Origin of the sequence: Priestia taiwanensis, from assembly GCF_014638355.1 — a bacterium.
GTDB lineage: Bacteria > Bacillota > Bacilli > Bacillales > Bacillaceae_G > Priestia_D > Priestia_D taiwanensis.
The window spans coordinates 115,344-173,014 of record NZ_BMFK01000005.1 but is presented as its reverse complement, the minus strand read 5'-3'; the positions used below and the strand labels follow the sequence as shown (position 1 = coordinate 173,014).

At 36.3% G+C, this 57,671-nt stretch carries 49 protein-coding genes and 4 tRNA genes (2 of these 53 cut by a window edge); 46 read left to right on the top strand and 7 right to left on the bottom strand.

From position 1 onward, the window contains the following. The 6 genes from mnmE to IEV41_RS17880 all read left to right on the top strand — a co-directional run. A protein-coding gene (mnmE, locus tag IEV41_RS17905; protein ID WP_188389879.1) for a tRNA uridine-5-carboxymethylaminomethyl(34) synthesis GTPase MnmE crosses the window boundary here: on the top strand, positions 1-1,321 show its 3' portion. Its footprint begins 56 nt before the window's first position; the window shows 1,321 of its 1,377 coding nt (coding positions 57-1,377); its start codon lies beyond the left edge, outside the window; the stop codon is at positions 1,319-1,321. 12 nt (positions 1,322-1,333) lie between these two features. Beyond that, positions 1,334-3,223, top strand: coding sequence for a tRNA uridine-5-carboxymethylaminomethyl(34) synthesis enzyme MnmG (gene mnmG, locus IEV41_RS17900; protein WP_188389878.1), 1,890 nt, complete (start codon positions 1,334-1,336; stop codon positions 3,221-3,223). Positions 3,224-3,245: 22 nt separating this feature from the next. Beyond that, on the top strand, positions 3,246-3,965 hold the full coding sequence (rsmG, locus tag IEV41_RS17895) for a 16S rRNA (guanine(527)-N(7))-methyltransferase RsmG (protein WP_188389877.1): 720 nt from the start codon (positions 3,246-3,248) through the stop codon (positions 3,963-3,965). A gap of 88 nt (positions 3,966-4,053) precedes the next feature. Further along, the gene (noc, locus tag IEV41_RS17890; RefSeq protein WP_188389876.1) at positions 4,054-4,902 is read left to right on the top strand and encodes a nucleoid occlusion protein; all 849 of its coding nucleotides are present in this window, start codon (positions 4,054-4,056) and stop codon (positions 4,900-4,902) included. 190 nt (positions 4,903-5,092) lie between these two features. Further along, complete coding sequence (locus IEV41_RS17885) at positions 5,093-5,854, top strand: ParA family protein (protein ID WP_188389899.1); 762 nt, start codon at positions 5,093-5,095, stop codon at positions 5,852-5,854. Then, a complete protein-coding gene (locus tag IEV41_RS17880; RefSeq protein WP_188389875.1) occupies positions 5,847-6,698 on the top strand; it encodes a ParB/RepB/Spo0J family partition protein in 852 nt (283 codons plus the stop codon). The genes IEV41_RS17885 and IEV41_RS17880 overlap by 8 nt, the downstream gene beginning before the upstream one ends. A 22-nt stretch (positions 6,699-6,720) precedes the next feature. On the opposite strand, the gene yyaC is transcribed toward IEV41_RS17880, so the two are convergent. Then, entirely contained in the window at positions 6,721-7,320 is a 600-nt protein-coding gene (yyaC, locus tag IEV41_RS17875; protein WP_229722281.1) for a spore protease YyaC, read from the bottom strand. Positions 7,321-7,474: 154 nt separating this feature from the next. Between yyaC and IEV41_RS17870 the strand changes: the two genes are divergently transcribed. The 22 genes from IEV41_RS17870 to IEV41_RS17765 all read left to right on the top strand — a co-directional run bounded on the left by IEV41_RS17870 (position 7,475) and on the right by IEV41_RS17765 (position 25,283). Further along, positions 7,475-8,416 (top strand): mechanosensitive ion channel family protein, encoded by a 942-nt coding sequence (locus IEV41_RS17870; RefSeq protein ID WP_188389874.1) that lies wholly within the window; start codon positions 7,475-7,477, stop codon positions 8,414-8,416. A gap of 1 nt (position 8,417) precedes the next feature. Next, positions 8,418-8,615, top strand: a complete 198-nt coding sequence (locus IEV41_RS17865; protein ID WP_188389873.1) for a DUF951 domain-containing protein — start codon at positions 8,418-8,420, stop codon at positions 8,613-8,615. A 147-nt stretch (positions 8,616-8,762) separates the two neighbouring features. Beyond that, positions 8,763-9,863 carry a redox-regulated ATPase YchF gene (ychF, locus tag IEV41_RS17860; protein WP_188389872.1) on the top strand — a complete coding sequence of 367 codons (1,101 nt, stop codon included), beginning with the start codon at positions 8,763-8,765 and terminating at the stop codon, positions 9,861-9,863. 281 nt (positions 9,864-10,144) lie between these two features. After that, entirely contained in the window at positions 10,145-10,432 is a 288-nt protein-coding gene (gene rpsF, locus IEV41_RS17855) for a 30S ribosomal protein S6 (protein WP_188389871.1), read from the top strand. Positions 10,433-10,474: 42 nt separating this feature from the next. After that, the gene (gene ssb, locus IEV41_RS17850) at positions 10,475-10,990 is read left to right on the top strand and encodes a single-stranded DNA-binding protein (RefSeq protein ID WP_188389870.1); all 516 of its coding nucleotides are present in this window, start codon (positions 10,475-10,477) and stop codon (positions 10,988-10,990) included. Positions 10,991-11,054: 64 nt separating this feature from the next. Further along, positions 11,055-11,291: a 30S ribosomal protein S18 gene (rpsR, locus tag IEV41_RS17845; RefSeq protein ID WP_188389869.1), complete on the top strand. Its 237-nt coding sequence runs from the start codon at positions 11,055-11,057 to the stop codon at positions 11,289-11,291. 399 nt (positions 11,292-11,690) lie between these two features. Next, a complete protein-coding gene (locus IEV41_RS17840; protein ID WP_188389868.1) occupies positions 11,691-13,658 on the top strand; it encodes a DHH family phosphoesterase in 1,968 nt (655 codons plus the stop codon). Then, positions 13,655-14,101, top strand: a complete 447-nt coding sequence (gene rplI / locus IEV41_RS17835) for a 50S ribosomal protein L9 (RefSeq protein WP_188389867.1) — start codon at positions 13,655-13,657, stop codon at positions 14,099-14,101. The genes IEV41_RS17840 and rplI overlap by 4 nt, the downstream gene beginning before the upstream one ends. 25 nt (positions 14,102-14,126) lie before the next feature. Next, positions 14,127-15,491 carry a replicative DNA helicase gene (dnaB, locus tag IEV41_RS17830; protein ID WP_188389866.1) on the top strand — a complete coding sequence of 455 codons (1,365 nt, stop codon included), beginning with the start codon at positions 14,127-14,129 and terminating at the stop codon, positions 15,489-15,491. A gap of 183 nt (positions 15,492-15,674) precedes the next feature. Further along, positions 15,675-16,964 carry an adenylosuccinate synthase gene (locus IEV41_RS17825; RefSeq protein ID WP_188389865.1) on the top strand — a complete coding sequence of 430 codons (1,290 nt, stop codon included), beginning with the start codon at positions 15,675-15,677 and terminating at the stop codon, positions 16,962-16,964. A 163-nt stretch (positions 16,965-17,127) separates the two neighbouring features. Continuing rightward, positions 17,128-17,203 (top strand) — tRNA-Lys (locus IEV41_RS17820). A 15-nt stretch (positions 17,204-17,218) separates the two neighbouring features. After that, positions 17,219-17,290 (top strand) — tRNA-Glu (locus IEV41_RS17815). A gap of 25 nt (positions 17,291-17,315) precedes the next feature. Then, positions 17,316-17,391: transfer RNA gene (locus IEV41_RS17810), tRNA-Asp, on the top strand. Positions 17,392-17,411: 20 nt separating this feature from the next. Further along, positions 17,412-17,484: transfer RNA gene (locus tag IEV41_RS17805), tRNA-Phe, on the top strand. A 179-nt stretch (positions 17,485-17,663) separates the two neighbouring features. Continuing rightward, complete coding sequence (yycF, locus tag IEV41_RS17800; protein WP_188389864.1) at positions 17,664-18,368, top strand: response regulator YycF; 705 nt, start codon at positions 17,664-17,666, stop codon at positions 18,366-18,368. 3 nt (positions 18,369-18,371) lie between these two features. Continuing rightward, positions 18,372-20,219: a cell wall metabolism sensor histidine kinase WalK gene (gene walK, locus IEV41_RS17795; RefSeq protein ID WP_188389863.1), complete on the top strand. Its 1,848-nt coding sequence runs from the start codon at positions 18,372-18,374 to the stop codon at positions 20,217-20,219. Further along, positions 20,216-21,550 (top strand): YycH family regulatory protein, encoded by a 1,335-nt coding sequence (locus IEV41_RS17790; protein ID WP_188389862.1) that lies wholly within the window; start codon positions 20,216-20,218, stop codon positions 21,548-21,550. Before walK ends, IEV41_RS17790 begins: the two co-directional genes overlap by 4 nt. Further along, positions 21,537-22,451 (top strand): two-component system regulatory protein YycI, encoded by a 915-nt coding sequence (locus tag IEV41_RS17785; RefSeq protein ID WP_188389861.1) that lies wholly within the window; start codon positions 21,537-21,539, stop codon positions 22,449-22,451. The genes IEV41_RS17790 and IEV41_RS17785 overlap by 14 nt, the downstream gene beginning before the upstream one ends. Before the next feature lie 48 nt (positions 22,452-22,499). Next, on the top strand, positions 22,500-23,294 hold the full coding sequence (gene yycJ / locus IEV41_RS17780) for an exodeoxyribonuclease YycJ (RefSeq protein WP_188389860.1): 795 nt from the start codon (positions 22,500-22,502) through the stop codon (positions 23,292-23,294). A gap of 112 nt (positions 23,295-23,406) precedes the next feature. Beyond that, positions 23,407-23,568: a CxxH/CxxC protein gene (locus IEV41_RS17775; protein ID WP_188389859.1), complete on the top strand. Its 162-nt coding sequence runs from the start codon at positions 23,407-23,409 to the stop codon at positions 23,566-23,568. An 83-nt stretch (positions 23,569-23,651) separates the two neighbouring features. Next, complete coding sequence (rlmH, locus tag IEV41_RS17770; protein ID WP_188389897.1) at positions 23,652-24,131, top strand: 23S rRNA (pseudouridine(1915)-N(3))-methyltransferase RlmH; 480 nt, start codon at positions 23,652-23,654, stop codon at positions 24,129-24,131. Between the two features lie 360 nt (positions 24,132-24,491). Continuing rightward, a complete protein-coding gene (locus IEV41_RS17765; RefSeq protein WP_188389858.1) occupies positions 24,492-25,283 on the top strand; it encodes an MBL fold metallo-hydrolase in 792 nt (263 codons plus the stop codon). A 49-nt stretch (positions 25,284-25,332) separates the two neighbouring features. Here the strand turns inward: IEV41_RS17765 and IEV41_RS17760 are convergent, their stop codons facing one another. Then, entirely contained in the window at positions 25,333-25,749 is a 417-nt protein-coding gene (locus IEV41_RS17760; RefSeq protein WP_188389857.1) for a hypothetical protein, read from the bottom strand. 215 nt (positions 25,750-25,964) lie between these two features. Here IEV41_RS17760 and IEV41_RS17755 point away from each other — a divergent pair, with 215 nt between their 5' ends. After that, positions 25,965-26,465 (top strand): HugZ family pyridoxamine 5'-phosphate oxidase, encoded by a 501-nt coding sequence (locus IEV41_RS17755; RefSeq protein WP_188389856.1) that lies wholly within the window; start codon positions 25,965-25,967, stop codon positions 26,463-26,465. A gap of 46 nt (positions 26,466-26,511) precedes the next feature. On the opposite strand, the gene glpT is transcribed toward IEV41_RS17755, so the two are convergent. Further along, positions 26,512-27,882, bottom strand: coding sequence for a glycerol-3-phosphate transporter (glpT, locus tag IEV41_RS17750; RefSeq protein WP_188389855.1), 1,371 nt, complete (start codon positions 27,880-27,882; stop codon positions 26,512-26,514). A gap of 468 nt (positions 27,883-28,350) precedes the next feature. On the opposite strand from glpT, the gene IEV41_RS17745 reads away from it, so the two are divergent. The 6 genes from IEV41_RS17745 to IEV41_RS17720 are packed head-to-tail and all read left to right on the top strand — an operon-like array spanning position 28,351 to position 35,170. Next, complete coding sequence (locus IEV41_RS17745; RefSeq protein WP_188389854.1) at positions 28,351-30,165, top strand: IucA/IucC family protein; 1,815 nt, start codon at positions 28,351-28,353, stop codon at positions 30,163-30,165. Further along, positions 30,143-31,861: an IucA/IucC family protein gene (locus IEV41_RS17740; protein WP_188389853.1), complete on the top strand. Its 1,719-nt coding sequence runs from the start codon at positions 30,143-30,145 to the stop codon at positions 31,859-31,861. The genes IEV41_RS17745 and IEV41_RS17740 overlap by 23 nt, the downstream gene beginning before the upstream one ends. Before the next feature lie 13 nt (positions 31,862-31,874). Further along, positions 31,875-33,107: an AMP-binding protein gene (locus IEV41_RS17735; protein WP_188389852.1), complete on the top strand. Its 1,233-nt coding sequence runs from the start codon at positions 31,875-31,877 to the stop codon at positions 33,105-33,107. Then, positions 33,104-33,367, top strand: coding sequence for a petrobactin biosynthesis protein AsbD (asbD, locus tag IEV41_RS17730; RefSeq protein WP_188389851.1), 264 nt, complete (start codon positions 33,104-33,106; stop codon positions 33,365-33,367). Before IEV41_RS17735 ends, asbD begins: the two co-directional genes overlap by 4 nt. Then, positions 33,360-34,343 carry a DUF6005 family protein gene (locus IEV41_RS17725; RefSeq protein ID WP_188389850.1) on the top strand — a complete coding sequence of 328 codons (984 nt, stop codon included), beginning with the start codon at positions 33,360-33,362 and terminating at the stop codon, positions 34,341-34,343. The genes asbD and IEV41_RS17725 overlap by 8 nt, the downstream gene beginning before the upstream one ends. After that, entirely contained in the window at positions 34,340-35,170 is an 831-nt protein-coding gene (locus IEV41_RS17720; protein WP_188389849.1) for a sugar phosphate isomerase/epimerase family protein, read from the top strand. Before IEV41_RS17725 ends, IEV41_RS17720 begins: the two co-directional genes overlap by 4 nt. A gap of 65 nt (positions 35,171-35,235) precedes the next feature. On the opposite strand, the gene pepF is transcribed toward IEV41_RS17720, so the two are convergent. From pepF to IEV41_RS17700, 4 genes are all read right to left on the bottom strand, one after another. Further along, positions 35,236-37,053, bottom strand: a complete 1,818-nt coding sequence (pepF, locus tag IEV41_RS17715) for an oligoendopeptidase F (protein ID WP_188389848.1) — start codon at positions 37,051-37,053, stop codon at positions 35,236-35,238. Between the two features lie 252 nt (positions 37,054-37,305). Next, on the bottom strand, positions 37,306-38,307 hold the full coding sequence (locus IEV41_RS17710; protein WP_188389847.1) for a FecCD family ABC transporter permease: 1,002 nt from the start codon (positions 38,305-38,307) through the stop codon (positions 37,306-37,308). After that, on the bottom strand, positions 38,304-39,314 hold the full coding sequence (locus tag IEV41_RS17705; RefSeq protein WP_188389846.1) for a FecCD family ABC transporter permease: 1,011 nt from the start codon (positions 39,312-39,314) through the stop codon (positions 38,304-38,306). The genes IEV41_RS17710 and IEV41_RS17705 overlap by 4 nt, the downstream gene beginning before the upstream one ends. Before the next feature lie 73 nt (positions 39,315-39,387). Continuing rightward, the gene (locus tag IEV41_RS17700) at positions 39,388-40,266 is read right to left on the bottom strand and encodes an iron-hydroxamate ABC transporter substrate-binding protein (RefSeq protein WP_229722284.1); all 879 of its coding nucleotides are present in this window, start codon (positions 40,264-40,266) and stop codon (positions 39,388-39,390) included. A gap of 242 nt (positions 40,267-40,508) precedes the next feature. Here IEV41_RS17700 and IEV41_RS17695 point away from each other — a divergent pair, with 242 nt between their 5' ends. From IEV41_RS17695 to IEV41_RS17645, 11 genes are all read left to right on the top strand, one after another. After that, the gene (locus IEV41_RS17695) at positions 40,509-41,558 is read left to right on the top strand and encodes an NAD(P)/FAD-dependent oxidoreductase (protein ID WP_188389844.1); all 1,050 of its coding nucleotides are present in this window, start codon (positions 40,509-40,511) and stop codon (positions 41,556-41,558) included. A gap of 404 nt (positions 41,559-41,962) precedes the next feature. After that, the gene (locus tag IEV41_RS17690) at positions 41,963-50,212 is read left to right on the top strand and encodes a SpaA isopeptide-forming pilin-related protein (RefSeq protein WP_188389843.1); all 8,250 of its coding nucleotides are present in this window, start codon (positions 41,963-41,965) and stop codon (positions 50,210-50,212) included. A gap of 121 nt (positions 50,213-50,333) precedes the next feature. Then, complete coding sequence (locus IEV41_RS17685; RefSeq protein ID WP_188389842.1) at positions 50,334-50,900, top strand: sigma-70 family RNA polymerase sigma factor; 567 nt, start codon at positions 50,334-50,336, stop codon at positions 50,898-50,900. Continuing rightward, the gene (locus IEV41_RS17680; RefSeq protein WP_188389841.1) at positions 50,875-51,477 is read left to right on the top strand and encodes a hypothetical protein; all 603 of its coding nucleotides are present in this window, start codon (positions 50,875-50,877) and stop codon (positions 51,475-51,477) included. The genes IEV41_RS17685 and IEV41_RS17680 overlap by 26 nt, the downstream gene beginning before the upstream one ends. Before the next feature lie 92 nt (positions 51,478-51,569). After that, the gene (locus tag IEV41_RS17675; protein WP_188389840.1) at positions 51,570-52,256 is read left to right on the top strand and encodes a DUF6944 family repetitive protein; all 687 of its coding nucleotides are present in this window, start codon (positions 51,570-51,572) and stop codon (positions 52,254-52,256) included. Between the two features lie 92 nt (positions 52,257-52,348). Further along, positions 52,349-53,434: a toxic anion resistance protein gene (locus IEV41_RS17670; RefSeq protein WP_188389839.1), complete on the top strand. Its 1,086-nt coding sequence runs from the start codon at positions 52,349-52,351 to the stop codon at positions 53,432-53,434. A gap of 18 nt (positions 53,435-53,452) precedes the next feature. Then, on the top strand, positions 53,453-54,289 hold the full coding sequence (locus IEV41_RS17665) for a DUF3974 domain-containing protein (protein WP_188389838.1): 837 nt from the start codon (positions 53,453-53,455) through the stop codon (positions 54,287-54,289). Positions 54,290-54,442: 153 nt separating this feature from the next. Beyond that, positions 54,443-55,144 carry a pseudouridine synthase gene (locus IEV41_RS17660; protein ID WP_188389837.1) on the top strand — a complete coding sequence of 234 codons (702 nt, stop codon included), beginning with the start codon at positions 54,443-54,445 and terminating at the stop codon, positions 55,142-55,144. A gap of 36 nt (positions 55,145-55,180) precedes the next feature. Next, positions 55,181-55,888 carry a response regulator gene (locus IEV41_RS17655; RefSeq protein ID WP_188389836.1) on the top strand — a complete coding sequence of 236 codons (708 nt, stop codon included), beginning with the start codon at positions 55,181-55,183 and terminating at the stop codon, positions 55,886-55,888. A gap of 278 nt (positions 55,889-56,166) precedes the next feature. Beyond that, positions 56,167-57,222: an AEC family transporter gene (locus IEV41_RS17650; RefSeq protein ID WP_188389835.1), complete on the top strand. Its 1,056-nt coding sequence runs from the start codon at positions 56,167-56,169 to the stop codon at positions 57,220-57,222. Positions 57,223-57,242: 20 nt separating this feature from the next. Beyond that, positions 57,243-57,671, top strand: the start of a protein-coding gene (locus tag IEV41_RS17645; protein ID WP_188389834.1) for a 2-hydroxyacid dehydrogenase. Its footprint extends 570 nt past the window's final position; only the first 429 of its 999 coding nucleotides appear in the window; its start codon is at positions 57,243-57,245; the stop codon falls past the right edge of the window.

Genomic DNA, 57,671 nt, shown 5'->3' with positions numbered 1-57,671 from the left:
GATTGTACGAGTAAGTGGACCGGACGCAATTCCAACAGTTGAGAGAATTTTCAAAGGAAAAGCGTTATCGGAAGTACCATCTCATACAATTCATTACGGTCATATCGTAGAGAACGCAACAAATAAAACGATTGAAGAAGTAATGGTGTCTGTCATGAAGGCACCAAGAACATTTACAAGAGAAGATATCGTAGAGATAAATTGTCACGGTGGACTTGTATCTGTAAATAAGGTATTACAGTTAATTTTATCAGAGGGTGTTCGTATTGCTGAACCGGGTGAGTTCACAAAACGTGCTTTCTTAAATGGACGAATTGATCTTTCACAAGCGGAAGCCGTAATGGATCTTATTCGCGCAAAAACAGATCGTGCTATGAATGTAGCAATTAATCAAATGGAAGGGCGTCTTTCTAAGTTAATTAATCGTTTACGTCAACAATTATTAGAAACATTGGCACATATAGAAGTAAATATTGATTACCCTGAATACGATGATGTAGAGGAAATGACACATCATGTACTTATAGACAAAGCAACAGATGTCCGGGATGAAATTAAAAACTTGTTAGAAACATCGAAACAAGGGAAAATTTTAAGAGAAGGCATTTCAACGGCTATTATCGGTAGACCGAACGTAGGGAAATCATCGCTTTTAAATAGTCTTGTACAGGAGAAGAAGGCAATCGTAACAGATATCCCAGGTACAACACGAGATGTCATTGAAGAGTACGTGAATGTAAAAGGTGTGCCTCTTCGCTTAATTGATACAGCAGGGATTCGTGAAACAGAAGATATTGTGGAGCAAATTGGGGTAGAACGTTCGAAGCAAGTATTGCAACAAGCAGACTTAGTATTGCTTGTATTGAACTATAATGATGTATTAGTTGCAGAAGATGAACGATTATTCGAAGCCGTAGCAGATAGAGATGTCATTGTCATTGTAAATAAGACAGATTTACCAAAGCTTATTGATTTGGAGCGAGTAAAAGCACTAGCACAAGGCCATACGTTAATTACTACTTCATTAATTGAAGAAGAGGGTATTGATGAGTTGGAAAAGGCTATTTCTACCTTGTTCTTTGAAGGTGCAATTGAAACAAACGATATGACATACGTATCAAATTCGCGCCATATTGGTTTGCTGGCTCAAGCAGAGCGAACAATTTCAGATGCAATTGAAGCAATTCACAATGGTGTACCCATTGATATGGTACAAATTGATTTAACAAGAACGTGGGAAATACTAGGTGAAATTACGGGTGATACGGTTCATGAAAGCTTGATCGATCAATTATTCTCGCAATTTTGTCTAGGTAAATAAGGAGTGGAAAGAATGGGATATCATGGTGGAACATATGATGTAATCGTCATAGGTGCAGGACATGCTGGATGTGAAGCAGGATTAGGATCTGCGCGTATGGGTGCCAATACATTATTACTTACAATTAACTTAGATATGGTTGCGTTTATGCCTTGTAATCCATCGGTTGGTGGTCCAGCAAAAGGGATTGTCGTTCGTGAAATCGATGCATTAGGTGGAGAAATGGGACGTAATATCGATAAAACGCATATCCAAATGCGTATGTTGAATACAGCAAAAGGTCCTGCGGTTCGCGCACTGCGTGCACAGGCGGATAAATTCTTGTATCAACATGAAATGAAAAAAACAATTGAAGAAACAGAGAATTTAACACTTCTTCAAGGAATGGTAGATCGTCTTATTGTAGAGGACGGTGAGTGTAAAGGGGTTATTACACAGACTGGTGCAGAATATCATGCGAAAGCAGTTGTTATCACAACAGGTACGTTCTTACGCGGTGAGATTATCATTGGGGACTTAAAATATTCAAGTGGTCCAAACAATCAACAACCTTCTGTGAAGTTATCTGAACACTTACAAGAATTAGGACTAGATATGGTACGTTTTAAGACAGGTACACCACCTCGTGTTAACAGCCGTTCGATTGATTATAGTAAAACAGAAATTCAACCAGGTGATGATGTGCCACGTGCATTTTCATTTGAAACGACGGAATTTATTATGGATCAAGTTCCATGCTGGTTAACATATACAAGTGAAGAAACACATCGTATTATTGATGAGAATTTACATCGCTCGCCTATGTTCTCTGGAATGATTAAAGGGACAGGGCCACGTTACTGCCCGTCAATTGAAGATAAAGTTGTACGATTTAATGACAAGCCTCGTCATCAAATCTTCTTAGAGCCAGAAGGAAGAAATACAGAGGAAGTATACGTACAAGGACTATCAACAAGTCTACCAGAGGATGTTCAACGTCGCATGTTACAGACCATTCCTGGATTAGAAAATGTCCAAATGATGCGTACAGGTTATGCAATCGAATATGATTCAATTGTTCCAACACAATTATGGCCAACGCTTGAAACGAAAAAAGTATCAGGCTTATTTACAGCTGGTCAGATTAACGGTACATCTGGATATGAAGAAGCTGCTGGTCAAGGTTTAATTGCGGGCATTAACGCAGCTTGTCGTGTGTTAGAAAAAGAAGAAATGATTCTAGATCGTTCACAAGCATATATGGGTGTTCTTGTTGATGACCTTGTAACAAAGGGAACGAATGAACCATATCGTTTATTAACGTCTCGCGCGGAATATCGTTTATTACTTCGCCATGATAATGCTGATTTACGCTTAACAGAGATTGGTCATCGTATTGGTTTAATTTCCGATGAGCGCTACGCTCGTTTCTTAGCGAAGAAGGCAGATGTTGTGGAAGAGAAAGAACGCTTGACATCGATTATTATTCGTCCGACAGCGGAAGTACAGGAATTAATTCGTTCAGTTGGTGGTAGTGAATTGAAAGATGGTATTCGTGCAAATGAACTATTACGTCGACCTGAAATGACGTATGCGCATATTGCGCAAATTGTACCAAGTGAAAAAGAATTAGATGATGCAACGACCGAGCAGGTAGAAATCCAAATTAAATATGAAGGATATATTCAGAAATCCCTTCAGCAAGTAGAACGAATGAAAAAGATGGAAAGCAAGAAAATTCCGGATAACATTGATTATGATGCAATTTCAGGTCTGGCTTCAGAGGCTAGACAAAAGCTGAAAGAGGTTCGTCCACTATCAGTTGGGCAAGCTTCTCGTATTTCAGGTGTAAATCCAGCAGATGTATCGATTTTACTTGTGTACTTAGAGCAGGGAAAAATTGCACGCATAGCGAACCAATAATAGAAGGAGATTTCTAGCGAATATGAATATAGAGCAATTTACAGCGGCGTTAGAGGAAAAGGGAATTTCCCTTTCCGCACGCCAATTAGATCAATTTGAAATGTACTTTAAGCTGTTGGTAGAGTGGAATGAAAAGATGAACTTAACAGCTATTACAGAAAAAGAAGAAGTTTATTTAAAGCATTTTTATGATTCTATTTCAGCAGCTTTTTATTATGATTTTAGCAAACAAGCATCTATATGTGATATCGGAGCGGGTGCTGGATTTCCAAGTATTCCACTAAAAATCTGCTTCCCAAATCTACAAGTAACAATTGTTGATTCTTTGCAAAAGCGCATTACCTTTTTAAATCATTTAGCGACACAATTACAATTAGAAGACGTAGCATTTTACCATGATCGTGCAGAAACATTTGCAAAACGTGATGGGATGAGAGAATCTTTTGACATTACAATGGCTCGCGCTGTCGCACGTCTTTCCGTTTTAAGTGAATTATGTTTACCTCTTGCAAAAGTCGGTGGTACGTTCATTGCGATGAAAGCTGCTGCAGCAGAAGAAGAAATGGAAAAAGGAAACCATGCAGTAAAAGTATTAGGTGGCGAGATGCAACGTATTGAGAATTTCCGTCTTCCAGAGGAAGATAGTGAACGTAATATTCTCTTTATTGCGAAGAAACGCCAAACACCTAAGAAATACCCAAGAAAACCAGGAACACCTAATAAATTACCGATTGAAAAATAAAGAATATAATATCGTGTAACGTAATGTTTCACGTGAAACATTACGTTACACATAATAGAAAGACATTCATTGAAGGTGGTGAAGGTAGATGAAGAGTACATTATCCCGTTTTTTTGGATTGTCAGGAAAAGAAAATCAAGAGCAAACAAGTTTAGTAGAATCACAAGAGCACGTTTGTAACCTTTCTCTTTCTAGCATTATTCCAAATCGTTATCAACCGAGAACAGTATTTAATGATGAACGTATTGATGAACTTGCTTTAACAATACGTACACATGGGATTATTCAACCTATTGTTGTTCGGAAACATGAAGATAATCAGTATGAAATCATTGCCGGTGAGAGACGTTTCCGAGCAGCTACAAAGCTTGGATGGGAGACAATCCCAGCTATTATAAAAGAGATGAATGACGCAGAAACAGCTTCTGTTGCATTAATTGAAAATCTTCAACGAGAAGAGTTATCTGCAATAGAAGAAGCAATTGCATACGAGAAGTTAATTAAACTACATAATTTAACACAAGAGGCATTAGCACAACGACTTGGTAAAGGACAATCAACAGTCGCAAATAAGTTACGTTTATTGAAACTACCTGTAGAAATTCAAGAGGCGCTTATGCAGAAACAAGTAACAGAGCGTCATGCGCGTGCGCTTATTCCTCTGAAAGATCCAGAGAAACAAGCAAAGGCACTGGAAACTATTATTGAACGTCAATGGAACGTAAAGCAAACAGAAGATTATATTGCGAAGTTGTTACAAGAAACAGCAAAACCGAAAAAGCCGCGTCGTAAGGCTGTGAGTAAAGATACACGCATCGCTTTAAATACGATTCGTGAATCATTAATGATGGTATCGAATACAGGATTACCAATTGACTCAAATGAAGAAGAGCACGAAGAATATTACCAAATTACAATTAAAATTCCAAAGAAATGAGTCCTTTCGTAGGGCTTATTTTTTATGAGGAAAAGTTGTCTCCAGTTTTTATGGTCGTTTTGAACGTAGAAAATAGAACCTATCACTTATAGAGAAAGAAAATAAGCAAATTCCGCCTAATTGTTCCATATTTTCAGTTAATCCATGATAAAATAGGGAGTATATCATGACGGTAAAGGTAGGTGTAGACATGGCAAAGGTAATATCAATTGCGAATCAAAAAGGTGGAGTTGGAAAAACGACAACTTCAGTGAATTTAGGTGCGTGCCTTGCTCATTTAGGAAAAAAAGTATTGCTTGTTGATATAGATCCACAAGGAAATGCAACAAGTGGAGTGGGAATTGAAAAGGCAGATGTAGAAGAATGTATTTATGATGTGCTTGTAGAGGATGTATCAGCACACGAGATCATCCTTCCTACCGCACTTGAAAATTTATATGTGTTGCCAGCAACGATTCAATTAGCTGGTGCGGAAATTGAACTAGTTCCAACTATTTCACGAGAAATACGTTTAAAACGCGCATTAGATGCGATTAGAAGCGACTATGATTATGTTATCGTCGACTGTCCTCCTTCGTTAGGCTTGTTAACGATTAACTCACTAACCGCATCAGATTCTATTATTATTCCTGTTCAATGTGAATATTATGCGCTGGAAGGATTAAGTCAATTATTAAATACAGTACGACTTGTACAAAAACATTTAAATAAAAACTTAGAGATTCAAGGTGTCTTACTTACCATGTTAGATGCACGAACAAATCTAGGTATCCAAGTAATTGATGAAGTGAAAAAATATTTCCAAGATAGAGTATATCGTTCTATCATTCCTCGTAATGTTCGATTGAGTGAAGCGCCTAGCCATGGTAAACCGATTATTTCATATGATGTAAAGTCTAAGGGAGCAGAGTTATATTTAGAATTTGCTAAGGAAGTGATTAATAATGGCTAAAGGTCTTGGAAAAGGAATTAATGCGTTCTTTCCTGACTTAGAAGTACAAAGCGAAGATCTCGTGAAAGAGATAAAGTTAACTGAATTAAGACCTAATCCATATCAACCGCGTAAAGTATTTCAACAAGAAGCAATTGAAGAATTAAAACAATCCATTCTCATACACGGGGTTTTACAGCCTATTATTGTACGTAAAAGTATTAAAGGATATGAGATTGTCGTTGGTGAGCGAAGATTTCGTGCTTCAAAAGAGGCTGGATTAAAAACAATTCCTGCTGTAGCACGTAAATTAACAGAACAACAAATGATGGAATTAGCATTGTTAGAAAACTTGCAACGTGAAGATTTAACACCAATAGAAGAAGCAATTGCTTATGACAAGTTAATGAGTGAATTAGAGTTAACGCAAGAACAGTTAGCTAGTCGTTTAGGGAAAAGTCGCCCTCATATTGCTAACTATGTACGTCTACTAACATTGCCATCACGTGTACAAGAAATGATTACAACTAGTGAGTTGTCAATGGCACATGGTAGAACGTTATTAGGTGTGAAAAATAAAGAACATATTATGGCCATAGTAGAGAAAATTAAAAAAGAACAATTAAACGTAAGACAAGTGGAGCAACTTGTACAAGAATTGAATAAGAATGTTTCACGTGAAACATCCACACTGAAACAAAAGAAAAATATTTTCTATCAAGAATATGAAGATGTGTTGACGGAACGTTTCGGAACAGCTGTAACAATTAAAGAAAAGAATGAACGCGGAAAAATTGAAATTCAATTTTTCAATAAGGAAGATTTAAATCGTATTTTAGAATTATTAGATAAGCATGAAGAATAGACCATCCGTTTTGGTGAATGGTCTATTTTTTATCTATTCGAAATACGTCTTGTTGTAGTTCTATGTCTACTTTACGAATGCCACTTGCAATTACTTCCGCCATCTTCATAACGGTATTTAACCGTGTGTTTTGAAGGACGGCAAATTCCATGAAACCGCTAATGTTAACAGTGCCAGTAATGTGTATGTTGCCTACTTCTGGTAAATCTTTCTTTACCGCAGCACCTGGTTTTACAGGACCCTTTCCGATGGTAATATTTCCTATATTACGTATATTACCTAGGCAAGCATCAATTCCAATAATAAACGGATGATGAAATTTACTCTTGATATCTTCTACTGTTTCTACTAAATTAAGGGCATGTACAGGATTTTCTAATGTCCCGAATACATGGAAATTAGAAATGGATTTCTCTATTAGCTTCGTCCCAATTAAAGGGCCTAAACAGTCACCGGTTGAACGATCTGTACCGATACAGACAAGAACGAGAGGTTGTCCAACAAAAGGAGAGATAAATGCTTGAAGTGTTTCCTGAATGGTACGTGTCGCATTAATATTTTCATAATGAATGGCCGACATATCAAAGATTGGGAGTTTGAAACGGAAATTTCGTAGGTTCAATTTATACCTCCTACTATATAAAAGTAGTATTATAGTAAGCAGTATATGTAAAAAAACTTTTTTTATACATATATTGGATAAACATAAAATGACAAAAACGAACAAGCTAGTATAGAGGATACATGGTAAAGGAAGAAAAGGGGAGGATTGTGAGATGTTTAATCTTAGTAAGTACAATGATTTACAACTAACAACGGCACCAACTAGTTCGGTCATCGAGCAAACAAAAGATAAACTTTTTAGTGAAGGATTTTGGTTAGGATTAGGTGCAAAGCTATTAGATATTTTGATTGTTTTATTAATTGCTTTCATTGTAACGACGATTTTAAAGAAGGTTATTCGTAAGTTCTTTAAAATGAATAGTGGTGCAAATGAGAAATATGGAAATCAACGAACGCTAACGTTAATGAAGCTAGTAGAGAGTGTGCTTGTGTATGTGGTGAACTTTATTGTCATTATCGCATCATTAGAAGCATTGAATGTTCCAATTACATCTGTTCTTGCCGGGGCAGGGGTTGTTGGTTTAGCTGTAGGTTTCGGTGCACAAAACTTAGTCAAAGATATTATTACAGGATTCTTTATTTTGTTAGAAGATCAGTTTTCAGTAGGTGACTATGTTCGAATTGGTCAATTTGAAGGATTCATTCAAGAAATTGGTTTGCGAACAACACGTTTGAAAAGCTTTACAGGAGAAGTGCATATTTTACCGAATGGTTCAATTCTTTCTGTTACAAACTTCTCTCGTACGAATAGTGTAGCAATTGTAGATGTAAGTGTTTCCTATGAAAGTGATATTAAGTACGTAGAATCTGTTATTGAGGCACTATTAGAAGAGCTTCCACATAAATATGAAGACATGGTAGAGAAGCCTCAATTGTTAGGTGTTCAAATGTTCGGTGGTAGTGAAGTAGTTCTGCGTGTGACATCAGAAGTAAAGGCGATGAAGCATAATATTATTGCAAGGGATTTACGTAGAGAAATTAAAATGCGTCTTGATCAAAAAGGTATTGAAATTCCATATCCACATATGGTTTTCTTAAATAAACAAGCAGAGGTACCAATTGGAGAGGAACAAAAAGGGAGGGCTCGAGGCTAAGATGGAAGCAAAAGAATTTGGTCTACACGATGTTGTGGAAATGAAAAAAGCACATCCTTGTGGAGTAAATCGTTGGAAAATTATCCGAATGGGAATGGATGTCCGTATTAAATGCGAAGGATGCTCACATAGTGTTATGCTCCCGCGAAGAGAGTTCGCTCGTAAAATCAAGAAAGTACTTGTAAAGCATGAAGAATAAAGAAAATGGCTCCTATACTAAGGAGCCATTTTCTTTATATAAGCACAATGTAAGAAAGAAGAGAGTTACCTTCATATGTTGCACTTTTTCGTTAATCTCTCTATAATTGTGTAAGATTGAAGAGTATTCGTGAGGAGTGAAGAAAACATGGCTTTAACTGCTGGAATCGTTGGTTTACCGAACGTTGGAAAGTCAACATTATTTAATGCTATTACACAAGCAGGTGCTGAATCTGCAAACTATCCATTCTGTACAATTGAGCCGAACGTTGGAGTTGTAGCAGTTCCAGACGTACGATTAAATAAATTAACAGAACTTGTACAACCAAAAAAGACAGTTCCAACAACATTTGAATTTACAGATATCGCTGGAATTGTAAAAGGTGCAAGTAAAGGTGAAGGATTAGGGAATAAATTCCTTTCTCACATTCGTCAAGTAGACGCAATCTGTCAAGTAGTACGTTGTTTTGATGATGAGAATATTACACACGTAGATGGAAAAGTAGATCCACTTTCAGATATCGAAACAATTAACTTAGAGCTTATTTTAGCGGACTTAGAGTCAGTAGATAAGCGTATTGATCGCGTGGGTAAATTAGCGCGTCAAAAAGACAAAGAAGCAGTATATGAGCATGAAATTTTAGTGAAATTAAAAGAAGCATTTGAGAATAATATGCCTGCTCGTACGGTTGAATTTACAGAAGAGCAAATGCGCATTGTAAAAGGTCTACACCTACTAACAATTAAGCCAATGCTTTATGTAGCTAACGTGAGCGAGGAAGATGTATTGGATCCTTCTGATAATGAATATGTACAAAAAGTACGTGCATTTGCAGAAGAAGATAATGCAGAAGTAATTGTTGTATGTGCAAAAATCGAATCAGAAATTGCGGAATTAGACGAAGAAGAGAAGAAATCATTCTTAGAAGAATTAGGAATTGAAGAGTCTGGCTTAGATCAGTTAATTCGTGCGGCTTACTCATTGCTTGGACTAGCAACATATTTCACAGCTGGTGTACAAGAAGTACGTGCATGGACATTCCGCCAAGGCATGAAAGCACCACAATGTGCGGGTGTTATTCATACTGATTTCGAGCGTGGATTTATTCGTGCAGAAACAGTAGCATATGAAGACTTATTAGTTGCTGGTAATATGAATACAGCGAAAGAAGCTGGAAAAGTCCGTTTAGAAGGAAAAGAATACATCGTAAAAGATGGCGATGTTATGCACTTCCGCTTCAACGTATAAGATTATTATTTACTAAAAGAAGTATCTGTGTAGACAGATTAGGGTACTTTGTACATGGATATAATGAAGAAAAGAGGTGTATTTATAATACACCTCTTTTTGTATAAGGTGAAAAAACTATACTTAAATATTAATTTTAAAGTGACTATTAGAAGTGATTATGTGATTTTGTATACTTGCTTCCATCAAATCTCTATGATATAATCTAGACTCGTGAGTAATTAACATAATTGCTCCTTGCCCATTAAGGGCCGTTTAGTCCAAAAGGAGGTGACAGTGAGATGAGAAAGTACGAAGTTATGTACATCATTCGTCCGAACATTGAAGATGAAGCTAAGAAAGCATTAGTAGAGCGTTTCAACAACATTCTAACTGAACAAGGTGCTGAAATCACTGAAGTAAAAGAGTGGGGTAAGCGTCGTTTAGCTTACGAAATCAACGACTTCCGTGACGGTTTCTATATGTTAGTAGATGTTAATGCTAACCCAGAAGCGGTTCAAGAATTCGATCGTTTAGCAAAGATCAGCGAAGATATCATTCGCCACATCGTTGTTAAGAACGAAGCGTAAGACAAAAATAAGATATCCATTAAGTAAGGAGGAGAGGACCAAATGATTAACCGTGTTGTACTAGTTGGTCGATTAACGAAGGATCCAGAATTGAAGTATACACCAAGTGGTATTGCTGTAAGTCGTTTTACATTAGCTGTAAACCGTACATTTAGTAACCAACAAGGTGAGCGTGAAGCAGATTTTATTAACTGTGTTGTTTGGCGTAAACCAGCTGAAAACGTAGCGAACTATCTTAAGAAAGGTAGCTTAGCGGGCGTAGAAGGTCGTATTCAAACAAGTAGTTTTGAAGGACAAGATGGAAAGCGTGTATTCATGACAGAGGTAATCGCAGATAGCGTTCAATTCTTAGAGCCTAGAAATTCATCGGGTGGCGAGCAACGTGGTTCATCATTCAGTCCACCTCCTCAAGATTTCGGTGGGTATGGCCAAAGCCAGCCACAACGAAATCCATTTGAGGCGCCTGCAAACAATCAAGGTTTCTCTCGTGGAAACGAGGATCCTTTTGCGAATGCAGGGAAGACAATCGATATCTCGGATGATGACTTACCATTTTAATGGATAAATAGCGTATATAAATATAAGAACGATTAAAATACAAAACAGAGTGGAGGGAAATCAAATGGCTTTCGGACGTAAAGGTGGACGTGCTAAACGTCGTAAAGTTTGTTTCTTTACAGCTAACGGAATCAATCACATCGATTACAAAGATACAGATCTTTTAAAACGTTTTGTTTCTGAGCGTGGTAAAATCTTACCTCGTCGTGTGACTGGTACTAGCGCAAAATATCAACGTAAGTTAACGATTGCGATCAAACGCTCTCGTCAAATGGCTTTATTACCATACGTTGGTGAATAATGCAGGGGACACAGTAGAATTTATTCTACTGTGTTTTTTTATGTTTGAAAGGGATAGGACAGATATGCTTGTATAACCTATATCCAAGAAAGAACAAATAAATAAAGAAAAGTGTTGAGTAGTAATACAATATGATTCGTATTAATTGTAGGAAAGTTTTTTTAGAATCTTTGTATAGCTGCTCTTTTCCTTTGTAATAGACTACTAATAGCTAGCGTAAAAATAGATAGAGAACCAGGGGGAAGTATGAGCGCCCTTCTTCTACTTTTTGTTTTATGGTATGATAAGGAATACAAGCCATTTGTTTAGGGAAAGGTTTATGTACTATCATTATGTTTACAAGAAGAGAAAGTATTATACATTTTTATTTGTGAACAGTTTTTTCTGGGAGCTGACGATATGCCTAATTTTGATAAGAAGCACACGTTTCTTTCTTTTATAGTTGTATTGTCTGTCTTAGTCGCTGCTTTACTTATGTATACGATGCGTATAAATGTATGGGTAAGTAGTATCTTTTTTGTTATGTTCATTGTTTTCCTTTTCTTCTTTTGTCGTTATATGTGGCAATTTAGAAAAAAGATAGACTTATACATAACGAATATGCATGAGCGGATTGAGACGGTCAATACAGAAGTATTTACAGAAATGCCAATCGGAATTTTACTATTTAATAATGAATATGAGGTAGAATGGGCGAACCCTTATTTTACTTCATACTTTGAGAAAGATACCTTGATAGGTAGTCACTTATTCGATTTATCAGAAAACTTATTACCTTTTATTAAACAGGAAGCAAAAGATGATATTATTACAATTCGAAATCGTAAATTTAAAGTGACAATTAGGCGAAGTGAACGCTTAATGTATTTCTTCGATGTGACGGAACAAACGCAAATTGAGAAGTTATACGAGGAACAACGCACTGTAATCGCGGTTATTCTATTAGATAATTACGATGAGGTGACGCAAGGATTAGATGACCAAGCAAGAATGACGATGACAAGCTTAGTAACATCATCGTTAAACAAATGGGCTTTAGAAAATGGCCTATTTTTGAAACGAGCTGCATCTGACCGTTATTATGCTGTATTAGATGCGAGTATATTAGCACAGTTAGAGCAACGTAAATTTGGCATTTTAGATGAAGTAAGAGAACTAACAGGGAAGCAAGGGGTTCCTCTTACATTAAGTATTGGAATTGGAGCGGGTGATTACTCGTTACCAGAGCTTGGAACACTTGCCCAATCTAGTTTAGATTTGGCGCTAGGTCGAGGTGGAGATCAAGTGGCAATTAAACAAATGTCAGGGAAAGTGAAATTTTACGGAGGTAAAACAAACCCTGTCGAAAAACGTACACGAGTACGCGCAAGGGTTATCTCCCATGCATTGAAGGATTTAATTTTAGATAGCGATAAAGTACTAATTATGGGACACAAGTCTCCTGATATGGACGCTATCGGTGCTGCTATTGGAATTTTAAAGATAGCACAATTAAATCAAAAAGAAGGATATATTGTTATTGATGAGAAAGATTTAGATAAAGGTGTTAAACGCTTAATGGGAGAAATTAAGACAAATTCTTCGTTGTGGCAACATGTTATTCGTCCTGAGAAGGCGCTTGAGATGGTGAAAGAAGACACGTTACTCGTTATTGTCGATACGCATAAACCTTCCATGGTAATTGAAGAGAAATTGTTAAAGAAGATAGAAAATGTTATTGTTATTGATCATCATCGTCGTGGTGAAGAATTCATTGAAGATCCATTACTTGTGTATATGGAACCGTACGCATCTTCTACGTGTGAGCTAGTTACAGAATTACTGGAGTATCAGCCGAAGCGTTCAAAGCTCACAATGTTAGAATCAACAGCACTTCTAGCTGGAATTATTGTAGACACAAAGAGCTTTACGTTCCGAACGGGAGCAAGAACGTTTGACGCAGCTTCTTATTTACGTTCACACGGGGCAGATACAATTCTTGTTCAAAAGCTATTAAAGGAAGATTTAGAGAGTTATTTACAACGGGCAAGTTTAATGGAACATGCTTATTTCTATCGAGAAGGTATTGCGATTGCCAAGACAACAAATAGTGCATCGCAAGTACTTATCGCCCAAGCTGCAGACACATTGTTAACGATGACAGGTGTCGTTGCATCCTTCGTCATTGCCAAACGTGATGCAGGAAATATAAGCATTAGTAGTCGTTCATTAGGTGATGTGAACGTCCAGTTAATAATGGAGGCATTGAACGGTGGCGGTCACCTTACAAATGCAGCAACCCAAATAAGTGATATCTCAGTAGAAGAAGCAGAGCAGATGTTGCATACTGCTATTGATGAATATTTTGAAGGAGGAAGAAGAGGATGAAAGTTATTTTTCTAAAAGACGTAAAAGGTAGAGGGAAAAAAGGAGAAGTTAAAAACGTTGCAGATGGTTATGCACAAAACTTCTTAATTAAGCAAGGCTTAGCTGTAGAAGCTACAAATGGAAATGTAAAAGCGTTAGAAGGACAACAAAAATCTGTTGCGAAAGAAGCAGCATTAGAATTAGAGAACTGCAAGAAATTAAAAGAAAAATTAGAAACACTAACAATTGAATTAAAAGCAAAGTCTGGTGAAGGCGGTCGCCTATTTGGTTCAATTACAACGAAACAAATTGCAGATGAATTAAATAAAGTACACGGCATTAAAATTGATAAACGTAAATTCGAAATGGCAGACGCTATTCGTGCATTAGGATACCGTAATGTTCCTGTGAAATTACATCAAGAAGTAACAGCGACTGTTAAAGTACATGTTACAGAAATTTAAACAAAGGGTGTAAGGGGGAAATAAAATGAGTGACTTATTCGCTGATCGTACTCCTCCTCAAAATATTGAAGCGGAGCAGGCGGTACTAGGAGCGATTCTTTTAGAGCAAGAGGCACTAACCGTTGCTTCGGAAATTATTATTCCAGAAGACTTTTATCGAGCTGCTCATCAAAAGATTTATGAGACAATGCTTTCTCTTTCTGATAAGGGAGAGCCGGTTGATTTAGTAACTGTTATGTCTGAGTTATCGGATATTAATTTATTAGAAGATATCGGTGGTATTACGTACTTAAATGAGTTAGCTTCAGCTGTTCCGACAGCAGCTAACGTAGAGTATTATGCGAAAATTATTGAAGAGAAGTCTATTTTACGCCGTTTAATTCGCACTGCAACGAACATTGCAACGGATGGCTATGCACGTGAAGATGAAGTAGATGCATTGCTAAATGAAGCGGAGAAGAAAATTCTCGAAGTATCGCAAAAGAAAAATACGAGCGCGTTCCAAAATATTAAAGATGTTCTTGTCGAAGCATATGACAAAATTGAACAACTTCATCATCGAGAAGGTGAGACAACGGGTATTCCGACTGGCTTCACAGAGTTGGATAGAATGACAGCGGGATTTCAACGGAACGATTTAATTATTGTAGCTGCTCGTCCATCAGTAGGTAAGACTGCATTTGCTTTAAATATTGCACAGAACGTCGCTGTAAAAACAGACGAAAATGTCGCCATATTTAGTTTGGAGATGGGAGCCGATCAGCTTGTCATGCGTATGCTTTGTGCAGAAGGAAATATTAATGCCCAAAATTTACGTACAGGATCTTTAACTCCAGAAGAATGGGGAAAGTTAACAATGGCAATGGGGAGTCTATCTAATGCGGGTATTTATATTGATGATACCCCAGGTGTCAAAATTAATGATATCCGTGCAAAGTGCCGACGTTTACACCAAGAGTCGGGTCTAGGGATGATTTTAATTGATTACTTACAGCTTATTCAAGGAAGTGGGAAGAATGGAGAGAATCGCCAACAAGAAGTATCGGAAATCTCTCGCTCTTTAAAATCACTAGCCCGGGAATTAAAAGTACCTGTTATTGCATTATCACAGTTATCTCGTGGTGTAGAGCAACGTCAAGATAAGCGTCCAATGATGTCTGATATTCGTGAATCAGGAAGTATTGAGCAGGATGCGGATATCGTAGCTTTCTTATATCGTGAGGATTACTATGATAAAGAAACAGAGAATAAAAATATTATTGAAATTATTATCGCAAAACAACGTAACGGTCCGGTTGGAACAGTTCCACTTGCGTTTGTAAAAGAATTTAATAAATTCGTTAATTTAGAACGTCGTTTCGATGATAGTGATGCACCTCCTGGGGCATAATAAAAAGGCTTATGTAGAAGTAATCTACATAAGCCTTTTTTACATATGTAAGGAAAACGAATGAAAAGTTAGACACTTTCATAAATGTTCGTTTTTTATTGACTTTTTTCCTTGTTCTGATACACTATTAGATGGAAATCGTTTTAAAAAAATAAAAACGCAAATGTACGGAGGTGCTTTACTATGTCTTCAGTTGTTGTTGTTGGAACACAGTGGGGAGATGAGGGGAAAGGAAAGATTACAGATTTTCTTTCGAATCATGCAGAAGTAGTAGCAAGATATCAAGGTGGAAATAATGCGGGACATACAATTGTCTTCAATGGAGTAAAATATAAATTACATTTAATTCCTTCAGGGATTTTCTATAGCGACAAAATTTGTGTAATCGGTAATGGAATGGTAGTAGATCCAAAGGCTTTACTTACAGAATTAGAATATTTACATGAGCGCGGTGTATCAACAGATAATCTACGTATTAGTAATCGTGCGCACGTTATCTTACCTTATCACTTAAAGCAAGATCGTTTAGAAGAGGATGCAAAAGGTGATAATAAAATTGGTACAACATGTAAAGGTATTGGACCAGCTTACATGGATAAAGCAGCTCGTATGGGTATCCGTATGGCAGACTTACTTGATGAAGAAGAATTCTTCGCCAAAGTAAGAGCAAATGTAGAGGCGAAAAACCGTCTATTTGAAAAAATGTATGATGCAGAAGGATTCGATGCAGAAGAATTAGCAGCAGAATACTACGAATATGGACAACAAATTAAGAAATATATTTGTGACACATCTGTTGTATTAAATGATGCAATTGACGAAGGACGTCGTGTATTATTTGAAGGTGCGCAAGGTGTTATGTTAGATATCGACCAAGGTACGTATCCATTCGTGACATCATCGAATCCAGTTGCTGGTGGTGTAGCAATCGGTTCTGGTGTTGGTCCATCGAAAATTGATCGTGTAATTGGTGTATGTAAAGCATATACAACTCGTGTTGGAGAAGGTGCATTCCCAACAGAATTACATGATGAGATTGGTCACCAAATCCGTGAAGTAGGCCGTGAATACGGAACAACAACTGGTCGCCCACGTCGCGTTGGGTGGTTTGATAGTGTAGTTGTACGTCACGCTCGTCGTGTAAGTGGTATTACTGACTTATCATTAAACTCTATTGATGTATTAACAGGTATTGAAACGTTAAAAATTTGTGTTGCTTACAAGTACAACGGTGAAGTAATTAAAGAATTCCCTGCAAGCTTAAAACAATTATCACAATGTGAGCCTGTATATGAAGAGTTACCAGGTTGGACAGAAGATGTAACAGGTGTGAAAACATTAGATGAACTTCCTGCAAATGCACGACATTATGTAGAGCGTGTATCTCAACTAACAGGCGTACAAATTTCTGTATTCTCTGTAGGTCCAGATCGTAATCAAACGAATGTTATTCGTAACGTATACGGTGGATGATATAGTATAGAAAGAAAAGCTACTGATGGTATCATCAGTAGCTTTTTTTAATACACTGAAATTAGTCGGAAGAAGAAATTTAGCGAAAAGAACATTTTTTTGTAAAAAAGTATTGCAACAAGTAACGATGCTATGGTAAGATACTTCTTGTGTTCAAGAAAAAGAGCCATTAGCTCAGTCGGTAGAGCATCTGACTTTTAATCAGAGGGTCGAAGGTTCGAGTCCTTCATGGCTCACCATTTTTTTCTAAATATGGCCCGTTGGTCAAGCGGTTAAGACACCGCCCTTTCACGGCGGTAACACGGGTTCGAATCCCGTACGGGTCATCTTTTTCTTTACACAACATGTATAGGTCCCGTGGTGTAGCGGTTAACATGCCTGCCTGTCACGCAGGAGATCGCCGGTTCGATCCCGGTCGGGACCGCCATTTTTTTATATATAAATTTTGGCTCGGTAGCTCAGTCGGTAGAGCAGAGGACTGAAAATCCTCGTGTCGGCGGTTCGATTCCGTCCCGAGCCACTCAAAAAAAGATACCTTTATACGTGGTATCTTTTTTGTATTTTACAAATGATTTTGCTTCTTTTACAATAGAATATATACGATCCCTCTAGCAGAGATGCTAGAGGGTTTTGTTTAAACAATGTTATTTCTATCTAACGAAAATAAAAGATAGAAAAGCGAAAGGGTGAAAGTAACAGATGAATAAAAAGATTTTAGTTGTAGACGATGAAAAGCCAATTGCAGATATATTAAAGTTTAATCTTGAGAAAGAGGGATATGATATTACGTGTGTTTACGATGGTCAAGAAGCTATCGACAAGGTAAAGGAAGTACAGCCAGATTTAATCTTATTAGATATTATGTTGCCGCAAAAAGATGGACTGGAAGTATGTCGAGAAGTAAGAAAGAGTTTTGAAATTCCTATTATTATGTTAACGGCTAAAGACTCTGAATTAGATAAGGTTCTCGGATTAGAGATGGGTGCTGATGATTACGTGACAAAGCCATTTAGTACACGCGAGTTGTTAGCAAGGGTAAAAGCTAATTTAAGACGCCATCAACCAGTGGAAGTTGTAGATAAAGAAGTAGTAACTGAAATTCAAATAGGGGCAATCACAATTAATCCGAATGCGTATTTAGTGACGAAAAACGGTCAAACAATTGAGTTGACACATCGTGAATTTGAATTGCTACATTATTTAGCAAAGAACATTGGCCAAGTAATGACACGTGAGCACTTATTACAAACGGTTTGGGGATATGACTATTTTGGTGATGTACGTACAGTTGATGTAACGGTTCGACGTTTACGTGAAAAAATCGAGGATAATCCAAGCCATCCATTGTTAATTGTTACACGACGAGGTGTCGGATATTATCTTCGCGATCCGGAGCAAGAATAAAAAATGAAGAAAGTACGTTTTTTTCAATCGATCCATTTAAAATTTGTACTCACATATATTCTCTTAATAATGGTCGCTATGCAAATTATTGGGATGTATTTCGTAAATCAGTTAGAAGAAAGATTATTAACAAGTTTTACAACCTCCTTAAAAGATCGCGTAACGATTCTTAACTATAGTGTAAAGCAGGAATTAACGAAAGATCGAAGTAAGGATGATAAATCACCTCAAGGCCAAAGAACCGTTCAACAAGACTTAGAGCAACTACTCGTGACAGAATTTGAGAAGGAAAATATTACGGTGAAAGTAATTAATCCTAACGGAATCATTCTAGGGACTTCAGATGCTGAAAATCAAGAAATTGTTGATCAGCGTACAACGGACTTGTCTATTAATCGAATTATATTGGGCAATCCGATACAAGAAGAGAAGTTAGATCCGAAGACGAATGAACGCGTTCAAATTATGACATCTTTAATTAAAAATGATAATGACGAAACAATTGGAATTCTTTATGTATCAGCTTCCATGAAGGAAGTATATGATCAATTGAAACAAATTAATTTAATTTTTGCGACAGGGACAATGATTGCAATTGCTATTACGGTTGCGATTGGAATTCTCTTAGCAAGAGCTATTACAAGACCGATATCAGATATAAGAAAACAAGCGTTAGAGATGGCAAAAGGAAATTTCTCACGAAAAGTAAAAGTGTATGGAAATGATGAAATTGGACAGCTATCTCTTGCATTTAATAACTTATCAAAAAAACTACAGCAAGCACACGCTTCTACAGAGGGAGAACGTCGAAAATTAACATCTGTCCTTGCGCATATGACAGATGGTGTTATTGCTACAGATCGAAAAGGACGAATTATTCTATTAAATGACCCTGCTGAAGAAATGCTGAATGTTTCACGTGAAACAGCGTTAAATGAATTTATCTTATCTATTTTAGACTTAGAGGATAAAGAAGGGTATTCGTTAGAAAGTTTGTTTAACGAACCTGATGATGTATTATTAGATTTTAGCACGCGTAATAAACCATATATATTACGAGCAAGCTTCTCTGTTATCCAAAAAGAAACAGGAAAAATTAACGGACTAATTATTGTTTTATATGATGTAACAGAACAAGAGAAAATCGAACAAGAACGACGTGAGTTTGTTGCGAATGTATCTCATGAATTACGTACGCCGTTAACGACAATGCGCAGTTATTTAGAAGCATTAGGGGACGGAGCGTGGAAAGATGAGAACCTTGCACCGAATTTCTTAGCTGTTACACAAGAGGAAACAGAGCGAATGATTCGTCTTGTAAATGACTTGCTCCAATTATCGAAATTAGATGCGACAGATTATCGCCTTATGAAAGAGTTCGTAAACTTTACAGACTTCTTTAATCGTATTATTGATCGTTTTGAGATGTCTAAAGAGCAAAATGTTGTTTTTAATCGTAAGTTCTCGAAACAAGCAAGATTTGTTGAAATCGACGAAGATAAAGTTACGCAAGTACTATATAACATTATTTCTAATGCATTAAAATATTCTCCAGAAGGTGGAACGATTACGTATCGTTTGAAAGAACGAGGAAACATGCTCGAAGTAAGCATTAGTGATCAAGGTGTGGGAATTCCAAAAGATAACTTATTAAAAATCTTTGATCGTTTCTATCGTGTCGACAAAGCACGTACACGTAAGTTAGGTGGAACAGGGCTTGGTCTTGCTATTGCCAAGGAAATGATTCACGCTCATGGTGGCCGTATTTGGGCGACAAGTGAGGAAGGAAAGGGCACAACCATTTACTTTACACTCCCGATGGAAAGTGTCCAAGAGGATGAATGGATATGAATTTAGAAAAGTTTAAATCGATTTTATTAACAAATTTAGTGATTATTAGTATCTTCTTAACATGGAATTTGTGGACATACCAGACAGATTTAGAAAAAGCAACAGAAGATATATCCAAGGTAAAGGAAACGGATATGAAGAAAGAGGCGGATGTAATCCAGCCACATCAAGTTGCCTATCATATAAATGGAAAACATTATGTTAGTGATAAAAGAGAAAATATTGACTCGGTGAATCAATTATTAATGAACGGAGAGTTTGAAGAGGTAAAAGATATTTCCAATGATTTGGGGAAAACACCATTTAATTCGTATATAAATGGTTCTGATAAAATAGAGCTTGTTTTTTCTGCTGAAATACCGATGGAGATTGTGGGGAAAATTTACGACATAAAGAGTAGCAAAGAGACTAATATTGATCGTATTGTAATTGATTCAGTAAGAAATTCAGGAGAGGCGTACAAAGTATACTTTATTTCTTATAACGAGAAAAAAATATTGAGAGCAATGTTTTCATCAGAATTAGAAAATACGTTTAAATATGTACAAGATTACTTTCCGTCCAATGTGGATGAACACATTGAATATGAGCTCCACGGCGAAGATAAGAAAATGGTCTATTTACCTGTAAAAGAGCGAAAACTAGATAAATACTATGTGAATTTAGAACCAGTACACGTAAACCGTTTTGCAGGTGCGTTATTTCAAGGAAGACCATATAAAAAACTCAATGGAAAAGACAGTACAACATTTACAGATGGAACACAGATTTTACAAGTAGACAAAGAGAATCGAAGCTTCTTTTTCCTAGATAATACGATTATAAATGGACCTAAATTAGCAGGTAGTGCGCTTCTTCATAAAAGTATCGAATTTACGAGTGTACATGAAGGTTGGTTAGATGAAGGGTATTTCTTTGATGAATGGAATCCAGATATAGGGGAGACAACGTTCCGTTTATTTATAGAAAAATCTATCCCATTATTCACAAGTACAACAATTACACAACAATTCAGTAAAGACGACATTATTTTATATAAGAGTCCTCTTTATACACTAAGTAAAAATCCAGGGCATGAAGAGACATTGCCGAGCGGTGAAACATTTATAAAATCATTAAAGAATAATCCGGAAGTTGATTTTGAGTCTGTGCAAGATATTCGAATTGGATATGAAATGACTCAGAAAGAAGCTGTAAACATTGATGTAGATGGAACAACGGTACTTGAGTTAAAACCGTGTTGGGTATTTAAATACCCTGCTAAAAATAATCCAACAAAGATGGTGTATTACAAGTTAGGCGAAGGGGGGAAATTGGATGGATTGGAGTAAAATAAAAACAATCTTTATCATTACCTTCCTTATATTAAATACGCTTCTTGCACAGGAGTTTTTATCTCGTCGTGAAAAAAGTCAGTTAGACCATATTACGAAACAAACTGTTGAAGAGTTATTAAAAGACAGCGAGATTACGTATAACGACAATATTATTTCTAAAGAGCCTAGTAACTTGAAGGAATTTAAAGCGACACCAAAGCAATTTAAAGAGAGTGATGTGGAGTTATTAGAGAATCAACAGGCAAAATTGGTTGAATCAGATAAAACAAGAATTATAAGTAAACTGGAACAACCAATAGAAATTGATGGGAAATCTAAACTCCAGTTAACAACATTCTTCAAAGAATTTGCTAAGAAACATATTTATAAAGGTGAAGAATATGTTTATTGGAAAGAAGAGAAGGATGAAAAAGACTCTCGAGGTAAAATCTATCTTGTTCAAACGAAAAATGGAGAAGAAATATATAATAACTCGGATGCAATGGTTGTTGTTTTTTATGATGAGAATCGATATATTACTAATTATACGCAAACGATGGTCGAAATGGATGAAGATTTTGAGGAATTTGAGGGAAAAAAACAAATATCAGCGTTCAAAGCGTTAGAAACCTTAGTTGTAGGGAATATTATAAAATCTAAAAGTACAATTGTATCGGTAGATTCAGGTTATTATCGATCGTTTAGAGATAAAGACCTGCAAATTATAGGACCTGTTTGGTATTTTGTATTGGAAGATAAATCAGAGTTCTACGTCCATGCAATTAGTGGACAACATATTAAAGTAATGAAAAATCCATTAGATGAATCTAATAGTCAGCTGAGTATATTAGAGAAGAAACAAGATGATATTCTGGATGCCGAGGATATAGTAGCTGAGAAAAAAAGAAATCATTAAAGTTACAGGTATATAACTATGGAGAGAAAGATAATTGGAGTGAACAAAATGAATTTGCATTTTAGTGTACTCGCGAGTGGGAGTACCGGAAATGCTTTGTATGTAGGAACAGAGAAAGAAAAACTGTTAGTAGATGCAGGGCTAAGTGGAAAAGCAATGGAATCTCTCTTTAACGAAGTTGGAGAGGAGATAAAGAATCTTTCTGGTATATTGGTTACACATGAGCATAGTGATCATATTAAAGGCGTAGGGATTTTAGCTAGGAAGTATAAACTACCGATTTATGCAAATGAGAAAACGTGGCGTGCAATGGAGCCATTAATTGGTGAGGTAAGCACAGATCAGAAGTTTATTTTTGATACAGGAACAGTGAAAACATTTGGGGATATAGATGTTGAATCATTTGGTGTATCACATGATGCAGCAGAGCCGATGTTCTATATTTTTCATCAACAAGGGAAGAAGCTTGTTCATATTACAGACACAGGATATGTGAGCGATAGAATGAAAGGTGTTATTCAACATGCCGATGCCTATGTGTTTGAAAGTAATCATGATGTCGAGATGCTTCGAATGGGAAGATATCCTTGGAACATTAAACGTCGAATATTAGGTGATTTTGGTCACGTTTCGAATGAAGATGCAGCTCTTGCAATGGCAGATGTTATTGGAGACCAGACGAAAGGGATTTATTTAGCCCATTTAAGCCAAGATAACAACATGAAAGAACTTGCAAGACTAACTGTTTCCCAAACATTAGAAAAGAAAGGCTTGGCAGTTGGACAAGCCTTTCATATATACGATACAGATCCTAAAGTGCCAACAAAGATGCATTACTTATAATTAATAGTAGTACAAAGTATGATAAAACAGGAGACATTTTTCTCCTGTTTTATCATTTTTAACTTAATTGGGAAAAGTAAGAAAGAGTAAGAAATGAAGGAGAGAAATAGTCATGAAAATTACATGTTGCATGGAACACGTTGAATTAGCGTTAGATATCATTGTGGATGAGTATGAGTGTGCACCAATTATCCACAATGTCGAAGATGAACAAAATATAGCGAAAGCCTGTGAATATTGTCAAAATGAAGCTGTATATATTGTATCTACATAAAGAATAATATCCATATATAGATCTGGTTTGTGGATATGTGGATAACTTCTGTGGATAATATGTTTGTAAAGTGGGGAAGACTTGTGAATATCTCAATTATTTCAATTGGAAAACTAAAAGAAAAGTATTTAAAACAAGGTATCGACGAATATTTAAAGCGCTTATCTGCTTACGCAAAGGTCGAAATTATTGAATTATCCGATGAAAAAGCACCTGAAAATTTAAGTAATGCCGATATGGAGATTGTGAAAGATAAAGAAGGAAAACGAATATTAGATAAACTATCAGATGATACGCACGTAATTGCTTTGGCTATTGAAGGGAAGCAAAAGCCATCTGAGGAATTTGCAGCAAATCTAGATCGTCTAGCTACATATGGGAAAAGCAAAGTAGCATTCGTTATTGGTGGATCTCTAGGGTTAAGTAAAGATGTGATGAAGCGATCGAATGAGTCATTATCGTTTTCGAAGATGACATTCCCTCACCCGCTTATGCGTTTAGTATTAGTAGAGCAGATTTACCGTGCATTCCGTATTAATCGTGGAGAACCGTACCATAAGTAAATGTTTTTTTAACTTAATAGATGAAAAGGTATGTGAACAGAGTTGTTTTGCATACCTTTTTTGATGAGAGAGATTCTACAAAGGTATGTCGATATAAGTTACCTTCTCTTTGAAAGATAATAGTCGATATGCTTTTTTTATTCAAAAACAAAATTATCCTTATATTATAAATGCCTAGGCCATTGACTACTCGGCGCAGGCATCAAGAATTCAGTTACTTACTGATGCAATTCTATTTTTCCTAAAGAAGGAATTTATCGATAATTATCGAATTTTTTAATTTAAGATATTCTAGTTTTAATCAGCGTACAGACTAACTTTAAAATACTACTTATTTTAGTGGAGACAGGAAGGGCCATAATGATTCAATTTCAGAAAGATAATCTTACAGTTTTTCAAAGTGAGCTATATATGACTACTACAGCGATTATTCAAACTAATGAAGCCATAATTATGACAGACCCTAATTGGTTACCTAGCGAAATTGAAGTAATTAAGGAATACATACACAACGTTAAAGGTGATAAACAACTATATATTATTTATACGCATAGCGATTTTGACCATATTATTGGGTCAGGTGCCTTCCCAGAAGCTAAGGTAATTGCATCTAAACAATTTGATGAAAATCCAAAAAAAGAAGAAAGTATTCAAAAAATGAAACAATTTGACCAACGATATTATTTGTATAGAAACTATCAACCCGTATATCCAATAGTAGATATTGTCGTTTCAGAGGATGGATATACATTAGAACTAGATTCGATAACGATGACCTTTTACCAAGCACCCGATCATACGAATGATGGTTTATTTACAGTGATTGAGCCTTATGGTCTATTTCTTTCTGGAGATTATCTTTCTGATATTGAGTTTCCGTTCATCTTTAGCAGTTATGAAGACTATGTAAATACAATTAATAAAGCTGAAAGTATTCTGCTTAACCATAAAATAACGACTCACATACCTGGGCATGGTTCGACAACACAGAATCAGCAGGAAATTCAAAAAAGGGTAGAGTGTTCAAAGTATTACTTAACACAGCTCCCACATGATACTGGAGAGTTAGAAAAATATTTAAGTAGGAAATATCCATTTTTTGAAGGAATGAAAAGCATTCATATTGATAATAAAGAGATGGTAATCAAATAGGAAATACGGAAAAGAAGTTCCCCACGAGAGATAAATAGTGGGGAACTTCTTATTGCTCTTCCTGTTTGTCTTCAAATTGAATATCGGAATCTTTAATTTGTTTCCGTATCTTAATTGCTTCTTGGCCACCTTGCTCGTCGTTTCCTTTGCCAGCGATGCCACTTCTACCATTTCCATTAGCAAACTGTGATTTGAAATTAAAACTTTCGCTACCATTAATTGCATTATGTCCACCTTGGTTGGCATTGATCCCAACGTTTTCGTTGATTTGTCCCCCGCCTTCTGCACGCTTCTCAATGTTACCAGCACTTCCGCCACCAGTTGCAATATTATTGATATTGTAGATGGAAATATTGATAGAGTAATCATTTCCAATTTCAGCATTTTCTTCTTGAGATAAATCCTCATTTGGTTGTTTATAATTTTTGAAATTCTTGAGACTCTTGAATGTTTTTCGCTTTTTCATGGAATAAGTCTCCTTTCTTTTTACTTATTACTAACATATTCAATTACTCTTCCTCTTCTTGTATTTTTGTCCATTTAAGTAGCAATAGAATAGATATAACTAGAGGGGAGGAATAAGTGGTTGTAGAAATTGTGATCGTCTGTTATATTTCTAATTGATAATGATAATTATTTTCAGTTAAAAAATAATAGAGATTGTATAGAGGAGAGGAAGAAATGAGTAAGCAAGTAGATATGAATAAGAAGAAAGAACAGTATGTACAGTTTTTACAGATGAGAAAAACGGTCGTAATGAGTATGATAGATGAGCAAGGGAATCCATTTACGAGTTATGCTCCGTTTGTTCAACAAGATGGGAAGTTTTATATTTACATTAGTAAGATCTCGGAGCATTACGCTTTTTTAGAAGCAACAAAGAAGGTAAGTGTAATGTTCTTAGCAGATGAGCAAGATGCCCCTAATTTGTTTGCACGTGAGCGGGTTCGCTTCCACTGTACAGCCATGAATGTCGGTAATGAAGGACATGAAGAGGTCTTTACAAAGTTTGAAGTAATTCACGGTGTACCAATGATGGGGGTATTACGTGGACTTGATTTATCATTATTTGAATTAGTTCCAAGTGAGGGACGTTATGTTGTGGGATTTGGCCAAGCATTTGATATTAATGTATCGGGTGAGAAATTTGAGCATGTAACAGGCGATAAAAAAGGAAAGTAAAAAAGAAAGCATAAAAATCACCCTGATTTTTATGCTTTCTTTTTTATTATGAATATTTCTTTACAACTTCTTGTCCACGTACGTTCCAAGTCAATGCAAAGATAAGCGCTGCAAGAACACAAGAACCAGCTAATAACATGAAACCTGCGTCCCAACCACCTGCGTCTACAACGAAGCCCATTAAAGCGTTAGCTGTTAATGTACCGAAGATGTAACCGAAGAAACCAGTTAAACCAGCTGCAGTACCAGCTGCTTTTTTCGGTACAAAGTCAAGCGCTTGAAGACCAATTAACATAACTGGACCATAGATTAAGAAACCGATTGCAACTAAGCAAATCATGTCAATCATAGGGTTTCCAGCTGGATTAAACCAGTATATAAGAACTGCCACTAATACTCCAACCATGAAGACAAAGCCCGCAGGTCCACGACGACCTTTGAATAATTTATCTGATAACCATCCACATAATAATGTTCCAGGGATACCTGCCCACTCATATAGGAAATAAGCTAAACCAGCTTCTTTTACATTAAAGTCTTTTTCTTCACTTAAATACGTTGGTGCCCAGTCTAGTACACCATAACGAACAAAATAAACGAAAATATTAGCAAATGCAATTGCCCATACCCATTTATTATTTAATACGTATTTGAAAAGAATATCTTTCACGGATAATTCTTGTTCAAATGATTGTTTATCTTTTGATGGATAATCATTACGATACTCTTCAATTGGTGGTAAACCTACTGATTGTGGTGTATCACGAATCAAGAAATACATTACCACTGCACAAACAAGTGCTACCAGAGCAGGTACGATAAATACGCCTTCATATCCAGTGTTAGAGAAGCCACTCATTCCAGCAAAAACAGCTACACCAGCTAATGCAACTGGGGCCATTAAGCCTCCACCTACGTTATGTGATACGTTCCAAATAGCTGTTTTATTTCCACGCTCACTAATACTATACCAGTGAACAAGTGAACGTCCAGCTGGTGGCCAGCCCATTCCTTGTACCCATCCGTTTAAGAAAATCATGATAAACATAATGGTTACGCCAGATGTGAAGTATGGGACGAATCCCATTAATAAGTTAATAATTGCAGAAAGCACTAATCCGACAGTCATAAAGATTCGTGGATTACTTCGATCAGAAATGGTTGCCATTAAGAATTTACTAATTCCGTATGCAATTGCTAAAGCAGATAAGGCAAAACCAAGTTGTGTTTTTGTCCATCCTTCTTCCTCAATTAAGAATGGCATTGCAATAGAGAAGTTCTTACGAATTAAGTAGTATGCTGCATAGCCGATGAAAATTCCCATGAAGACTTGGAATCGAAGCTTTTTGTATTCAGCATCAATGCGTTCTTCAGGCAAACGATCGATTGCTGGCGCAGGCTTGAAAAATTTGAACATGTGTAAACCTCCTTGATGAATAAAGTGGTAAAAATTATCTACGAACAAGAAAAAACCCATACTTTTTGACACTTTCCTAAATAGAAAGTGCTGAAAATATGAGTCTCCGAATCTCCGTCATAGTTAACTTGTCAGTAAGCATTCTATCATTAAATTCAAGCGTTTACAATTTTATTAGCGTAAAAACTTTGTAAAATAATAAAATTGTTGAAAAGCAGGTAATTTACGGTTGTTTTTGGATATAAATGATCGTTTTTAATGGTTATTATTGAAGATGTAGGTATGAAGAAAATGGAAATACCTAATAGAAATAGTGCTTTTGGCGGTTGAGGCTATAAGGGGATTTTTTTATGATAGAGGTATATAACTTGAAAATGAGAATCATTATCAAGTATGATAATGTAAAAATACATTTTTCTTTATGAAAAAGAGGAAAGAGCATGATTTGACGAAAGGACGAAACGATACATGTATCAATCAGCTAAGTATATTGCGGAACATGCAACATTTCAGGCATTTGTAAATAGTTACATTCGTGAGGTAAGCACAGGGACTTGGAAGGAGCGACAAGAATGGGAACAAGAGCATTCTTTTGTCTCTATTCTAAGTGGGGAATATGTGTTAGAGCTAGAATTACCAAGGCAAGAAAAAAGATTTGTATTTGAAGTAAAGTACCGTTCTAAAGTTGGAAGACATACATTCGGTCGTTGTTTTGCATATCGTGTACAAGATTATACATGGTATGAAGAAGATAAATTAACAGTCATATTAGCACTTATTCAAGAATTGCATGCAACAGCCAAATACAATGGATGCCATGAATTACAATCACACTTTGACGAACTCATTTTACGATTAATTGAAAGTTATCAAACAATGGGAACGTATATAGAGAAAAGAGTGAAAGATAAAGATAGATTGTATGGTGAAACGAGTACGTTCATTGAGATGGAGCAAGCGCTTCTTTTTGGTCACTGGCTGCACCCTACACCGAAGAGTAGACAAGGGATGGCAGGATGGTATCACGAAAGCTATGCCCCTGAACTTCAAGGAAAGTTTCAATTACACTATTTTAATATTAGTCGTTCATTAATAGAAGAATCATCAGCGTTAGCGATAAATACGAGTGATTTAATCTATCAATCAATAAAAGGATATTTACCGAAAACATTACATAAACAGTGTCTTATTCCAATGCATCCTCTTCAGGCAGAATGGTTAATGCAGCAAGACCATGTGAAGAAAGCGATACAAGCAGGGCTGATTGAAAATATAGGACCATTAGGGAAGTTCTTTACTGCAACGTCTTCTTTACGAACGGTGTATAACGAAGAAGAAGAGTGGATGTATAAGTTTTCTATCCCGGTAAAAGTAACAAACTCTTTACGTGTAACACGACATCATGAGTTAAAGGCCGGAGTAGTAATTGCAAAATTGATGGATCGCATTCATTTCCTAGAAAATAATCCATCCTTCCATATTATTCATGATCCAGCATATATTACCGCGGTATTACCTGGTAGAGAAGAGTCCGGATTTGAAGTTATTCTTAGATCGAATACTTTTCTACAAGGGGAAGATAAAGATGTTAGTCTAATTGCCGCACTAGTACAGGAGCCTTTACCGGGTGTGAAATCACGGTTACATCAAATAATAGAAACAATCGCACAAGTTGAATCTAGATTGCAAGAAGAAGTAAGTATGGATTGGTATGAACAATACTGGAAGTGTGCAATTGAACCATTAATCCGCCTGTATGACGAGCATGGTATTGCTCTTGAAGCACATCAGCAAAATAGCGTTATTCGACTATCAAATGGTTATCCAGGTGTATATTACTACCGTGATAATCAAGGTTATTATTTATCAAAAGCACATGAGCAAGAATTGCTTATGACAGAACCTTCTTTAGAAGAAACACGTGAATTGTTTTATGATGATGCACTGATTCGAGAAAGATTTACATATTACTTATTTATGAATCAATTATTCTCTATTATCCATCGCTTTGGGGCAGATCAACTTGTCGATGAACAGAAGCTTATTATGTGGTCAATTGAACAATTACACGTATTAGAAAAAAAGTTAAAAGGACAAGGAAAAGCATTTGTTCAAATGCTATTAACGCAAGAAGAACTACCATTTAAAGCGAATTTACTTACACGTTTCCATGATGTAGATGAATTAGAAGCAGATCTTGAGCAGGCGGTATACGTAACGATGTCAAACCCTCTTGTCTGTTATAGAAAGGAGGAAGAGTATGAAGCAGTCGTTACGTATTAAGAAAGCGGAACAGCGAGTTAGAAGGCAACTCATTGAAGCGATTTTATTTGAGGGAATTCTTCCTTACGAAGAGGAGAAGAAAGAAGATAAATCTATCTATACGATATACGGGAAAGACATTTGTTTTCAATGTGAAGGAAAAAGAATGGCGTTTGACCGCATTCGTATTCAAGAGCATGCGGTGTATCAACAACGAGCAAATGGTGCGTATGAAGAGGCGACGTTAGAGGAAATTGTAGGAGCTATTACGTCAATTCGTGAAGATAGAGAACGCCTTCTTCACGAATTACAACAGACGATTAAACTATGCGAATGGAATGAAGAAAACCTTCCGCCTTTTTCTGAAAGAAGAACGGCTTCGTATGAAGAACTAGAATCAGAAATTGTGGAAGGGCACCCGTATCATCCATGTTTTAAATCGCGTACGGGTTTTACATTAGAAGATCATGCGAACTATGGACCAGAATCGAAACAACCTTTTACGTTGCAATGGGTTGCAGCCAAAAGAGATATAGTGCGTATCGCGATGGTAGAAGAGGAAGACGCATTTTGGCAAAGAGAACTTGGATTTGAAATATTGGAAAAGATGCAAGAGGAACTCATGGCACTAGGAAAGACGATGGAACAGTATACCTTTCTCCCAATCCATCCTTGGCAATGGAAAAACTTAAAGGAAGAACTAGAAGCGTATATACAGGAAGAAGACATCATTCCGCTTTCTATTCAAGTTGATACTTACCGTGCGACACAGTCTGTGCGTACGTTATGGAATGTGGATTATCCTGAAAAAGCGTATGTGAAGTTACCACTAAATATGGTGAATACTTCTTCGTTAAGAAAGCTAACTGCCCATTCTGTTTGTGCAGCACCTTCTATTTCTAAGTGGATTAAAGGTATTGTACAATCTGATTCTTATTTACGAGATACGTTGCTCATACTTGAGGAATATGCGGGAATTATCGTTGAACCAACGCATGAGAAGAGCAAACAACTTGAAGGACAAATTGGAGCAATCTGGCGGGAAAGTGTGCGGATGTATATGGAAGAAGGAGAAGAGGCTGTTCCTTTCACTGCACTTATGATGGTTGAGCAGGATGAACGACTGTTTATCGATGATTGGTTAGAGTGTTATGGAGTAGAGGAATGGTTAAAACGTTTTATGGAAGTAAGTATTCTTCCAGTATGGCATTTACTTGTTGCACACGGTATCGCAGTAGAAGCACATGCTCAGAATATGATTTTGCTTCATCGAAATGGTTGGCCGACTCGTATTGTACTGAGGGATTTTCATGAAAGCATTGAATACCAAGAGGCGTTCCTTCAAGATAAAAACATTCTTCCTCGTTTTGAAGAGGTACATGAGCGATTCAAAATGGCTTCTTTAGATGAAGAATATGCAATGTCTTCTGTTGAGGCGCTTAGAGAACTTATTATGGATACACTTTTCGTCTTCCACTTTAGTGAAATCTCATTCGTTATGGATCGATATGGTAAATGTAGAGAAGAAGATTTCTGGAAAGAAATGAATCAAATAATTGCGGAGTATACGGAGCGTTTTCCATCTCTTCTTACGAGGCACGAGCAATTACAGCATACAAGCCCATATATTTACGTGGAATCACTTCTCACAAGAAAGCTTCAATATAAAGTAGAGGGCTGTCGTCATTTCGTGCGTAACGAATTGACGATGGGATGAAGGAGAGAGAAACATGTTTTTTGTTGATGACAACTATTACACACTAGATGATATAGAAAAACAATTCGCGGTATTTGAAGGAATACCATACATAAAAGAATGTGAGAATCGTCGAATAGCAGTATGTATGTCAGATGCATTTCAATGGTTAGCATTATGTTTTTATGTTCAACGTAAAGGTGGGTCAGTCGTTCCGATTCACTCTTCTACCCCTAGAGAAGGAGCTATTCGATTAGCGACATTAACGCATAGTCACATCTTACTTTTTCAGTCATTACATATGCCGTTACATATTTCTACGACTGAAAACAAACGAGAAGGATTTCTTATTCAGATGAGCTCTGGAACAACTGGTACGCCAAAAGTTATTGAACGTTCATGGGAATCGATTGAAGAAGAACTTACAAGTTATGTAGAAGCATTACCAATAGATGCTGAAACAACATCAATCGTAGCATGTCCAGTTACTCATTCTTATGGATTAATTAGTGGATTCCTAGCTTGTTTGAAAAGGGGAGCAGAACCAATCATCATAACAAATATGAATCCAAAATATATATTAAAGAAATTAGAGCAATATCCAAATCATATCGTATACGCGGCTCCTGTATTGCTTCATACATTAGCATGTTTCTTACCTAGCAGTCAGATGTTCCATTCTGTTATGACATCGGGTACAGTAATGCCCACCAATTGGCTGGAATTATTAAATAAAAAATCTTCCCGAGTACTGCAACAATATGGGTGTTCAGAGGCGGGATGTGTTGCTATTCACCCAGGTGTGCAAGATGCAAAGGAAATGGGCTATTCACTTTCCCATGTAAAAGTAGAAGCAGGAAGTATCGATATGCCGGCTGAAATTGTTATTCATACAGCGATGAATACTATTTCGACGAAGGATCTTGGATATATTGAAAATGGAGTAGTATCATTCTTATCAAGGATGGATGATATGATTAATGTTGCTGGATTAAATGTGTATCCAGCAGAAGTGGAAAATACCTTAATGACCGAGCCTAGAATTGTAGAAGCTGTGGTATATAAAAAGGAAAATCCTCTTTCTGGGGAGCGTGTCTGTGTGCAATATGTCGCGACAGGACATATTGACGAAGGAGAGATTCGAGAATGGTGTAGAGAGCGTCTTGCACCTCACCAAATTCCAGTAGAAATCATTCGTGTCGATGAAATTGAAAAGCTTCCAAACGGCAAGATAAGCAGAAAGAAATTAGGAGGATTCATCTCATGACAAGACAAGAAATCATTACGAACATTTTTACCATTATGGAGCAACATTTACAATTACCAACGTTGTCTTCTTTCCATGAGGATGCTAGATTGAATGAAGATTTGTATATGGATTCTATTATGCTTCTTCAACTGCTACTGCATATTGAGTTAACACTTGGAGTGAAGATTCCGGATGAGGAACTTGATCCGAAAGCGTTCAAAACAGTTGGAAGTCTTGCTAGTTTCTTAGAGGAACAACAAGGAGGCAGCCATGATTAAAGTTCATTGTTTCGTTAGTTGTGTCTGTGAAGTCATTAAGAAAACGACAGGTATCGATCACCGTCCGTACTATTTTGGAGTATGGGATGCTGACTTTGACGTACTAGAAAACAGTGTATTAACGTACCATTCCGAGAAGATTGACCATGATTTCTTTCAAACATGGTATGAAATGTTGTACGGAATTACTTTGCATAAATGGTATAAAGAAGACCGTTCCAAACAAGAAAATGTGGATACAATGCTCCAGCTGATAGAGAATAAGTCAGCACACGAACATGTGATGGTTATGCTTGATTTATCAATGCTTCCAGAACGAGAAAATAAGTTCCATCAACGTCCGTTTCCGCATTATGTCATGTTAGAAACGACAGAGAAGCAAGATGAGTGGTTCATGTATGATCCCGATTTCCGCTGGGAAGGTATATTGTCAAAAGAGAAAATCCTTGCTGCTATTATGGAGCCGTCTGTAGAGGGAGGATACTATTTTAATGCTTCTTCTATTGTGGCACCTAGTCGAGAAACGATTGAAGCATATTTCAATACATGTATGAAACATGATTATAATCCGATGACAGATGCTGTGGCGAAGATTATAAAGGCGTATACTACGGGGAAAGAGAAGGAACGATTATCTCAATTAACGGAAGCATTGAAGCAGTTACCAGTTCTAGCAATTCGAAAGTATGCGTATGAGCATGCATATGCTTACTTTTGGGAGTATCTTGGTTATGAAGAGGATGACTTTGAAGCATGGTGTGATGAAATTGAACGCCTCGTGAAAGGGTATACAACTATTCAATACCGAGCGATGAAATTGGCAATGACAGGAGATTTTTCGCTCATATCAGAAATCGAAGCTAAGTTAGTAGAACAAAATGAGCTAGAATTTAAGATTAAACGTGGTTTACAAGAATGTTTCCAAGAGTGGTTAACTCGTCAAACAGGTCAGGAAGCAAAAGAGGTAATGCGATGAAACTATCAATTTGTACAATTTCATTCCGCCACTATCTTTATTCAATTGATCAACTGGCGCACTTCGCAAAAGATTCCGGTTTCCAAGGAATTGAATTATGGGGTGTCCATGCAAAAAATCTCGCTGATGACAATAATTATAGTGCTGATTGGCTTGCATCATATGGTTTGAAGACAAGTATGCTTAGCGATTATTTACCGTTAGAAGCATCTTATCCAGTCATGATGGAAGAAGCGCGGCATGTATCTATGCTTGCGAAGCGTTGGGGAACAAATAAGATTAGAACCTTTGTTGGAAAAGAAGGAAGTGCAGATACAAACGAGGAAAAACGAAAAGAATTGACGAAGCGCTTGCGGATATTGTGTGAATTCTTTGAAGAGAATGGGCAGCAATTACTTGTAGAAACACATCCATCTACATTAACAGATTCGCTTCCTTCTACACTTCGTCTTCTAGAAGAAACGAATCATCCAGCGTTACGAATTAACTTCGATGTGTTGCATATGTGGGAATCAGGTGTTGATCCAGTAGCAGCAATGAAGCAATTACGCCCGTTTATTTCGCATTTTCATTTTAAAAATATTGCCTCACGTGAATACTTAGACGTATTCGCACCGCATAATGTGTATGCAGCATCTGGCTCAAGGGAAGGAATGGTTCCTTTATTTGAAGGAGAAGTGAATTATAACGAGTTTTTAGAAGAAGCTTTGGCAAACGGAGAAATCGAAGCGTCACTAGAATGGTTTGGTCCAAATGTGAAAAATGTGCTGAAACAGGATGCAGATGAGGTAAAGAAAGTAGCTTCACTAGTAAAAGTAAATAGTTGATTTCAATAGTTCGTCTTATTGAAAAACGCCTTTCCAAGATATTCTTATCCTAGAAAGGCGTTTTCTTATGCTTGATAGGATTGTTCTAATTCATCAATTAATGAACCAACGTACGAAACTGCTTTCTTCACTGGTGCCGTTGTTGACATATCGACCCCTGCATGCTTCATTAATTCCAGTGGTTTTTGTGTGCCACCTGCACGTAACACATCAAGCCAGCGATCCACAGCAGGTTGTCCTTCTTCTTTAATTAATAAGGAGACAGCTGTGGATGCTGTTAAACCAGCAGAGTATGTGTATGGGTATAGGCCCATGTAGTAATGTGGTTGGCGCATCCAAGTAAGGCCAGCACCTTCATCAATTTCAACGGAATCTCCCCAGAATTCTGTTAATACGGCAGTTTTCATTTCTGTTAATGTTTTTGCAGTGAGAGCACCACCTTGTTCAGCTACTGCGTATACACGACGTTGGAATTCGGCTTCTAGTAAGTGTGTAACAAAATTGTGATAGTACGTACCGAGTAATTGTAAGATTACCCAGCGATGCATCCTCGTATCTTCCGTTGTTGCGAATAAGTGTTGTGCTAATAACAGTTCGTTCATTGTGGACGGAGCTTCTACGAAGTACATGGAAGGTCGTACGTTTACAATGCGTTGACTTTTATTCGCTAAGTAGAAATGACCAGCATGCCCAAATTCGTGTGCTAATGTGAAGCATCCACGCATGTTATCCTGCCATGTAATGAGTACATAAGGATGAGCTTCATATGGGCTTGAACAAAATGCACCTGTGGATTTACCGATATTATCAGCAAGATCTACCCATCTATTATTGAATCCCTCTTCCATAATGTCGCTGTATTCAGGTCCTAAAACTTTTAATGATTCAATAATTAGCTTACTTGCTTCCTCATATGTAATCTTTGGATTGAATTCAGGGTCCAGCGGTGCTTTCAAATCACAGAACATCATTTTATCTAGGCCAAGTACTTCTTTTTTTAACTTCGCATAGCGACGCATATGAGGAGCTAATTCTTTGTAAATTGTATCAATTTGATTGTTGTACATATCGAGCGTAATTTTGTGCGTAGCTAGTAACATGTGTGTTACTGATTCATAATTACGTAAACGAGAAAGTGCTACTTGTTTTTTCACTTCTGTTGCATAGTTAGCAGCTACAGTATTTTTATATTTTTGTAATGTTGAAACAAATGAATTATATGCTTTTCTACGGACTTCCATATTAGAAGAGAATTCATAACGGCTTTCAAATAGTGAAAATGATACAGGAAGCTCATCACCATTTTTATCTTGGATTGGAGCAAAGTCCATATCTGCTAGTTTTGCCATTTCATAAATTTTATGTGAAGAACCAAGTACCTCACCTAGTGCAGCAAGTGCTTTTTCTGTTTCTGGAGAAAGGCGATGTGGCTTCTTCTCGAGAAGTTCTATCAGATTTTTTCGGAATGGTTCAAGTGCTTTTTCTTCTTCTAGATATCGTTCGATTACACCTTCTTCTAATGCAAGTACTTCATCTTGGATAAAGGAAAGGGCAGAGCCCATTTTTGTATGTAGGGCACTAATTTTCCCAGAGTTTTCTTGGTTAATGGGATTTGTTTGATCTGTTGAGCTTTTTAAGCTAGCAAATGCCCATGATTTCATCACTTTCATCCACAATTGCTCTTCGAGTAGCAAACAATCGAGCAATGCTTTTGAGCCAGTGTGTAAAGTCCCTTTATATGGAGTAAGTTGTTCAATAGTATCTTCTATTTCTTTGAGTGATTCTTCCCAAGCCTTATCTGATGCAAATAAATCTGTTAGGTTCCATGTTAATTCTTCAGGTACTTCAGAACGGTTCAAACGTTTTTCAAGTGCTTTTTCCACTTTCTTTTCCCCCTAAAATCATTTTTTTCAAGCTAATGTTAATTTTAACAGAAAAATCAGTTTATTTAAATAGATTAATAGTTTAAAATCGAGATAAAAAAGATGCGTGTATGGATAAAAAGGAGGAAGAGAAGGAATTGTTATTGTTTGATAAGAGTGTTTTTTTACGCCTTAAAACAGTACGTGAAATTAAAGGTTTAATTTGGAAAGAGAGTATGCCAGCAACTATAATTTTGTAGCATACTCTTTTTGTTACTCTTTGAATAATAAATACATGAAGTAAGGAGCGCCAATTAAGGAAACCATGATGCCGGCTGGTATGCCATTTGGATCAACAATATTACGTCCAATTGTATCAGCCACGAGAAGAAGCAAACCGCCTAACATTATTGTAATAGGAATACATAATTGATGCCTCGGTCCAACTAATGCTTTCGCTATATGCGGAGCCATTAGTCCGATGAAAGCAATTCCTCCAGTAACAGATACGGCTGAAGCAGAAAGTGCAACAGCTGCTAAGAGGAGTGTACGTCTTTCTTTTTCAAGGGCAATGCCTAGTCCAACCGCTACAGATTCACTTAATGCTAAGATGTTTAAGCGATTTGCCTTATAGATGATATAAGGAATTAAAATGGCGAGCCAAGGAAGAATAGCAAGTACAAATAACCAATCATCTCCCCAAATGTTTCCTGCTATCCATTTCGCAATGAAGTCTACTTTTGCACGATCAGCAGAAGAAATTAGTACAATCATTAATCCAGCAATTGCAAAAGAGAAACCAACACCGGTTAACGTTAGACGAGCTGGTTGTAACCCGGTCTCCTTATCATAAGCAAAAAAGTAAATAAGACAGGCTGTTACAAGAGCACCTAAAAAGGCAACAATCGGTAAAGCATAGATAAATGTATCTGCTTGAATTGGGAAGTATAAAAAGAAAATCGAGATAGCGATACCTGAGCCGGCATTAATTCCAATAATTCCAGGGTCAGCTAAATCATTTCTAGTCAGACTTTGTAAGATTAACCCTGACAACGCAAGTGCCATACCGGCAAGTAATGTAATGATAATTCGCGGTAGGCGGATGGAAAAGAGGACGAATTCCTCTTTAAATGTACCGTTCCCAAGGATTGTTGGAATCAGGCGATCATATGAAAGAGAGGCGGGCCCCAATCCAATACCAATTATAATTGTGATAAGTGTTAAAGTGAGTAAGATAACGAATAAAATACGTTGTTTTCTTTTAGCTGTCATCATGAGACTTTGTTGCCTCCTTTTCGTAAAATATATAAGAAGAAAGGCAAGCCCACAATTGAGATAATAGCTGCAATAGATGTTTCATATGGTGCGTTAATAGTACGTCCAATTGTATCAGCTAGAAGCATGAATGTAGCACCTAAGACAGCGCACATCGGAATGATCAGGCGATAATCACTTCCTACAATCGGACGCACAAGATGTGGGATAATTAATCCAAGAAAAGTCAGGTTACCAACAAGGGCAACAGATGCACCAGCTAATACGATAATGGCAAGGAAGAGTATCATTTTAATAAGAAAAACTTTCTGCCCTAATCCAACTGCGACATCTTCACTTAAGCTAAGAATCGTTAATTGTTTTCCAAGGAAAAGAGCAATAAAAATAGTAACTGTAATAATTGGGATAAGGATATGTAATTGTTCCCAAGTTGTCCCATTTAAGCCACCAGAAGTCCACATGGAAACATCTTTTGAAATTTTGAAGTAGATTCCGACTCCTTCAGAAACAGCTTGTAAAAATGCAGAAACGGCAGCCCCAGCTAGTACAATGCGAAACGGTGAAATAGGGCCTTTCTTCATCATACTTATTCCAAATACCATTGTTGCTCCAATAGCTGCACCAATAAAACAGGCAATCATAATCGCATAATAGTTTGCAGAAGGAATTAATGCAATTGTAATGGCTAATGCAGCACTTGCACCAGCAGTTAAACCAAGTAAACCAGGATCAGCAAGTGGATTTCGGGTAATACCTTGCATAATAGCACCGGAAACAGCGAGAGCAGCCCCGATGAAAATCGCACCGACTTCTCGAGGAAGACGAATTTCGCGAATCATTGAAAGTTTGTCGCCAACTTCTTCGGTCATGGTTGCCAACCAAACATCGTGAACAGTTGTATCGGCTGCTCCGAATGTCATTGCGATGACAAACATGATACCTAGTAGAAGGAATGCAAGAAGTAATTTAATACTAAAGAAAGCAGAGCGTGGAATGTCTTTCCCCATGTTTTCACACCTTTTCTCTATGTAGAATATACGAGGAAGAGGAATTCTTAACTAAGAATTCCTCTCCGTTTTATTATTGTCCTAAAAAGCTCTTCTTGAAGAACTCTAGTTGACGGTCTAATGTAATTGGGTCGTTAAAGAAGAATTCTTTTGCATTTGCTTCAAATACGCGACCATTTTTCACAGCAGGGATGTTTTTATATGTTTCTGTTGTTTGGAATGATGTATCGTTGTCTGTGTTTTTGCTGAAAATCACATAATCTCCTGCATACTCAGGTAATACTTCTGCTGATACTGCATAGTAACCATCTTTTAATGCCATTTCTTTTACTTTGTCAGGCATCTTTAATTTCATTTCTTGGTAAAGAATCTCTGTACCGCGTCCCCAGTTATCGCCAAATACGTATAACTCTTTGTTGAAGTTTTCGATTACTGAAACGGTAGCATCTTCACCGATTTTCGCTTTAATGTCTGTTCCTGCTTGGGCAGCACGCTTCTTGAAGTCATTTACCCATTCTGTTGCTTCTTTTTCTTTATTTAATAGTTTTCCAATTTCGATATGTTGTGTTAAATAATCAACTTTTCCGTACGTATACGTTACAGTTGGAGCGATTTCTTGTAATTTCTTTAAGTCTTTTACAGTTGATAAGCTGATAATTAAGTCTGGATCTAATTCAATAATTGTTTCAAGGTTTTCTTCTGATACTTCTTTTACATCTTTTAATTTATCTTGGAATAGTGGACTTCCTTTCGTCCATGAATCTACTCCGACAACATTTTCACTTAACGCCATTGCGTTACCTGCGTATGTGGAAAGAACAACAATACGTTGTGGATCTGCGGGTACTTCAACAGGTCCATTTTCTGATTGATATGTAATTGTTCCTGTTTTCTTTTCTTTGCTTTCTGCTGCATTTTCTTTTTCGCTTGAACCGTTTGTACAAGCGCTCATAACTAAAACAAATAATAATGCGAATACGCCTAGTAATTTCTTCACTGAAGAGTCCCTCCAAAGGTAGTTTATATTAATGATAATGATTTTCAATTGCATTAACATACATACTATAAAAGTATCATCTCCTTTTGTCAATTATTTATCAAAGATTTTAATTGGAAGGATAGATAGTTGTAAAAAAAGAGAAAACACGATATATTCTAATGAGAATGATTATCAGTTTCGGAGGAGTGGGATAGATGAATCAAAAAGATATTTTTGATGTGACAATTATTGGTGGAGGACCAGCGGGGCTCTATGCTTCTTTTTATAGCGGATTACGAGAAATGAAAACAAAGATCATTGAGTTTCAACCACAATTGGGTGGGAAAGTACATGTCTATCCTGAGAAAATGATTTGGGATGTTGGAGGATTAATGCCAACAACTGGAGAAAAGCTAATTAAGCAGTTAGTAGAACAAGGACTAACATTTCAGCCAGAAGTAGTATTAAATGAAAAGGTAGAGTCAATTGTACGAGATGAAGAAGGTATTTTTGTATTAGAAACATCATCTGGTGCACAACATTTCTCAAAAACAGTTATTATCGCAACTGGTAGCGGTATTTTAAAGCCACAAAAGCTAGAAATAGAGGGTGCAGAGAGGTATGAAGTCTCTAATTTAAATTATACAGTGAAATCGTTGAAGCATTTTAAAGATAAGGTAGTTATCGTGTCTGGTGGAGGTAATTCTGCAATTGACTGGGCAAATGAGTTAGAACCGATTGCGAAGAAAGTGTATTTAACATATCGCAAAGAAAACTTATCAGGTCATGAAGCAACGGTAAGTCAATTAATGAATAGTTCGGTAGAGTGTTTGTTACAAACAACAATCACAAAGCTAATCGCTAGTGAAAATCATGAAGTCATTGAACAAGTAGAAGTAACAAATCAAGAAACAGGTGATGTATCATATCTTTCAATTGATGAAGTCATTATTAACCATGGCTATGAACAAGATACAACATTATTAGATAATAGTACGTTAGGAATAGAACGATTAGAAGATTTCTATATTGCAGGTAGTGTGAATAGTGAATCATCAATACCTGGTATTTATGCAGCGGGAGATATTTTGAAGCATGATGGTAAATTACATCTAATTGCAGGTGCTTTCCAAGATGCTGCGAATGCGGTAAATAAAGCGAAACAATTTATTCAACCAGATGCCTATGGATATGGTATGGTTTCTTCACATAATGATATATTTAAAGAGCGAAATCGTAAGCTTGTAAAAGAAATGATGAAATAATAAAAAGCGTACTAGCACATCGAAAAAGATGTGCTAGTACGCTTTTTATGTATAAGTAGAAAAGTTTCTAAGAATAATTGTTCTTCCTTCTTCTATTAAAAATATAAAATAAGAATCATTTTTAATCCTGAATAGGAAAAAAGTAACCTATTGTAAGCGATTTCCCTTTGTAAATTAAAGGGTTAAATTTACATTTATTTGAAGGTAAATGATTCTTTTTTACTGTTTTATCAAAAAAAAACAACCAAGCGTGCAATATTTGTAACGTTGTAATAGTATTAAAGATGTTGTTTAATGTAAGTGTGTCTAAATATATATAACTACTATTTGGTTATATAAAAGGTCATGATTACTAGAAAAAACGACATGCACGAAGTGTAAAAAGATGATAAAGGGGGAATTGGATGCACAAAAAAGCAAGTAGCATCGTCTTTATCTTCATTTTGCTATCTCAAACGTTCCTTACATCGTTAGGAATGCCATTAACAGTACAAGCAATGAATGGTAGTCCTACTATTTTTACAGATGTAAAATTAGTAGATGATAAGAATGATGTGATAGATGCAAAGAAGAATCAAGACAAAAAAGTAGACCAACAAGCAACCATAACAGTTGAGTATGAGTGGGCATTAGAGCCACTCCAAGCAAAAGAAGGAGACATTTATTCATTTGCCTTACCATCAGAACTTATGGTAGTGAAAGAACAAGTTGGTCCTCTAATGACGGATCAAAAAGTAGAAGTAGGTAGTCTTCGTGTTGGAAAAGATGGTAAAGGGAAAATCCAATTTACGAAAGCAGTAGAAGATATAACTAATGCAAGAGGAACCTTTTCTATTCAGACTCAGCTGGATGAGAAAGTAGCTTCGCAGAAGGAAGTTATATCGCTTACTTTTATAACAGTGGAAGGAAATAAAATAATTGATATTCCACTAATCTCGGAAGAAATACATTCTAAAAGTGCTAAAGTTGAAGAGGGAAAGCAACTAACGGCACAAAAGGAAAATCCCGAGCAGAAAGTAGAAGAAAAGCCTGAGTTAAAACCAGAAGAAAAACCGGAAGAAAAGAAAAAAGAACCAGTCGAGATAACAGAAAATATTTTGACGAACATGGTGTTGAAAGATGAAAAAGATAATATCATCGATGCCGAAAAAAATCCTGATTTACTTATCAAATTAGGCTCTAAAGCGAAAATAGAGTACGAATGGGAATTAGAAAATAATCATGGATATGTTGCAGGTTCTACATTTACATTTAAACTTCCAGATTTATTTGAAGTCCATACTGATTTAAAGAATGAAAAGTTAATGCTAGACGGTGTACAAGTAGGAACATTTACCGTTACAACCGATCGTACAGTAACAATGACATTTAATGAAGAAATCGAAAAACGTTCAAACGTACACGGAAATATAGCTTTATGGACAGAATTTAAGAGCGTAATGGATGGAAATACAGAAAAGGATATCGTTGTACCTATTAAAGACGGGAAGGTAATTAAGACCCCTATTCGTTTTCAACCAAAGGACGTTCCCTCTATTAGTAAAAAGGGAGAACCGAATAAACGATATAATGCGACAGAAATCACATGGACAGTAGATCTTAATAAGCAATTAAAGAAAATAGATCAAGCAGTTCTTCGTGATCCGATTGAAGCTGGACAAGCATTACAAGCGAACTCCATTAAAGTATATGAATTAAATGTAGACATAGATGGGACTGTATCGGAAGGTAATCTTATTGATCCGAGCGAATATGAGATTGGTAAAATTAATGGTCAAGACTTTCAATTGAACTTTAAGTCACCAACTATTCGAGATGCGTACCGAGTGGTATACAAAACAGATATAACGGATGGAGAGCAGAAAACATTTAATAATAAAGCGACTTTATCAGGTCAAAACTTCACAGAAGTCTCCGTTGATGCTCGAGTTGATGTAGGCCGAGGGACTCCATTAGATAAAAAATCAATTGAATATGATGCGAAGAATCAAGTAATCAAATGGGAAGTTAAGTATAACTATAACGAAAAGACGATTGCACAACAGGATGCGATATTAAAAGACTTATTTAGTAAAAGTCAGCATTTTGTAGAAGGTTCATTAAACATCTATAAAATACCGATTGATGAAAATGGAAACGAAAAGCCGAATGAAAAGGAACTTGTGCCACCACATAAATATCAATTAGTACCAATTACTACCGATGTCGAAGATGGGTTTACCATTCAATTTTTAGAAGACATCTCTGCCGCATATAAAATAGAATACAAAACAAAAGCAGATGAACGTGTATTCAAAGAAGAAACTGTTAAAAATAAGGTGAGCACAAATGGTATTTCGAAAGAAGGCTCACAACAAATTCAGCAAGGTATCTTAAAGAAGCACAATACAACAACGAACTACAAAGATAAGACGACAAATTGGCGTATTACATTCAATGAAGATTATCATGAAATGACGAATGTAAAGTTAACAGATGTATTCCCGAATAAAGGATTAACATTAATCCCTACTACGCTAAAAATTATTCGTGATGGAAATGTAACGTTAAAGCCAGGTACTGATTATGTGTTAGATGAGACAAACTTTACGATTACATTTACACATCCTATTACAGAAAAACATGAAATTACGTATACGACGTCGTTTGATTATGAAGCGAGAGAAAACAAAGGTGAAAAGAAGCTTCCAAATAAAGCAACGCTTGAGTGGATTGATTCATCTGGGAGACCTCAAACAAAAGATGCAACGGCAGACTTCATCCCAGATAATCATACAGTAAGCAATGGTTATAAGCGTGGTTCATACGATGCTACTACGAAGGAAATCACATGGAATATCGGAATCAATTACAATTTACTAAAGATTAAAAATGCGACAGTAGAAGATTTTCTATTATCTGACCAAGAACTAGTTCCTAATTCATTGAAGGTATACGATATGGATATAAATGGACAATCCAATGGTGGATCTAACGGTAAAACAGAATTGATTCTTGATCAAGATTACACAATTACAGAAATTCAAGATAAAGATGGCAATAAAGGTTTCCGTATTTCCTTCTTGAATGAAATTGATTCACCGTACGATATTACGTATAAGACAAGTCTTAAAGGGAAACACATCCAAGACGTATATCGTAATACAGCGACGCTTCGTGATGGGGATACAACTTTAACTAACCTTACAGCAGATGTTCCTATTCCACATGGTGATGTATATGTATCAAAGTCTGGAGCACAACAAAAGGGTCAGAGGTTAATAGATTGGAAGGTTGAGATTAACTATGGACAATCTGAAGTTCATAACGCGAAGTTAATTGATAATCCAAGTCCAAACCAACTCCTATTAGAAGATACATTCCACCTTTATGAAACGACAGTGGATGCGGCTGGAAAAGTAACAAAAGGGAAAGAGTTGACGAAAGAACAGGACTATAAGTTAGTTATTCACACAAATGATGAAGGACATCAATATTTTGAAGTCTCATTCCCTAATACAATTAATTCTGCTTATATGTTGGAATACCAATCGTATATTACCGCCTCTGATAATGAGCAAGTAACCAATGAGGTATCCTTCGAAGGCGAACAGATTAAGACAGGTAAGAAAGATTCGCAAGGTTCAGTAACAGTCAAAGTTACTTCTGGATCAGGTACGGGAAGCGGAAAAACAGGTGCATTACAAATTGTTAAAGTAGATGCAGCTACAGGTGAAAAGCTTAAAGGGGCATCGTTTACACTTTATAACGAAGACGAGACAATTGCTATTCGTAAGATAACGACAGATGCTGAAGGAAAAGCAGTAATCAAAAACTTGTTATACGGTGATTATGTGCTTAAAGAAGATATGGCACCAGAAGGATATGTCGTATCAATTGGTAAGCAGAAAATAAATTTCACAGAAGCAAAGTCCGTTCATGAAATCAAAAACAAAAAAATTATTCGTGCAGTAGAATTAAGGAAAGTCGATAAACATGATAAAACGTTAAAGTTACAAGGAGTAAAGTTTAATTTACTTGATGATAAAGGAAATATCGTTCGAGCTGACTTAGTAACCGATGAGCATGGGAAGATATTTATCGATGAATTAAATCCAGGCACGTATAAATTTGTAGAGACACAAGAATTAGAACATTATAAGAAAAATCCGAAAGAGTATGAATTTACAATTGAGGAGAAACAGACAGAAATTGATATTGTAACAGTCGAAAATGAGCTGATTTCAGGTGCAGTAGAGTTAACGAAAGTGGATAAAGATAATGGTGCAAATCCGCTGACAGGAGCTTCCTTTAATCTGTTAAATAGTAAAGGTCAAACAATTCGCCGTGGATTACCAGTAGATGCGAATGGGAAACTTATTATTTCAGACTTACAACCAGGAGAATACTCGTTAGTTGAAACAAAAGCACCAAAAGATTATGTATTAGACAAAACACCAATCAAATTTACAATTGAAAAAAGCCAGATAGAAATAGTTAAGGTAGTTGCAGAAAATGAACTAACTCCAGCTACTATTGAATTAACAAAAGTGGATAAAGATGATAAAGCAATTAAACTTGCTGGAGCGGAGTTTAGCCTATACAGCCAAGATGATACATTACTTCAATCTGGTTTGAAGACAGAGGATGGCGGGATTTTATCTATTCCGAACTTGAAGCCAGGTACGTACAAGCTTATAGAAACAAAAGCACCAGAGCATTATGAGTTAGATGGAACACCAATTTTGTTCACAGTTGAACGAGGTGGAGCAAAAGTATCTGTAACAGCAGAGAACAAGCTAACACCAGGTTCGGTGGAGTTAACAAAAGTCGATGCAGATAAAAATGACATTACACTAGTAGGTGCGGAGTTTAAAGTAGAAGATGCGGCAGGAAATGTTGTGAAAGAAAAAGTCACAACAGGAGAAAACGGGAAAATAGAAGTAACAGATCTTCGTCCAGGCATATACAAGTTTATTGAAACGAAAGCACCAGAGCACTATACGTTAGATGAAACACCAATTGAATTCGAGATTAGTAAAAGTCAGACAGAAATAAAGAAAGTAACAGCAGAAAACAAACTAATTCCAGGTTCAGCAGAATTAACAAAAGTCGATAAAGATAAACAAGAAATTGTCCTAAAAGATGCAGAGTTTAGAGTAGAGGATGAGGCAGGAAATGTTGTAAGAGAAAAAATTACAACAGGAGATGACGGTAAAGTAGAAGTAACGGATCTCCGTCCAGGCATATACTACTTCATCGAAACAAAAGCACCAATTGGATATGAATTAGATGAAAGCCCAATTAAGTTTGTAATTGAAAAAGGTCAAACAGAAAAGGCAGTAGTCGAAGCAACAAATAAAATTATTCCAGGTTCAGTTGAGCTGATGAAAGTGGATGAAGACAAACAAGACGTTGTGTTGAAAGATGCAGTATTTAAAATAGTCGATAAAGACGGAAATGTTGTAAGAGAGAAAGTTACAACAGGAGAGAATGGAAAAGTAGAAGTAACAGATCTTCGTCCAGGCACATATTACTTTATCGAAACAATAGCTCCATTCGGCTATGAATTAGATACAACTTCAATTGAATTTGTGATTGAACAAGAACAAAAAGAGATAATTCGTGTTAAGGCAGAAAATAAAATTATCCCAGGCGCAGTAGAACTAACAAAAGTGGATAAAGATGACCATGAAATGAAGTTAGTAGGCGCAGAATTTAAAGTAGTAGATGAGGATGGAAATGTTGTGAAAGAAAAAGTCACAACAGGAGAAGGTGGAAAAGTAGAAGTAACAGACCTTCGCCCAGGCACATATAAATTCATTGAAACGAAAGCGCCAGAACACTATACGTTAGATGAAACACCAATTGAATTCGATATTAGTAAGAGTCAGACAGAAGTAAAGAAAGTAACAGCAGAAAACAAACTAATCTCAGGTGCAGTAGAACTAACAAAAGTGGATAAGGATGACTATGAAGTTAAGTTAGTAGGCGCAGAATTTAAAGTAGTAGATGAGGATGGAAATGTTGTGAAAGAAAAAGTCACAACAGGAGAAGGTGGAAAAGTAGAGGTAACAGACCTTCGCCCAGGCAGATACAAATTCATTGAAACGAAAGCACCAGAACACTATACGTTAGATGAAACACCAATTGAATTCGAGATTAGTAAGAGTCAGACAGAAGTAAAGAAAGTAATAGCAGAAAATAAAATCATCCCAGGCGCAGTAGAACTAACAAAAGTGGATAAGGATGATCATGAAGTTAGGTTAGTAGGCGCAGAATTTAAAATAGTAGATGAGGATGGAAATGTTGTGAAAGAAAAAGTTACAACAGGAGAAGGTGGAAAAGTAGAAGTAACAGACCTTCGCCCAGGCATATATAAACTCATTGAAACGAAAGCGCCAGAACACTATACGTTAGATGAAACACCGATTGAATTCGAGATTAGTAAGAGTCAGACAGAAGTGAAAAAAGTAATAGCAGAGAACGAGTTAGTTCCTGGTTCTGTTGAATTAACAAAAATCGATCAAGATGACAAGAAAACACCATTAGAAGGTGCCAAGTTCCGTTTAGAGCGTAAGTTAAAGGATGGTAAGGTTGAAGTTATTTCAAAAGAGGAAATAACAGATGTGGATGGCAAAATAAAGGTAGAAAATCTGACGCCAGGTGACTATCAATTTGTCGAAACAGAAGCACCAACTGACTATGCGCTAAATGAAACGCCACTTGGATTTGAAATCGTACGAAGTCAGCAAGAAATGTTACACGTATCTTTTGAGAATGAACTAGCTCGAGGTGCTGTACAACTTATTAAAGTAGATAGCTATGATGAGGCAGAGAAGTTACAAGACGCAGAGTTCAAACTACTAGATAGTACAGGCAAAGTAGTTGAACCAGAAATACGTAAAACAGATGAAAATGGTAGTATCATTGTAGAAAATCTAAAACCAGGGAACTACACGTTTATCGAAACAAAAGCTCCGTTTGGTTATGAATTAGATGATACAGAGATTTCTTTTGAAGTTGTAAGAGGGCAGAAGGAGATGCTTATCCTTCCTGTACACCCGAATACATTAATCCCGGGTACTGTTGAGTTAACAAAAGTGTCTACACATAGTAATGCAACGTTAGCTAATGCAGAGTTTGAATTACAAGATAGTACAGGGGAAGCAGTAGTTGTTGAAGGGAAATCAACATTTATAACGGATGAAAATGGTAAAATAACAGTACCTGGTTTACGCCCAGGCACATATCAATTTGTCGAAACAAAAGCTCCAAATGGTTATCATCTAGATACGACGCCAATTGTATTCACAATTGATAAAGGTCAAATAGTAACGAAAGCAATCACAGCAAAAAACACGTTAATTACAGGTTCTGTAGAATTAACGAAAGTTGATAAAGACAACAAAGAAATTAAGCTACAAGGTGTTGAATTCCGACTTCAAGACATGGCCGGAAATGTTCTGCAATCAGGACTTATGACAAATGAAGCTGGTGTAATTGTTATCTCAGGTCTAGTACCTGGTGATTATCAATTTGTTGAAACGAAAGCATCATTTGGGTATCAGCTAGATGGAACACCAATTAAGTTTACGGTTGTAGGAAGTCAAGAAACGGTTGTAACGGTAGAAAATGAATTGATCCCAAGTGAAGTTGAGCTAACGAAAGTAGATGTTGAGAACAACGAAATCACATTAGCAAATGCAGAGTTTGAGCTACAGGATCAAGACGGCAACACATTAGCAACAGGATTCACAACAAATGATCAAGGAAAAATAGTTGTTCCTAATTTAAAGCCAGGCAAGTATCAGTTCGTTGAGACGAAAGCACCGTTTGGTTATGAGTTAGATGAAACGCCAATTGAATTCGTGATTGAAAAAGGTCAAACGAAAGCGACAACTGTGACAGCAGAAAATGAGCTGTCAACAGGCACAGTTGAGCTAACGAAAGTAGATGTTGAGAACAACGAAATCACATTAGCGGATGCAGAGTTTGAGTTACAGAATCAAGACGGTAACACATTGGCAACAGGATTCACAACAAATGATCAAGGAAAAATAGTTGTTCCTAATTTAAAGCCAGGCAAATACCAGTTCGTTGAGACGAAAGCACCGTTTGGTTATGAGTTAGATGAAACGCCAATTGAATTCGTGATTGAAAAAGGTCAAACGAAAGCGACAACTGTGACAGCAGAAAATAAGTTGTCAACAGGCACAGTTGAGCTAACGAAGGTAGATCGCCATAATCATGAAGTTGTATTAGCAGGTGCAGAGTTTGCATTACAAGATGGGGAAGGGAATATCTTGAAGTCAGACTTAACGACAGATAAGAATGGGAAAATCATTGTAGATGGTTTGAAGCCAGGTGAATATCAGTTTGTTGAAACGAAAGCACCAACAGGTTATGAGATAGATGTGACACAGCTACGTTTTACAATTGAAAAAGGTCAAACAGAGCATGTTACGGTTATAGCCGAGAATGCAAAAACAAGTTACCCGGAAGAAAAGGAACATAAACCAGATGGTGAAACGAAAGATGATGAAATATCACCTAATAAAACACCGGATGGTGGATTACCAAATACAAGTACAAACATCTTTAACATGATGCTAGCAGGTATTGGTCTACTCTTCCTAGGAGTAGGATTCTTCTTCCGTAGAAAGAAAGTATAAGAAAAAGGTAAGTGGGTAAGTTCATTGTGAACTTGCTTGCTTGCCTTTTTTATTTTTTTCGACAAAATTGTGTAAGAAATTAACAAAACTATCCGTATATATAAGTGAAGGGGGAAGGTAGATGAATGAGCGAAGGATATTGAATGGATTGGCGGATAAAGAACTAGATGCATTGAACCAATTTATTTTTCAATACAGTAAGCTAGTATACGGAGTCATTGGGAGTATATTGAATGAACCAAACGAAAAAAGCAGTATAGAAGAGTGTTATAACGATGTGTTATTACTTATTTGGTATAAAAGCGAGTATTATGACGAAAAGAAGGGGTCTTTTAAAAACTGGTTGATATCGGTCGTAAAGTTTAAAGCACTCGATTACAAACGAAAATATAAGACAAAGCAAATCGAGCAACAGATGGAAGAAGTAATAATACAAGATGATATAGATTTGGAGAAATTACTTGTTAAGAAAGAGAAGAGGATACTTGTTTTACAAGCTATTAACGAGTTAGAAGAAATAGATAGATACATATTTAAACAACGTTTTTTACTCGATAAGAGTATTGATGATATTTCCGTAGCATTACAGATGAGTACGAGTGCCATTTATACACGTATATCACGTGGAAAACCTAAGTTAAAGAAGAGAATGGAGGGATACGATGAGTCATACAAAGTGGAACATTGACAATGTGACATTTGAGCAATGGGATGAAGCAAAAATTAAAGAGTTTGAGCGGATTGGTGAAAGTTATGTAGGGGATTTAACGACAAAGAAGCAAGATGTTAAGCGATTAATTGCTATGGAGAATCTACAAGAGATTGAAGAGATGGCGATGGCTGAACTTGATAAAGATGAATTTTTAGAAGTAAAGTTTTATGCTGCTCAAACAGGTGGAAATTTTTTGAGTGCGATGTTTTTTTCAGCTAATTATTACATAATGCCGATGATTATGATGGATATTGGACATCGATTCATCGTATTTGGGACAAGAAAAAAACTACTTATATACGAGGTTAGAGAGTTAAATCAGGTACAACGGATGTATATAATCGATTACAAAGACATTTCTAAGTATTATTACAAGAAGAAAAAAAATTGCATTATCCTATGCTTCAAGGCGCGAAAAGATAAATACGATGAACTAAGGGAATGTTCTAACTGGTTATTATATGGGTATCTTCAAGGACGAATTAATATGGTTATAACTAGTGAGGACAGAGAGCTTGTTGCGACATTTTTTGAGCAGAGAATTAACGCCTAGCACAAACATATAGCCCATCATATGTGGGCTTCTTGAACCACCTGTTATGGAGTGAATACAATAGTATATCTTACTGTAAGGTGGCGATGGAGATGTGGAAAGAATTTGTGACAGTAAGTGGTGCGTGGATACAAGCTGTCGGAACAGTTATCGCTGCTTTTGCGACAATTGAGGAATTAACGAAGGAGCAATATGCGAAAGAAAAGTATGAGATAGCCGGAAATGCTTTGCAGGCGATAGGGAATGCACTACAAGTCATTGTTCAGCCAGGTAAGTCTCTTGAAAAAATGGGAGGCGAACTGCAGGCGTTGGGTAATACGTCCGTTATTATCGGTGTAACGTTAGATATATATGAGAAAGACACGATAAATGAAGTATTAGAGATTGTAGGGAATTCTTTACAGTCAATAGGGGCGGGGTTAGCTGCAATTGAGGAATTACAGGACGTGGTAGTTAGTTCACAAATTGAAGCCATTGGTAATACGCTACAATCGATTGGGAACGGTCTACAAGCGCTTCAAGGAATATATAATATAGAGGATGAGCAGGAAGAAGCACAGAAAGAAGAAGGTGCAAAAGGGACTAAAGAAGAGGAGCTGAAAGAAGAAAAGCAAGAGCTAATGAAAGAAAATAGTAATATAAACGGGATGAATAACAAAGATAAAAAGGAAGGGAAAGATGAAACGATTGGCGATGCGGGAAGTTGGATACAAGCAGCTGGATCTGTTATAACAGCAATCGGAACAACAATCGGTGTTGAAAAAAAAGAGAGGAAATAAAATGAAAATTTCTTTTTGATGTAATATATTGAAACAAAAGAGGTTATACAAGATAATAAAAGTATCATATAGAAGGAGGGATTCTAGTAGATATGACAGAAAAGCAGGAAAATCTAGATCCGGTAGTTCATACCGTAATTAAAGAAGAAGAATTAGTAGCTTTAAATAAAGAGGCTGACGCGTACGTGGAGAAATTGAATAGTGAACGTAGTACAGATCTTTCAAATGTATTGCAACAGCTATCTATGCTAGGAGATAAAGAACAGCAAGAAGCAGGTGAAACATTAACAACATTAAAGCGCCCTGTTACTGCAATGATGAGTGGGAAGAATGATGAAATCCCGAAAACATTATTAGAACTTCGTCACGTTGTTGCGCAACTAGATCCAAATCAAACACAAGCATCTGGCATGAAACGCCTCATAAATAAATTAACCCGTAAAAATCCAATCGAAACATACATGCATAAATATCAGTCCATTGAAAAACAGGTGGAGGAAATTATTAAATCGTTGTTAATAGGCCGTGATAATTTACAAGAAGATAGCGTAAATTTAGGGGTATTGAAAGAGCAGTCCCAACAAAAGATTCACGCGTTAGATAGACAAGTATATCTTGGTAAGAAATTAGGCGAAATGCTAGAAATGGAGCGAACGAAAGAAGAGCGAAAAGCAGATGTTCCACTGATTAATGATGCATTAGAAAAAGTATTAGTTCGAACTCGAAATATGCAGCAAGCTAAGGCTGTTTTGTTACAATCGATTGCCTCTATTGATATCATTAAGAAGAACAATGAAAAGTTATTAGAAGCGATTCGCAATGCTATTACAATGACACGAAATGTCGTTACAGTATCAGCTTCTATTCAATTAGCACTAAATAATCAACGAAATACTATTGATGCAGTAAATGCAACGAATGATGCAATTGAATCCATGCTAGTAAGCAATTCTCGTGCATTGAAGCAAAATACAGAAGAAACAACACGATTACTGGAAAATCCAGCGATTGGAATGGATAAGCTACGTGAATCATTCCAAAATGTTTTTGCGGCCATTCAGGCCTCAGAAGAGTCTTCAGAGCGAATTATTCAGTCAAGTAAAGCGTTCGTGAAAGAATTAGATACATTTAATGACGAAATGAAAAATAAGCTAATCCAACATAAACTAAACAAATAGAAAGGACGTAGAACGAACATGATGACAATTGTGAAAGTTTTCTTGTTTATACTCGGATTTTTGTTTGTTTTAGGGGTTGTAGCGGTTATTACTGTAGCGGTCCTCGGTAGAAAGTTTTATTTATCTTGGAAGAAGCCGTATAAGGAAGCGATAGAGTCGTTTAATCACCTTCCAGCGCCTTCTAGGTCATTTATTGAAGCATTTGTCCAACATCGTACATTTGGTGATTGGTTTCAAAGACGAGGTAAGTATGAACTAGACACATTAGCTATTGCTTACTGTGCAAGTGATGAACGTAAGCGTGTAAAAATAATGGAGCACTTACCAAAACATACGAAGCGACAGTTTCACCATCAATTAAAACGAACAAAACAACTTACACAAGAAGAAGTAATAGATGCATCTCGTATATTTAAAGAGTATATGAAGCGTGAGTTAGAAAATCCTCATCAAAAAGTTGAGTTAGGTCTGTATGCGTTGTATTTTCATGAAGAGTATGGACCCGCGTTACACCGTATTCAACACCATAGTAGGCATCTGAATAAGAATTTACGTGAAAAGATTGAACAAATTGTAGAAGTTTCACTACGAAATATTCCTTATTACAAAGAACGACGTATGTATGAGCACACGCATAAGTTAGAAACTGTATTAACGAAAGATTTGCCAGAGATGCTCGAACTTATGACACAGTTTTCTCCTTCTCAACGTGCTGAAAAAGAGAAAGAATTAGAAGCATATTTACACGCATTTAGCAAAGAATTGCAACAATCTGAAGAGAAGGTATCAGCAGATATTAATCAGCAGCTCGTTATTAAAATGCGTGCAACGACTGAGAAATTTAAAACAACATAACATGTATAATAAGAAGATCACCTCGTCTACACTTGGTGGTCTTTTTATGTTCAATATGAAGGTGAAAGATGGATATACTATGCAAGAATAGCGTTATCAATCATTTATGTTAGAATAGTATAATGTTGTTTGATGATAGAAAGGGTTAATAGTATGCGAATAGATAAGTTTATTAGTGAAACAGGGTATTGTTCAAGGCGAGAAACAAAAAGACTCCTTGATGCGAAGCGTATTACGATTAATGGTTATCCGTGTGATAAAAACAGTGTTGTAGAAGAAGGGGATTGTGTTTTAATTGACGGTCGGACGATTCCAGAGAAAGAAAAGGCTATTTATATAGTACTGAATAAGCCAATTGGTATTACATGTACGGCAGCCAATCATATTGAGGGGAATATTATTGATTTCGTGAATTATCCAGCACGTATTTTCCCGATTGGTCGTCTAGATAAAGCGTCAGAAGGACTTATTTTGTTAACGAATGACGGAGATATTGTAAATCGTATGATGCGCTCACAATATGGACATGAGAAAGAATATGTCGTCACTGTAGATAAACCATTTAGTGATTACTTTTTAGAAGGAATGTCACAAGGGGTAAATATTGTTGGTGGAAGAACAAAGCCATGTACTACGACGCGTATGAGTGATAACAGCTTTCGAATCATTTTAACACAAGGTTTAAATCGTCAAATACGTCGTATGTGCCGATATTTTGGATATACAGTGACAAAGTTAGAGCGTGTACGAATTATGAATATTGAATTAGGTGATTTACCAAAAGGGGAATGGCGATACCTAACACAAGGTGAACAGAAAGAGTTAATGCAGCAATTATATATAGAACTTGTATAGTGGAGTACTTCCTGCGAAGGAGGAGGATAGGACCAAATGATTAACGTATTAATTGTAGAAGATGATCCAATGGTTGTTGAATTGAATAAGTGTTACGTGGAGCAAGTAGAATCTTTTCAATGTATTGGTAGTGCGTCTTCGATAAAGGAAGCAATTGAATTTTTGGAACACAATCATATACAGTTGATTTTGTTGGATATATATATGCGTGGTGAAACGGGGTTTGAATTAGCAGCGTATCTCCGCGAAAAAGGAATGGATATTGATATTATTTTTATTACAGCTGCTAGAGATACGAGCAATCTGAGAAAAGCAATTCAATACGGAGCGATGGACTATATTATGAAGCCGTTTAGTTTTGAACGTTTTAAAAAATCATTGCTTAGGTATGCGAAGCAAATAGAACTAATACAACAGAAAAATACGTTGAATCAGAATGAAATTGATACAATGCTATTTACAAAAGATAGAGGTGGGACGTCTGTTGAGTTGCCGAAAGGCTTAACAACACATACGTTACAACTTATCTGGGAGCGAATTAAGAGTATGGAAGGACGTATTTTTTCAACAGAAGAATTAGTAACGACCTTGCATTTATCACGTGTATCCATTCGCAAGTATCTGAACTTTATGGAGGACCTTGGCGTAATTGAAGGACAAATTGAATATGGGACAGTAGGAAGACCTGTTCGCAAGCATCGTTATCGACAGGATAAGGAAGAGATGATGAACGAATACTTATGAGTAGAGCATAAGTATTCGTTCATCATTAAAGGTATTTTTGTTCAGCTCTTCACTTACATTAATTTCATAAAAAGTTTCAAAACTTACATAACGTATGCAAATTGTAAATTCAGGTTTACTATATAAGAGTAAACAAAAACAAAAACATTTGTGAAAATAATCACATTCAAAACACATTATTTTTTTAAATTACTTTGTTCGATATTTCACAATATAAACTGAACTTATTTTTTTAATTTGAAATGTGAAATGTTTCACGAATGAGGAGGTCCTTATTAATGGATATTGGTCAAATAATTAGTAATACACTAACAGATATGAAGATTATTAGTGCTATTACATCATCTATCTTTATTATTTTTCTAGGCTTTTATTTACGAAAGAAAAACATTTTAAATGCGCAAGCAGCAAAAGTATTAAGTGGTGTTATTCTATCAGCAGCATTACCTGCATTAGCGTTTACAGCATTCATGCAAAATATTGATACAAATTCATTAAGGCAAGGAATGAACTTACTTATTTGGGGTCTTGCTATCTATGTTATTTTAATTGTTGTGACAAAACCGTTATTTATGAAGTATCAAGGCGATAAACAAGATGTGTTACGTGTCTTAACAATTTTCGGTTCAACAACATTCTTCGGTATTCCGATTATCGGTGTTGTGTACGGAGCAGAAGGTGTTATGTATGCTTCTATCTTTAATATTGGATACCGTATCTTCCTTTATTCATACGGATATATCAAAATGTCGGGTTTAAAAATGGAGAAGAAAAACATCAAAACGATGTTTTTAAATCCAATTGTTATTGCAACATTTGCTGGTTTATTCATCTGGTTATGCCAAGGACTCTTGCCACAAGTAGAAGTAATGGTGAATGGAAAAGTATCTGAGTTTGCTTTCTTACGAATTGATCAAACAGCACCTTGGTTATTTAAACCAATGGATTATTTAGCGAAGTTAGCATCACCACTAGCATGGATTTCAATTGGTGCGACATTAGCAGAGATTTCACTGAAAGATGCAATGAAAACAAAAGATGCATGGTACTACAGCTTCAATAAAATTTTAATTGTTCCAGTAATTAACATTGTTCTATTAATGATTTTAAATGCAACTGGTATTCTACCAATCTCTCACGTTGCATTAGCAACAGTTGTTATTATGATGGCAACACCAACTGCAACAGTAGCAGCAGCTTATGCAATTAGCTTTGATAAAGAGGCTATCTTAACATCAAACTGTTCGTTATTATCAACAATTTTAGGTGTTGTTGCAATGCCATTTTGGATTGTCGTTCTAGAAATTATTCGAAATTTTAATATCTTTGCTTAAAATATAGGAGGTAGGGGAAAATGAAAGTAAATTTAGTATGTTATGGTGTACGTGACGTAGAAGAAGCATTCTTTGAGAAGTTAAATAAATATAATTATAATTTAACATTAGTAACAGACCTAATGAATGATGAGAATGTAGAAGAAGCGAAAAACGCTGAAGCAGTTATGATTCGTGGAAACTGTAAAGCAACACGAGCAAATATTATGAAACTAGCAAGTTATGGTGTGAAATATATTTTAACAAGAACAGTTGGATTTAACCATATTGATCTAGCAACAGCAGATGAATGTGGTATTAAAGTAGCGCGTGTACCAGCTTATTCTCCAAATGCTATTTCAGAGCTTGCAGTAACGTTAGGAATGATGCTTGTTCGAAACACTGCCTATACATCAAATAAAACAAAAGATAAAGACTTCACGGTCGATGCAGCGATGTTCAGTAAAGAA

Excerpts from the sequence above, each read along its gene's own strand:
- IEV41_RS17670 (WP_188389839.1), top strand. The coding sequence starts at position 52,349 with ATGACAGAAAAGCAGGAAAATCTAGATCCGGTAGTTCATACCGTAATT.
- IEV41_RS17710 (WP_188389847.1), bottom strand. The coding sequence starts at position 38,307 with ATGATGACAGCTAAAAGAAAACAACGTATTTTATTCGTTATCTTACTC.
- IEV41_RS17785 (WP_188389861.1), top strand. The coding sequence starts at position 21,537 with ATGGATTGGAGTAAAATAAAAACAATCTTTATCATTACCTTCCTTATA.
- IEV41_RS17675 (WP_188389840.1), top strand. The coding sequence starts at position 51,570 with ATGTGGAAAGAATTTGTGACAGTAAGTGGTGCGTGGATACAAGCTGTC.
- rpsR (WP_188389869.1), top strand. The coding sequence starts at position 11,055 with ATGGCTTTCGGACGTAAAGGTGGACGTGCTAAACGTCGTAAAGTTTGT.
- IEV41_RS17745 (WP_188389854.1), top strand. The coding sequence starts at position 28,351 with ATGTATCAATCAGCTAAGTATATTGCGGAACATGCAACATTTCAGGCA.
- IEV41_RS17790 (WP_188389862.1), top strand. The coding sequence starts at position 20,216 with ATGAATTTAGAAAAGTTTAAATCGATTTTATTAACAAATTTAGTGATT.
- IEV41_RS17665 (WP_188389838.1), top strand. The coding sequence starts at position 53,453 with ATGATGACAATTGTGAAAGTTTTCTTGTTTATACTCGGATTTTTGTTT.
- yycJ (WP_188389860.1), top strand. The coding sequence starts at position 22,500 with ATGAATTTGCATTTTAGTGTACTCGCGAGTGGGAGTACCGGAAATGCT.
- ssb (WP_188389870.1), top strand. The coding sequence starts at position 10,475 with ATGATTAACCGTGTTGTACTAGTTGGTCGATTAACGAAGGATCCAGAA.
- IEV41_RS17725 (WP_188389850.1), top strand. The coding sequence starts at position 33,360 with ATGATTAAAGTTCATTGTTTCGTTAGTTGTGTCTGTGAAGTCATTAAG.
- IEV41_RS17885 (WP_188389899.1), top strand. The coding sequence starts at position 5,093 with ATGGCAAAGGTAATATCAATTGCGAATCAAAAAGGTGGAGTTGGAAAA.
- rsmG (WP_188389877.1), top strand. The coding sequence starts at position 3,246 with ATGAATATAGAGCAATTTACAGCGGCGTTAGAGGAAAAGGGAATTTCC.
- IEV41_RS17775 (WP_188389859.1), top strand. The coding sequence starts at position 23,407 with ATGAAAATTACATGTTGCATGGAACACGTTGAATTAGCGTTAGATATC.
- IEV41_RS17760 (WP_188389857.1), bottom strand. The coding sequence starts at position 25,749 with ATGAAAAAGCGAAAAACATTCAAGAGTCTCAAGAATTTCAAAAATTAT.
- IEV41_RS17700 (WP_229722284.1), bottom strand. The coding sequence starts at position 40,266 with ATGAGCGCTTGTACAAACGGTTCAAGCGAAAAAGAAAATGCAGCAGAA.
- mnmG (WP_188389878.1), top strand. The coding sequence starts at position 1,334 with ATGGGATATCATGGTGGAACATATGATGTAATCGTCATAGGTGCAGGA.
- yycF (WP_188389864.1), top strand. The coding sequence starts at position 17,664 with ATGAATAAAAAGATTTTAGTTGTAGACGATGAAAAGCCAATTGCAGAT.
- IEV41_RS17880 (WP_188389875.1), top strand. The coding sequence starts at position 5,847 with ATGGCTAAAGGTCTTGGAAAAGGAATTAATGCGTTCTTTCCTGACTTA.
- noc (WP_188389876.1), top strand. The coding sequence starts at position 4,054 with ATGAAGAGTACATTATCCCGTTTTTTTGGATTGTCAGGAAAAGAAAAT.
- IEV41_RS17695 (WP_188389844.1), top strand. The coding sequence starts at position 40,509 with ATGAATCAAAAAGATATTTTTGATGTGACAATTATTGGTGGAGGACCA.
- dnaB (WP_188389866.1), top strand. The coding sequence starts at position 14,127 with ATGAGTGACTTATTCGCTGATCGTACTCCTCCTCAAAATATTGAAGCG.
- rplI (WP_188389867.1), top strand. The coding sequence starts at position 13,655 with ATGAAAGTTATTTTTCTAAAAGACGTAAAAGGTAGAGGGAAAAAAGGA.
- IEV41_RS17655 (WP_188389836.1), top strand. The coding sequence starts at position 55,181 with ATGATTAACGTATTAATTGTAGAAGATGATCCAATGGTTGTTGAATTG.
- asbD (WP_188389851.1), top strand. The coding sequence starts at position 33,104 with ATGACAAGACAAGAAATCATTACGAACATTTTTACCATTATGGAGCAA.
- rpsF (WP_188389871.1), top strand. The coding sequence starts at position 10,145 with ATGAGAAAGTACGAAGTTATGTACATCATTCGTCCGAACATTGAAGAT.
- IEV41_RS17765 (WP_188389858.1), top strand. The coding sequence starts at position 24,492 with ATGATTCAATTTCAGAAAGATAATCTTACAGTTTTTCAAAGTGAGCTA.
- walK (WP_188389863.1), top strand. The coding sequence starts at position 18,372 with ATGAAGAAAGTACGTTTTTTTCAATCGATCCATTTAAAATTTGTACTC.
- IEV41_RS17870 (WP_188389874.1), top strand. The coding sequence starts at position 7,475 with ATGTTTAATCTTAGTAAGTACAATGATTTACAACTAACAACGGCACCA.
- glpT (WP_188389855.1), bottom strand. The coding sequence starts at position 27,882 with ATGTTCAAATTTTTCAAGCCTGCGCCAGCAATCGATCGTTTGCCTGAA.
- IEV41_RS17690 (WP_188389843.1), top strand. The coding sequence starts at position 41,963 with ATGCACAAAAAAGCAAGTAGCATCGTCTTTATCTTCATTTTGCTATCT.
- IEV41_RS17825 (WP_188389865.1), top strand. The coding sequence starts at position 15,675 with ATGTCTTCAGTTGTTGTTGTTGGAACACAGTGGGGAGATGAGGGGAAA.
- IEV41_RS17685 (WP_188389842.1), top strand. The coding sequence starts at position 50,334 with ATGAATGAGCGAAGGATATTGAATGGATTGGCGGATAAAGAACTAGAT.
- IEV41_RS17840 (WP_188389868.1), top strand. The coding sequence starts at position 11,691 with ATGCCTAATTTTGATAAGAAGCACACGTTTCTTTCTTTTATAGTTGTA.
- IEV41_RS17740 (WP_188389853.1), top strand. The coding sequence starts at position 30,143 with ATGAAGCAGTCGTTACGTATTAAGAAAGCGGAACAGCGAGTTAGAAGG.
- IEV41_RS17720 (WP_188389849.1), top strand. The coding sequence starts at position 34,340 with ATGAAACTATCAATTTGTACAATTTCATTCCGCCACTATCTTTATTCA.
- IEV41_RS17755 (WP_188389856.1), top strand. The coding sequence starts at position 25,965 with ATGAGTAAGCAAGTAGATATGAATAAGAAGAAAGAACAGTATGTACAG.
- IEV41_RS17735 (WP_188389852.1), top strand. The coding sequence starts at position 31,875 with ATGTTTTTTGTTGATGACAACTATTACACACTAGATGATATAGAAAAA.
- IEV41_RS17650 (WP_188389835.1), top strand. The coding sequence starts at position 56,167 with ATGGATATTGGTCAAATAATTAGTAATACACTAACAGATATGAAGATT.
- ychF (WP_188389872.1), top strand. The coding sequence starts at position 8,763 with ATGGCTTTAACTGCTGGAATCGTTGGTTTACCGAACGTTGGAAAGTCA.
- IEV41_RS17660 (WP_188389837.1), top strand. The coding sequence starts at position 54,443 with ATGCGAATAGATAAGTTTATTAGTGAAACAGGGTATTGTTCAAGGCGA.
- IEV41_RS17705 (WP_188389846.1), bottom strand. The coding sequence starts at position 39,314 with ATGGGGAAAGACATTCCACGCTCTGCTTTCTTTAGTATTAAATTACTT.
- IEV41_RS17680 (WP_188389841.1), top strand. The coding sequence starts at position 50,875 with ATGAGTCATACAAAGTGGAACATTGACAATGTGACATTTGAGCAATGG.
- IEV41_RS17865 (WP_188389873.1), top strand. The coding sequence starts at position 8,418 with ATGGAAGCAAAAGAATTTGGTCTACACGATGTTGTGGAAATGAAAAAA.